Below are 55,422 nucleotides of genomic sequence, written 5' to 3' on the forward strand. Positions count from 1 at the left end.
ACCACGCATGCACTCATGATATGAAAGGAATCCCATGAGCATCCCCACCACCAGTTCCCGTACCCCGTCGCTGAAAAGCGTGGCCATCGGCGCCGCCGTGGCGCTGTTGAGCGGTATCGTCATCAAGAGCATCGCCGCCGCGCCGTGTGCCAACGACAAGTGCTTTATCGGCAAGGCCGCCGACGCGGGCAGCGAGGAAATTGCCGCCAGCAAACTGGCGCAAAGCAAAAGCAGCAACCCCGAGGTGCAGCAATTCGCCGCGGCCATGCTCACGCAGCACACGCAGTTGGCAGACGAGCTGAAACAGCTGGCCAGCAGCAAGCAGATCGAGCTCAGCGACCAGCCCGCCAGGAAGCACCAGGCGCGGATCGACAAGCTGAGCCGCCTGGAAGGCCTGCCCTTCGACAAGGAATATGCGGCCAGCATCGGCGTGGACGCGCACGAGGACGCCGTGAAACTGTTTATGGACGCCAGCCAGAAGGCCAGCGATCCCGACATCAAGGCCTTTGCCACGAAAAACTTGCCAGCACTGCAGCATCACCTGGAGATGGCCAAGGCGCTGCAGGCGGCATTGGCGAAGTAGACAGCAGTACGGGGGTAAATACTTGCCGTACATGCTGTACGGCAAGCATTTCCGCTATTGACATACAATGCGGCAACTCAGTTTCTGGCTCCGCCATGACCAGCCTATGCATCTACTCAAGAAAACCGGCCTGATCGCCGCCGCCATCCTGTTCCTCATCCTGCTCGCTGGCTGGCTGTTCATCAAGGTGGCGGCCGCCCGCAACGCCACTGTGTACGCGCAGCAATGGAACGACCAGCGCACGTGCGTGATCAAGACCTATGTGCCGCACTACGGCAATGGCGTGCCGCACAACGTCGTGCGCGCGCTCAGCACTTCCACCTTCTTCCGCGTCTACCATAAGGATGGCTCCTTGCTGGAAAGCACGGAATGGGTGCTGGACATGCATGAAGACGGCATCCTCGATCATGCCCGCTGGGGCCAGAACCAGACGCGCGCCATCTATCCGACGGACATGGGCTACGAAGGCTGGACCTTGCCCGAATGCGCGTAATCCAGCCATGATGCCGAAAACTAAGCCAACAGGCCTGCGCGGCCCCTGGGTGGACGTGCCGTATGAACCCACGCTGTACCATTTCCTTGGCCCCTTCGATGTATATGACCGCGAAGAAACCCTGGGCGTGGAACTGGACGCCTGGGACATGAACGATCCGCTCCAGCGCGCGGCGCTGATACGGCGCGACATCACGTCGCAATACAAGGAACTCAGCTACCGCCACCGCCATGCGCTGGTCGCCGTGCTGGCGCAGGCGCTGCACGACCCCGCCTACGATTTCCAGGCCATCCTCGAACATGACCCCGACAGCACGCACGCCCTGCCTGCCTTGTGGGATGACATGGCCGACCCGCGCGCCTTCTTTGCCGATATCTACCGCCTGGTGCAGCAAGACTGGGGCGATGACCTGGCGCGCGCGGCGGCGGAAGACCCATCCGGCTGGTAGCGCGGTGCGGATGCCACACTATCGTGTCGATAGTGTGTGACACCGTTTCCCCTCTGAATACGGCATTTTTGCAATTTGCAAGCGGCGTTGCAAAAACGCCCGTCTGAAAAAATATTTGTTGCACCAGCGCATGTGTCCTGGCATCGCGCTACTATGAATCAACAGCACTTCCCCCACCGCGCCGGTTCCCGGCCGGCTTTCCCCTGCTGCACTGTGAAGGAGATTCTCATGCCCAAGTTTGCCCCTGCCGTCTGCCTGTCTGTCATGCTTGTCGCCGCCACCCTGCCAAGTGTCGCCAGCGCGGCCGAAGGCGGCGCCACGCGCGCCGACGCCGAAGCCATGGTCAAGAAAGGCGTGTCCTATATCAAGAGCGCCGGCGACGCCAAGGCGTATGGCGAGATCACGGCCAAGTCGCCGCAATTCATCCTGCACGACCTGTACCTGGTCGTCTACAAGCTCGACGGCACGGTCGTCGCGCATGGCGCCAACCCGAAAATGGTGGGCAAGAACTTGATCGAATTGAAGGATATCGACGGCAAGGCCTTCGTCAAGGAGCGCGTCGATTTGGCCAAGAGCAAGGGCACGTTCTGGCAGGAATACAAATTCACGAATCCGGAAACCAAGAAGATCGAGCCGAAGGTGATGTACTGCGAAAAGCTGGCAGAAACCGTCGTCTGCGGCGGCATCTACCTGTAGCCGGCCGCCGCCGGCGCCGGGATGGTACGCCGATCTCTCAACGAACTTCTCAACGACATGGGCCCCAATGAAAATCGCACAGAAGATGTTGATCGTCCCGGTGGTCGCGCTGGCTTGCCTGCTGGCCATGGGGGCCATGTCCTACTTCGCCATGCAGCAGAACGAGCAGCGCATGCGCGAGCTGAAAGATGTCACTCTGACAGCCGAGCGGCTTGCCAACCAGCAAGCTATTGCCCTGGGGCAGGTGCATGCCGACGTGTATGCGAAGATTGCCATCGCCGCCAGCCTGACGGACGAGCAGTTCAAGCAATTCGGCGCGCAAACGGATGGCCAGCTGAACGCCATCGCGCAAGGTTTGACGGAACTCAAGAAATTCTCGGGCGCCGCCAAGGAAGCGGCCCAGGCCTTGCCCGGCGTCGAACGCTACCGGGCCAGCGTCGCGCAGGCGCTGGACCTGGCCTCGATGGACCCGAATACGGGCGTGGCGGCGATGCAAAATGCGGCCGGACACTACCAGCAAGTGCGCGGACAGCTGCGCCAGGTATTGCTCAACCTTGACCTTCGCACCGCTGACGCCTTGCAGGAAACAAAAAATGCGGGCCAGCGCGCCGGCTGGCTGTCGCTGGGCACCATGGCCCTCGGCTTTGCCTTGCTGGCCCTGATCGCCACCTGGGTGGCGCGCTCCGTCGTGCGTCCCATCGACGAAGCGTGCCGCGCCGCCGAAAGCCTGGCCGCAGGCGACCTGACCATGCGCATCGATGCCCGTGGCGACGACGAGGTGGGCAAGCTGTCGCGGGCGCTGGCCACCGTGGTGAAAAACTGGAATACCTTATTGGGCGAGATACGCCAGGCCGGCTCCACCATCACGGTGGAAGCGAGTGAAATCGCGCTCGGCAATGCGGACCTGTCGTCGCGCACGGAATCGCAAGCCCATTCCTTGCAGGAAACGGCAACGTCCATGCATGCCTTGACCGATACCGTGCGCGAAAACGCCAGCCATGCGCACCAGGCCAACCAGATGGTGCTGTCGACCTCGAACGTGGCGCTGGAAGGCGGCCGTGTGGTGGGCCAGGTGGTCGAAACGATGGGCTCGATCAAGGCCAGTTCCGGGCGCATCGTCGATATCATCGCCGTCATCGACGGCATTGCCTTCCAGACCAATATCCTCGCCTTGAACGCGGCCGTGGAAGCGGCGCGCGCGGGCGAACAGGGACGCGGCTTTGCCGTCGTCGCCACGGAAGTGCGGGGCCTGGCGCAGCGTTCGGCCACGGCGGCGCGCGAAATCAAGCAGCTGATCGAGGATTCCGTGGCCCGCATAGAAACCGGCAGCGAGCTGGCCGACAGCGCCGGGCGCACCATGGGCGATATTGTCGCCTCCGTCAAGCAAGTGACGGAAATCATGAACGACATCACGGCGGCCAGCCAGCGCCAGAGCAAGGGCATCGAGGAAGTCAACAATGCCATCACGGAAATGGATGAATTGACCCAGCGCAATGCCGCCCTGGTCGAGCAATCGGCCGCCGCCGCGCAAAGCATGCAAGACCAGGCGCATGATTTATTGCGCGTGGTCGACGCCTTCCGCCTGGGCGATGGCGGCCCGCCATTGCTGCCGCGTTAGTGACGTTGCGGCAACGCGGCCTTGGCGCAGGCCAGCATGCTATTGCCCGCCTCGGCCAGTGCCGGGTCAGGGTCCGCCTGCAAGACCCTGCCCCTGCTGTTCTGATCGTCGTAACTGCCCAGCATGGCCGCATACAGCGAGGCCTGATCCTGCACGCTGCGTGAATTGCCCGGCGCGGCCGGCATGCCGGCGCTGAAGTAGCTGTACAGGCCGCCAACCTGTTTCTTGTGCAGCCATTCCATCAACTGCACGATGCGGTACTGTTCCAGCAGGCTCAATTCGCTGACATTCACGCTGGACAAGGTGTAATACAGTTCCAATCGGGCCATCCAGTTGCCCTTTGCGCCAGCCGCCACCAGCGCATCCCAGGCGGGACCTGAGCGCACCTTGCGCACGGCGCGTGGCGCGCCTATCCACGCATTAACAGCGGCCTGGTCCGGCACGGCGCCGTAGTAGTCGGGTGCGCGGCAGACGAACTGGCGCGCATCTGGCCCGCCATCCTTGAGCGCAGCGCTCATCTGCGCGGCAATCTTGTCGCCGATGCGCAGCAGGCGCGTGCCATAGCTTTCCAGGGTCCAGCTCGAAGGCAAGCGCCCCAGCCAGGCCAGCGCATCGTCGTTGGCGCGGGCCGCCACGGCATAGGCGGCGATTTTGGCCTGCATCTTGACGTCTTTTTGCTGCTCCGCCAGCTTGAGCGCATCTTGCTCTTCATCATGGCGGCTCGTGGTTTTGGCCAGTTGCATGCATTGCTGGAAGGCGTCAGGCGCACCCTGCCAGCATTCGGCCGGGACCTTCAGCTGCCAGCGCATGCTGACCGTTTTCAAAATATAGTTTTCTTCGCCCTCCTCCCCCTTGACGTAGGCGCGGCCGTCCGCCTTGGTCACGCCTTTTGTCAGCGGCTTGCCGCCAGCCGTGCTCCATGTATACGGGTCATCGTCTTGCGGCACGCCGGGCACGGCGTACAGGGTCAGGTAGTGGCCGGTGGCGGCAGGCGCATCGGCCGCATGGCCCAGTGGCGACAGCAGGGATAAGGTCAGCAAAGTACTTCCAGGTATCAGTTTCAGCGTGCAGCAATCGTCAATGCAGTTCGGTATGGCAGGCGCAGTCGTGGCCGCTTGCGGCCTCGGACAGGTTTTGCAGGATGGCGCAGTCTTGCGACGGCTGCGGCTGGTCGCACTGGTGGCGCAGGGTCACCAGTTGCTGCTGCAGCGCTTGCAAATTCGCCATTTGCTCGGCAATGCGCAGGATATGGTGGTCGAGCAGCTCATTGACGCTCTGGCAGCCTTCGGCCGGGTTGTTCTTAAATTCCAGCAAGGCGCGGATATCGGTCAAACCGATCTGCAGCGAGCGGCAATGGCGGATGAATTGCAGCCGCTCCTGGTGTTCTTCGCGGTATTCGCGGTAGCCGGCGCTGTTGCGCCCCGGTTCCTGCAGCAAGCCCGCCTTTTCATAGTAACGCACGGTTTCCACGTCACAATCTGTCCGTTTGGCCAGTTCTCCGATACGCATGGCATCCCCTTTTCATTCCAAGCTGCAAATTTCGCTTGACCCTGTAGCCGCTACAGGGTTTCTAATGGAAGCATACACGAAACCGGAAGGACGATGCGATGCCGCACGATAGCCACGATCATACCCACGAGCACAAGCACGAGCACAAGCATGACCATGCGCAAGACGCCAAGCCCAGTCATGCCGGTTGCTGTTCGCACAGCCACGCCGCCCCGGCTGGCGACACCGCGCCTGCCCTGCCCAGCGCCCCCATCGCCGGCGCGAGCACGGCCAAATATCGCATCGCCAACATGGATTGCCCCACGGAAGAACGCCTGATCCGCAACAAGCTGGCCACGATGGCCGGCGTGGTGGGCCTCGATTTCAACCTGATGAACCGCGTGCTCGACGTGCACCACACCTTGCCCTCACTGGCCACGGTGGAAGCGGCGCTGCACGGTATCGGCATGCAGGCCATTCCCATGGAAGCGGACGCGGTCGTCGCGCGCGACCCGAATGAAGGCAGTCTGAGCAGCCTGCAAAAAGGCTTGCTGGTCGTCTCCGGTCTGGCGGCGGCCTGTGCCGAGGCGCTGGCGTGGACCACGCACGAAGACAGTTCGCCCCTCGTCATCGCCCTGGCCCTGCTGTCGATCGCCACGGGCGGCTGGCCAACGCTGAAAAAGGGCTGGATCGCCCTGAAAACCTTCACCCTGAACATCAACTTCCTGATGAGCCTGGCAGTCTTCGGCGCCATCGCCATCGGCCAGTGGCCGGAAGCGGCCATGGTCATCTTCCTGTTCGCCATCGCCGAACTGATCGAAGGCTTGTCGCTGAACCGTGCGCGCAACGCCGTGCACAGCCTGATGCAACTGGCGCCCGACACGGCCACGGTCGCCGACGCCAGCGGTGCGTGGCAGCAAGTATCCGTCACCACGGTGGCCATCGGCGCGACCATGCGCGTGAAACCGGGCGAGCGCATCGCCCTCGACGGCATCGTGCAAAGCGGCGAGTCGTCCGTCAACCAGGCGCCGATCACGGGCGAAAGCATGCCGGTGGACAAGGCCGTGGGCGACGTCGTGTATGCGGGCACCATCAATGAACGGGGCTTGCTCGACGTCACCGTGACGGCCAACAGCGGCAACAGCACGCTGGCGAAGATCGTCAAGGTGATCGAGGAAACGCAGGGCAAGCAGGCGCCCACGCAGCGCTTTGTCGACAATTTTGCGCGCTATTACACGCCCGCCGTCGTCGTGTTTGCCATTCTGGTCGCCGTGCTGCCGCCACTGCTGCTGGGCCAGCCCTTCATGGCCTGGATCTACAAGGCCCTGGTGATGCTGGTCATCGCCTGCCCATGTGCGCTGGTCATTTCCACGCCTGTGACCGTGGTCAGCGGCCTGACGGCGGCCGCGCGCCGCGGCATTTTAGTGAAGGGCGGGCAATTCCTGGAAACGGGGTATCGGATCAAGGCCATCGCCGTCGACAAGACGGGCACCTTGACCATGGGCAAACCGGCCGTAACGGACGTGGTGGCATTGGCAGGCAGCAACCGCGACGCCATCCTGCTGCTGGCCGCCAGCCTGGACGCGAACTCGGCCCACCCGCTGGCCGCCGCCATCGTCAAGGCCGGTCCGCCCGCCGGCAGCCACTTGCCCGTGACCCAGTTTGCCGCCCTGCATGGGCGCGGCGTGCAAGGCGATATCGATGGCCAGACCTATTACCTGGGCAATGCGCGATTGATGGCGGAATTGAACGTCCTGACGCCGGAGCTGCAAGCCATCCTGGCGCGGCTGGAACAGCAAGCGTACACGGCCATGGTGCTGGCCACGCCAGCCGGCGCGCTGGGCGTGATCGCCGTGGCCGACGTGCTGCGCCCCACGGCGGCGGCGGCCATCGCCAGATTGAACGCCTTGGGCGTGACCACCGTGATGCTGACGGGGGACAATCTGCTGACGGCGCAGCGCATCGCGGCAGAGGTGGGTGTCAGCCTGGTCAAGGCGGAATTGCTGCCTGAGAATAAACTTGATGAAATCAAGGCCTTGCAGCAGCAGTTCGGCGTGGTGGCCATGCTCGGTGACGGCGTCAACGACGCCCCGGCCCTGGCGCAGGCCGACATCGGCTTTGCCATGGGCGCGGCCGGCAGCGACACGGCCATCGAAACGGCGGACGTGGCCTTGATGGATGATGAACTGGGCAAGTTGCCTGAATTCATCAGCCTGAGCCAGCGCACGCGCAGCATCCTCGTGCAAAACATCAGCTTTGCCATCGGCATCAAGGCCGTTTTCTTTGGCCTGGCCCTGGCCGGCATGGCGACCCTGTGGATGGCCGTGTTCGCCGACGTGGGCGCCAGCCTGCTGGTGGTGGCCAACGGGCTGCGCTTGTTACGCAATAACAAGCAAGCATAGTCCCGCACAGAAATATTTCCATCTGGACAATTGCTGTAAAAAACGCTACTTTGGCGGCTGTCCACCACCGCCGCCAAGGTAGCCGATGACCCTCCTGCCCCGCCTGACCCTGCTGGCCACTCTGCTGGCTGCCACCTCCCTGCACGCGGAACCGATGTTTTTCACGCCCTGCTCCATGCAGAGAGCCTGAACGCATCGGCGCACTCGGTTCTGTGGATCAATAGAATAGCTAACTATCAAATGGAATCAATTATGGAAAAAGATGACATTCCTGTTTCGTCAAAACAGGTTCTGTACCTTGCCCTCCTGATCTTTCTTCCTTTGGCTCTGTCAGCCGCCATGATTCACTGGGCTCCCCCAAAACCGGGACAGACCGAGTTGGATAATCTCTTGGCTTTTGGAATTGTAGGAGCAATCGCTACTGTCCTATTTGGCATGCTTGTCATTGCGGCGAAGCGGCACGTGATTGAGATTTCACGCGATGTGTTGGTCGTAAAACATAGCCTGTACACGTTAGCTTTAGACCGCAGCGAAGTCGAATCAGCGAAAGCTCGTGAAGTAAACTCATTGGATCAACTTGGACTGTCAACAAGAAAAAATGGCATTGCCGCATTTGGCTACTTTTCTGGTTGGTTCTGGGGGGCGCACGGAAATATTACATTTTGTGCATTGTCAAGGTGGCCGGTCTACCTTGTAACGTTCGAAGGCACTACCAAATGTCGACAACTCGCCCTAAGCGCAAGTCCGGAAGTGGTTCGTCGTATCGAAGTATGGGCCAACTCATAAATTTTTCTATTGCGCTAACAAATGGGCCTTGAATCGGTACTATGTTGTGACTTGAAGCTCAAAGCTCGAAAACGCCATACGCGTGCGCGCAGGCGCAAGTGCAGGCCTTGACGCAGAGCAAGGCCTGAAAGGTGGCCCTGTCGACCGTGCACAACGCCCCGCATTTCATTTTATGGACGGCGCCCGCCTGCTTTGAACAGGCCAGCGCCCGTTTTATTGCCGGCAAGACGGCACAGGATTGCACGCTGTCATTCCCTCGGCCATTGCTGCGCTGAGCCAGCCATCAGTCGCGTGCTTGCCGCGCCGCTGCCAGCGCCGCGACAAAGGCGGCGTCGCCCTCGGTGCAGGCCTTGGCCGTGCAGCTGCCCGTGTCCTCGGCGATGCGGAAGCCTTCGCCCAGGCTGCTGGCATTGCCGCGCCCGCCATGCCCGCGCGCTGCGCTGCGCAGCACCTGGCGCGAGGCAGAATAGCTGCCGCCCCGCGTGATGAAATAATCGCCTTCCACCTCGCAGCCCTGGGTCCAGGCAGACCCATCGGCAGGCGCGCCCCGGTAATCGGGATGCTGGCAATCGGCCACCCATTCGGCCACGTTGCCCATCATGTCGTGCAAGCCGTAGCCATTGGGCGCGTAGCTGCCCACGACGGCCGTGTACGCGGCGCCATCGTCGCAATCGGTGACCAGCATGTCGAGGCCGTGATCGCGCCATGCTGCGGCCTTGAAACGCCGGTCTTTCATATTGGCGTAGGTACACAATTGCTCAGGAGTATCGCCGGACGCATATTTTGTGCTGCTGCCCGCGCGCGCCGCATATTCCCACTCCGCCTCGCTGGGCAGGCGGAAGGAGCGGCCCGTCTCCCGCGCCAGCCATTGCACGTAGGCATGGGCATCGTTCCAGCTGACGCACATGACGGGGTGATAGTCCGTTGGCGCATGCGCGGGGGCATCCCAGCCCGATTCCTTGAGCGCGATGCCGTCAGTGCGGTCGAATGCCCAGCATTCGCTGGCCGCCCGATAACCGGTGGCGGCGACGAATTGCCGGAATTGCGCCACCGTCGTCTCGTATTTTGCCAGGCGGAATGCGGCCACGCGCACTTCGTGGGGCGGCCCCTCGGCCGGATTGTGGCTGCCGTCGCCGATGCGCGGCTCCGTGCTACCCATGATAAACACGCCGGCGGGAATGCTGGCCATGGGCGGGAGGATGGCTGCGGCGGCGGCCTGGGCGCTGCAAAAGATGGCGCTGGCAAGGATAAGCATGCTGTGCTTCATGTGGCTCCTGATGATGGGTGGGTGAGAACACAGATTGACAGCCTGGCCAGCGGATGTCCGGGCGCATGCGACGAATCGACAATGGGGCCGATGAATGGCAAGCCATGTTCTGGTCAATCAGGCAACGGGCCGCTACACTATGCCCATGATCAGAAAAACGACTTTGCTACAGGGCTGGCGTTCACTATGGGAACTGCGCCCCAGGCACGATGTGTCCACCCTGACCCGCCTGCTGGTCGTTTCCCTGATCGGTGTCGCCCTGGCATTGGTCCTGATGGCCATCGTCGCCATCTTCGGCCGGGTCGACCGGCCGCACTGGTGGTGGGCGTCGCTGCTGCCGAACATCGGCATCTGCCTGTGCATCGTGCATACCTTGTTCGGCGTACTGCGCCTGGCCGAGCGCTGCCTGCCGGCGCCGCTCGTCGAGCGCATGTCGAACGTGCGCGACCTGCGCGCCGGCATGGGGCTGGGCGCGCTGGCCCTGGGCGGCATCATCGTCGGCATGAGCATCGGCTTTACCATCGTCCCGATACTGGTGGGTTTCAAGGTGTGGGGCATGTTCGTCTCCCTGCCTGCGGCGCTGACCAAGTTTGCCGTGTTCATCCTGTTTGTGATGGCGGCCAACTGGGCCTGGTGGCGTTCGCGCCTGCGCCAGCAGCAGCTGCAAACCGAGGTGACGGATGCGCGCCTGCGCTTGCTGCAGGGCCAGATCGAGCCGCACCTGCTGTTCAACACCCTGGCGAACATCCAGAGCCTGATGGACTACGACCCACCGCGCGCGAAACACATGCTCGAGACGTTTTCCGGTTACCTGCGCGCCAGCCTGGCCCAGCTGCGCCAGGGCGACAGCACGCTGGACGCGGAACTCGACATGGCGAGCCAGTATCTTTCTTTGTTACAAATACGCATGGATGAGCGCCTGCGTTTCCGCATCGACGCCAGCGCGGAAGCGCGCCTGGCCTGCATGCCCACGCTGATGCTGCAGCCGCTGGTCGAAAACGCCGTCCAGCATGGACTGGCGCCCAGGCTGGATGGCGGCAGCGTCGTCGTGCATGCGGCAGTGCACGCGGGCCGCCTGGAAATCCGCGTGCTTGACGACGGCGTGGGCCTGACGGCGCCCGGCAAGCCACGCCGTGCGGGCGGCGGCCTGGCGCTGGCCAACCTGCGCTCGCGCCTGCAGGCCCAGTTCGGCGCCGCCGCCAGCCTGAGCCTGCGCGAGCGCGAGCGCGGGCCTGGCGTCGAAGCCGTGCTGGAGCTGCCCTACCGGCGCGCCGCCGGCGTCCCCGCAGTGCAGGCGGCGGCATGATGCGCGCCCTGATCGCGGACGACGAACCGCACCTGGCGCTCTACCTGCGCGACCAGCTGCTGGCCCTGTGGCCGGACTTGCAGATCATCCATATGGCGCGCAACGGCATCGAGGCCGCCGCCCGCATCGCCGAGCTGGAACCCGATATTGCCTTTCTCGACATCCAGATGCCGGGCCTGACCGGACTGGAGGTAGCGCAAGGCATCGAAGGCCATACCCGCGTGGTATTTGTCACGGCCTACGACGAGTTTGCCCTGCAAGCCTTCGAGCACGCGGCGCTCGATTACGTCTTGAAACCCGTCACCACCGAACGGCTGGCCCGTACCGTGGCGCGCTTGCGGTCGGTGGCGGCCTTGCCTCCCCCCAGTGCAGCCATGGCGCAGGCGCTGCAGCAACTGACGGCCGCGCCCGGCCCTGCCCGCCCCCGGCTGCGCTACATCCTCGCGTCCAGGGGCGAGCGCACGCACCACCTTGACGTTGCCACGGTGCGCTTTTTTCATGCTGACGACAAGTACACGGTCGTCGCCAGCGTGGACGGCGAATTCCTGATACGCACGCCCATCACGGAACTGGCCAGCCAACTTGATCCGGAACAATTCTGGCAAGTGCACCGCTCCACCCTGATCAACCTGGCCTGGCTGGACGGCACGCGCCGCGACGACGCCAGCCGTTTGTTCCTGCGCGTGCGCGGCCATGCGGGCGAGCTGCCCGTGAGCCGCGCCTTCGTTCACCTGTTCAGGGCCATGTAGCGCGTCCTTCCTGCTGGCCATCCGTCGCGCCGGCTGTCGATTCGTCGCAAGGCCCATGCGGCGGGAGTCGCCGTCGGCGATGCTGGCATTTTTATTGCCGGAGACGCCCATGTTCAAGCTATTGCCGATATGTTTACTTTGTGCCACCGCCGCCGTCCAGCCGGCCCTTGCCGCCTTGCCCGCCCCCGCCATCGACAGCATCGCCGGGCGCCAGGTGGAATCGCTGACCCTGCGCCATCCCACTTCGCAGGATGTGGTGGTATTCGAGAATGGCTCGCGCGCAACGATGGACAAATGGGGCGTGGTGCCCGAGCGGCTGGCATTGGATGCCTCCGTGTTCGCGTACCACCGGCCCGGCTATGGCAACAGCGAGGTGGGCGGCGCGCCGCGCGACGGCCGCACCATCGTCGAGGAGCTGCGCGCCGTGCTGCGCTTCAAGGGCTTGCCGCCGCCGTATGTGCTGGTCGGCCATTCGCTCGGTGGCCTGTACCTGCAACTGTTTGCCCGCAGCTATCCCGAGGAAGTCAAGGCCCTGGTGCTGGTCGATGCGCTGTATCCGCGCATGGTGAAGCCGGTACAGGATTTCCCATTGCTGACGCGCATCGCGGGCCAACTGGCTTTTTCACGCGCCGTCTGGCGCGAAATCGAGCAGATCGACGCGACGGGCAAGATGGTGCTGAGCCTGCCTGACATCGACAAGCCCGTGGTGCGCCTGGAAAACCGGCCCGCCTCCAGCACGGCGATCGCCGTCGACTTTGGCGCGTTCAGGATGGATAAAACCACCCGCGACGGCGTCAGCGCGCTGTACCCGCAGGCGCTCAGGATGGTGGCCGATTCCAGCCACCAGATGGCATTGACGTCGCCCGACATCGTCGAGGCGGCGATCCGGCACGTGTTGCCCGGCGCCCGTGAGAAGACAGTCGCCGGGCAATGAGGCCGGCTGGTGCCGGTCTTTGCAGTCAGTTGCTTGCGATCAGGCCGGCGTGCAGGCCACGCGGCGCGCCCGCAGATGCAAATGGCGGATGGTGGCCGCGGCCGCCATCAGGATGGCGGAAGCTGTTGCCAACACGACAATAAACGCCTTGTCGAAGGCCGAGCGGGCCAGTTCCGACACCTGCAAGCCCAGTTCGGCCGGCAATTGCTCGGCGGCCAGCAGCGCCGCGTCGAGGGTGTCGTGGGCATTCGGCAGCAGGCCAGCGCTTTCCGGGATCACCAGGGTGGCGCTGTAGACGGCCGACAGAATCGTGCCCAGCACCGTGACGCCGATGACGGCGCCCAGTTCATACGACACTTCCTCGATCGAGGCGGCCATGCCTGCTTGCTGCGGCGCCACGTTGAGCATCACGGCGCTCGACGCGGCCGTCATGACGGCGCCCAGGCCCAGGCCCAGGATCACCAGGCTGGCCACTTGGGCCGAAACGGCGGCGTCATGCAGCACCAGATACGAGGCCATGCCGATGCCGGACAGCAGCAGCGAACCCCACAATACTTTGGCCTTGTCGGCGCGTGGCAGCATGAAACCCGTCAGCGGACCGGCAAAGACGGACGCCAGCGGCAGCGGCAACAGCAGCAAGCCCGCCTCCAGCGGCGACAGTTCCCGCACCAGCTGCATGTGCTGGCTCAGCGCCAGCTCCATGCCGATCAGGGCGGCCGAGGCCACCATGGCGGCAGCGACGGCGCTGGAAAACGGCAGTTCGCGGAACAGGGCGAAGTCGATCAGCGGCTTGGCTTGCCGCTTCTGGCGGCGCACGAATTTGAGCATGAAGAAGGCGCCCACGGCGAACGAAGCGGCGGCCAGCGCATACGACGGCTGCGACTTGCCCAGCTCCTTGATCGCATACACGCCACCAAGCAGCCCCATCATGATTTGCAGCGAGCCTTTCAAGTCCCACGGCTTGTCGCGGTTACCGGCCCGTTTTGGCAGGACGACGGCGGCCAGCACCAAGGTCAGCAGCACGATGGGCACGTTGATCAGGAAGACGGAACCCCACCAGTAATGTTCCATCAGGAAACCACCGAGCACGGGGCCGAACGCGGCACCGCCCGAGGCGATCGCGGCCCACACGCCGATGGCGAACGAGCGCTCGCGGTTATCGGTAAACGTCAGCCGGATGATGGACAGGGTGGCCGGCATCATCAGCGCGGCGCCGACGGCCAGCAGCACGCGGGCAAAGATCAGCCATTCCGGCGCGGGCGAAAATGCGGCGCACAGCGAGGCGATGCCGAACACGGTCAGGCCGGCGAGGAAAACGGGTTTATGGCTCAAGCGGTCACCGAGGGTGCCGAGGCCGGGCAGCAAGCCGGAGACGACCAGCGCGTACACGTTGATGATCCACAGTTTTTGTGAGGAAGTAGCCTGCAAGTCGCGCGTCAGCGCGGGCAAGGCGGTGTAGAGCACGGTCATGTCGACCACGATCAGGAATAAGGCGCTGGAGACGATGGCCAGCGTCAGCCATTTTTTCATTGGATGCATAAACAACTCATGGATTTTATGTAACTTTTAACAACTATCGGTTTGGATAAAGCGGGTGCTGCGCAAATATTTACGTTCCAGGCTGCCACGGGCCTGGGCTGGTCGGGGGCGGCGGGCGTCAGCCACGGTCGCCATCCTTGTCATCCACCGCAGCGGACATTGCGTCAAGTTCGCGCAGCATGACGACGGACACTTGCTTGAAACCGCGTCCCTGGAAGAATTGTTGCGCCGTCAGGTTGTGCGCGCCGCATTCGAGGAACAATCGGGCGATGCCATGGCTGCGCAGCTCGTCGGCCACCCACTCCACCAGCTGGCTGCCGATGCCGCTGCCGCGCACGGCGGGCAGCAAGACCAGGTCGTCCAGCGCGGCGAACGATTTCGAAGCGCGCTGGCGCGTGTCGATGGACACCAAAGCCATGCCGACGATGGCGTCAGCGTCGGTGGCAACGGCCAGCAGGGTCGAATCGCCATGCGCCCAGTCATGCGACAGGGCGGCGCGGATTTCACCACGGATGACCTCAGGCAAGTCCGCGCGCCAGTTGCCGGGCGCGTCGGCGCGTTCGCCCTGCAGTTCCGAATGGGAGATATAGTCGGCGCTGACGTTATCAAGATATAACTTGCACAGCGCATCTTCGGCGCTGGCGTCGTGACACCAGGCAAAGCTGATGGCGGGGGAATTGGCTTGGGCGTTTTTCATGGCGGATCTCATGTTATTGAATTAGTCAACGCATTTTATGTCGCCCCTGAATGGCATTCAAGTTAAAATCCATCTGTAAAACAGATAGGTGGATGCCATGCAATGGACTTTGGAACAAATGCGCTACTTTGAAGCGGCCGTCGCGGCCGGTTCTTTCTCGGGCGCGGCGCGCCGGCTGGGCCGCGCGCAATCGGTGGTCAGCACCTCGATCGGTCTGCTGGAAGCGGAATTTGGCGTGGAACTGTTCGACCGCTCGCGCCGCAGCGCCGTGTTGACGGAAGCGGGCAAGGTGATGCACCTGGAAGCGTGCGAACTGCTGCGCCAGGCCGAGCGCCTGCAACTGCGCGCCCAACTGCTGAGCGAAGCGCCCGAAGCACAGCTGACCCTGGCCCTGGACGAAGCCCTGCCCTATTTGGCCATCAGCACCCTGGTCAAGGAGCTGGCGGCGCGCTACCCGGCGCTGGAACTGGTGATGCTCAACGCCACGGCCTCGGAAGTGGCGCAATACGTGGAGCAGCAGCAAGCCGACGTGGCCTTCCACTTCGACCGCGGCCCCATCTCGCCCGTGCTGGAACAGCAGCACATCGGCAGCGTGGCGCAAGGCGTGTTCGTGGCAAAAGGCCACCCGATGGCGCACGGCCAAGAAGTGAGCCGCAACGAGCTGACCCGCTACCGCCAGCTGATCATGGATTCCGACCTCAACCGCGAACACGCCTTCAGCCCCGCCGTCTGGTTTTCCGACAGCTTTTACAGCATCGCCGAAATGGTCGCGGACGAGCTGGGCTGGGCGATTTTGCCGCTGAATATCGCCAATTACGACAATTACAAGGGGTATCTGCAGGAGGTGCCCTGCCCTGCGCTGGCCCTGTCGCGCTTGCCGGTGCGGCGGCTGTCGATCCACGGGAAGAAGCTGAGCGAGACGAGTTTGTGGCTGACGACCAGGCTGGCGGAGTTGTTATTGGATGGGCCGAGGGGGTGAGGGTATGTGACTTAATACAGGAAATAATAGTTATGCCGTTGATTTTTAACTATGATGCATAAGATTGTCTTAGAAGACGCATGGTGGTTTAGCTTGCCACTACGCCGTGGGGGCATTGACGAGACATTTCCAATTTTTTTGTATACCAAGATGATGAAGTGAAAAAGTAGAAGTAAATAAGGATATAGCCGAAATGAAGGCATACGATTAACCAGTACCTGATTTTTTATGCCAATAAATATTACTTACTAAAAATAGAGAAAACGAGAATATGAAAAAAGTTACAAAAACAGAGCTTGATTCCTCGCCAGAAATTGTGGAGTCTAAAGAGGTTGAGAAGTCCATTGACGACGTTGAAATTGACGATGAAGAAAAAATGTCTCGTGAGCGGGAATTTAATAAATTCACTGCAGCAATCGGTGATGAAGGTGATCCAACAATGCTTATATTAAGAGCGCATTTATTTTCTGAGAGCTTACTCGAACGCTATATCACATTCAAGTTTCCACGTGGCGATAAGATAATCGAGAGTGGCACTCTGTCCTTTCATCAAAAATTGACAATTGTTGATGCATTCAATGAACTTGGCGATCATGTAATTTCATCTCTTAGAAATTTAAATAAGCTTCGCAATCAATGCGCACACCAACTAGACAAGAAAATCTCTGATGGTGATGTATTGAAGGTGGGCAGTCCATTGGGCGCCACCTTTACTCGCCTTAGAAGAGAAGCAAAATTCGACGAAATTATACTGCTTAGGAAAATAATTAACTATATTTGCGGCTATCTAACTGGGCATTGTCATTATTATGAAAATTCCACTTCGCAACAGAGCAAGAAGTAAAATAATACTGCAGGTTTAATTTAACCTATTCCGACAGCAATTCTTACAAGGAAGTACTTGGAACTTCGTTTAGTGCTGTGCTTTGTTTTCCAAACCTAAACATCCGGCGTCGACGTTTGCTATAAAAACACCAAAAACGTCAGGCGCTTCCTGTTGGACTAGTGCGGTCCCGAATTCAAGCTCGACTGTGACCTCATGGCCTGGATACGCGACAGCACCGCCAAAACCATGGGTATGTAGCGGATGAGTGGTGCTTCGGCATACTCAAGCCTGCGATGCATAAATAAACAAATATTGATAAGTATGGAAAGCGTCACATGATTCACTCAACCGTCATCAACAACTGGCTCGCCATGGCAAAAGACGATGCCGTGGAGATCGATTCCGACGACATCAATCACGAAGCGATGACCAATATGTGGAGCTTTTCGCCCACGGATGAGGAAACGCCGCAGATTCATGCGGCGGAGATCGTCGAGTTCATCGGTGAAGTGATCGCGGCGCGCAGCAGCGCGCTCGCTGGCGAGGAGATGCTGTTGTATTGCTGGCACGATGCGCAATGCCGCCAGTTGCGCTTCAGCCTGGTGTCGCGCTCGCATGGGCGGTTGCCGTTTCGCTGCGCGCTGCGCGAAACGCAGGATTTATCTCTGATCGCCGAGCGCGTGGTAAACGGAGACTGGCGCAACGAGAATTACATGCAGGCACCGTCGGAGCAAGGCGATGAGCAGGAGGTCTCGCCGTTCGTCCTGCCCGTGTTTGTCGTGCCTGTGCCGTAGGAATCAGCACACCTGAAAGCGTGCCGGCCGGCAAGCCGCCAGCGCTGATGCTGGTTCTCCAGTGACAATTTCCCCGCTGGCCAGTTGGCCCACGATGGCCGCCAGCACCACGCCCGGATGCATCGCGCACACATATACGCCTCCGACCTGCGGCAAGTCGCCGATGACGGGCACGCCGTCAAGGGGCATGGGGCGCAGGCCGATGCAGGCGAATGCCGGCGCGATGGCGTCGGCGCCTTCAAGTTCTTCCCTGATCGCGCTGGCCGTGCGCTGCGCGATGGCGGCGGGCTGGTTGTCCGGGGCGTCGTCCACGTAATCTTCCGCTGCCAGCATGGTGCCATCCTCGGCTTGCCGCACTTCCATTGCATGGCTGGAAATGATGCCGCGCGCCAGGCCGGGTGGCGCCTGGTAGCGCAGGAAGATGGCGGGCGAGGCGTGGATCGGCAGGCTGGCACCCAGCTTTTCAGCCAGGCTGGCGGTGCCCGTGCCTGCCGCCAGCACGACCAGATCGGCCTCGATGAGACCCGTGGCCGTTGTCACGCCCGTCACCTTCGCGTCCTGGACCGTAAAACCCAGCACGGGCGTGTGCGTGCGGACCGTCGCACCGCGCGCCTGGGCCGCTGCCAGCAAGGCATGCGTGGCGGCAACGGCGTCGAGGGCGCCCTGCTCCGGTTCGTGGACGGCCTGTTGCGGCGGCTGCCGCAGCTGCGGTTCAAGCTGGGCGATGCGCGTGCGGTCAATCAAGATGGATTCGGGTGACACCCGCCCATCCTGCGTGCCATATGACAAGGCGCCGTGCCAGCGCAGCGTCAGGCCGGGTACTTGCTTTTCCAGCAGGCGCCAGGCGGCGATGGCGCCGCCGCGCAGGGCAGCAATCGGGTCCGGCCCGGCGCAGGACGTGTTTATCCACGCAAACGAGGTGCCCGTCACGCCGGAAGCGATACCGCCCGCCTCGACCACGGTGACTTGCGCGCCCCTGCTGGCCAGGTGGTAGGCGAGCGACGCGCCGACGATGCCGGCGCCGATGACGACGATGCGCTGGGGAGCTGTGCGACTCATCTGTGACGGCCTTGCTCAGCCGCCCGCAGCTCCAGCGCATACGCATGGCCATTGACGACCTTGCCTGCCACCATGGCGATATCGGGCACGGCCGCTTCCTGCACGAAACCGCAGCGCTCCAGCACACGGATCGACGCCGCATTGCCATCGATGGCGCACGCGCACAGGCGTTGCAGCTGCCACTCGTCTTGCGCCAGGGCGATCAGGTGGTGCAGCGCGGCCGTGGCCAGACCCTTGCCCGCCTGCTGTTCGCCGATGCGGTAGCCGACTTCGGCCACGCCTAGCTCCCGGTCGATGTCCTTGAGGTTGGCGCGCCCGATCAACTCTCCGTGTTCGCCCACGATGACGCAGGGGTGCATGCGGCCCTGTGCGTGCTGGTCCAGGAACTGGGCGACGTGCGCGTGGACGCCGTCAATGCTGTAAAAATCGTCGGGCCGCCGGTCGATATGGCGCTCGAACCAGGCCCGGTTGGCTTGTTCGAAGGCCAGCAAGGGCGCGGCGTCGTCGGGGCGCAGGGTGCGAATGGTGTGTGTGCTCATGCAGACTCCTGGAAAGGCATCAGTCTAGTGACACGCCGCCCGGCCCGTCAATCTTGATTCCATCAATCAATATAAAGTGACAACCGCTACAATGGCCGCCATGAACAACGACCTGTCCGCTCCTGACGCGGCGCGCCTCCTGGGCGTCAGCCTGCCCACCCTGTATTCGTATGTCAGCCGGGGCTTGCTGGCGTCCGTCAGCGACGGTGCATCGCGCCGCAAGCGCTATCCGCAGGAAGAGGTGCTGCGCCTGGCGGCGCGGAAAAGTGATGCCAAACGCGGTGGCCAGACGGCCGTGGCCGCCATGCACTGGGGCTTGCCCGTGCTGGAGACGCAGATTTCCCAGATTCTCGATGGCCGATTGCGGTATCGCGGCTGCGATGCGACGACATTGGCCGCGTCCGCGACGCTTGAGGCGGCCGCCAGCCTGCTGTGGGACGATGGCGCGGGCGACTATTTCCGGCAGGATGCACCTGTCCAGCAGCAGGAGCTGGTCCGCGCGCCCGATGCGCCGCCGCTGGCGCGCGCCATACTGGCCATGGCCATGCTGACGCCAGCGGACGGGCCGCACTCGCTGCAGTCCGGCCCCGCCTTGATGCGCCTGCTGGCCGCCGCCCTGCTGCAGACGGCGCCGTCCGCCCTGCCGCTGCACTTGCAACTGGCCCAGGCGTGGCAAGCCGACGCGCAGCAGACCGACTTGTTGCGCGCCGCACTCGTGCTGCTGGCCGACCATGAATTGAATACGTCGACCTTTGCCGTGCGCTGCGTGGCCTCGACGGGCGCCAGCCTGCCCGCCGCATTGGGCGCGGGCTTGGCAGCCTTGTCCGGTGACAAACACGGCGGCGGCAGTGCGGCGGCGCGGCGCATGTTGATGCAGGCGCTGGCCGCGCCAGACGCCAGGGATGCCAGGGCAGCCATCGGCAAGTATTACGCGGCCATCGCACCGGAATTCGCCGGCTTTGGCCACCCGCTGTATCCAGGCGGCGATCCGCGCGCCGCGTATCTGCTGGGAATCTTGTCAACGCTGTCGCCCGGGTATCCGCAGCTGGACGCCATCCTGGCCGTGTGCACGGCGGCAGGCGAACTGCTCGATGCGCGTCCGAATGCCGACCTGGCGCTGGCGGCCATGGAGCTGGCGTTTGACTGGCCCGAGGGCGCGGGCATGAGCGTATTTGCGCTGGCCCGCTCGGCCGGCTGGATCGCGCATGCCACCGAGCAAGCCGCCAGCGCGGCGCTGATCCGTCCGCGCGCCCGCTACATCGGACGCCACCAGCGCGACTGAAATAGCCGCTTGATTTATTACGCATACGTAGTAGTATACTCCGCATGCGTACCAATACCCCCACCCAAACCGACCTCACCGATGCCGCCGCCTGTCCGCTGGGTGAGCGTTCGCCGCGCCTGTTCAATCTGCTCAACCTGGCGCGCCAGAACCTGTTCCGCTCGGCCGACGCCGTGTTTAGCAGCGAACTGGGATTTTCCGGCACGCAAGTCGTCGCCCTGTTCGCCCTGAAGGGCGAGGAAGGCTGCCAACTCAAGGATCTGGGACGGTTGTTGCAACTGAAAAACTCGGCCGTGACGGGCCTGGTGGCGCGCATGGAAGAAAACGGCCTGATCGTGCGCGGCCAGTCGGCGCTCGATGCGCGCGCCGGCACCCTGCACCTGTCGCCCAGGGGCGGCGAGGTGCTGGCCGCCGCCCTGCCCCTGCTCGACAGCCTGAACGAACAACTGAAAGCCGGTTTCAGCGAGGAAGAACTGGCCGTCGTCGCCCGCTTCCTGCTGCACGCCTCGCGCCTGCGTTTTACGCAAGATCAAGCCAACCCACAGACAAAAGCTGGGGTCAGACCCTGAGGGTCTGACCCCGGTCATTGCCGTTGGGTCAAGCATTTTCATCCCCTTTTTTCTAACCCACAGGAGTTACCCCATGCACCCCAACGACATGACCGGCTTGCAACTGATGCAAGCTTTCGCGCAAGGCCTGTTTCCCCGGCCCGGCATTTCCAAGACCATGCCCATGGACGCGCATACGGTCGAACATGGCCGGGTCATCTTCACGGCGACGGCAAATGAAACGCACACCAATCCCATGGGCGGCGTGCACGGCGGTTTCGCCGCCACCGTGCTCGACACGGTCACGGGTTGCGCCACGCACACGGTCTTGCCGGCCGGCGAAAGCTACGGCACGACGGACCTGAACATCAAGATGTGCCGTCCCCTGCCCTTCAACGTGACGGTCTACGCCGAAGGCAAGGTCATCAATGCGGGACGCAACCTGGTCATTTCGGAAGGCACCATCCGCGATGAGGCCGGTAAAGTGTACGCGCACGCGACGGCCACCTGCATGATCATCCGCCCCCGGGAACAAGCGGCCGCCTGATACGGCCCGGCACCTCGCCCTGATCCGGGGCGGCGACGTTGACGCGCTGTATGCCGCCGCCCTGTATCGCCCTGTAGCAGTCGTTCGACTGATACAGCATGTGCCTGTACGTGGCGCCTTGTGCCTTGTCGCTGCCGTGCCGCCCTTCTAGACTGGGGCCTTCTCCACGCTGCGACTGCCTGCCATGACCGACCTCTTGCCCCTGATGAGCTATTGCTTTGTGATGTCCGCCACGCCCGGCCCGAATAACGTCATGCTGGCCACCACCGGCGCCAATTTCGGCTATCGCGGTGCGCTTCCGGTCATCCTCGGCATCCAGGCCGGCCTCTTTGTGCAGACCATGCTCATGTGCGTGGGGCTGGGCAGCGTGTTCGTCGCGTACCCGATGGCGCAGCAGCTACTGCGCATCGCGGGCGCGCTGTACCTGATGTTTTTGGCCTGGAAGCTGGCTGGCGCCTCGGTGGCGGGAAGCAGCGCACCGAAGGCCGTATCGTTGGCGCAGGCGGCGCTGTTTCAGGCGCTGAACCCCAAGAGCTGGCTCAAGGCGATCACCATGGCGTCCGTCTTCATGCCGGCGCACAGCAACATGCTCGCCAGCGCGCTGCTGGTGTCCGTGATCGGCACCGTGGTGGGCATGCCGTGCAACGCCATGTGGGCGCTGTTCGGCGTGTCGATCCGCAGCGTGCTGAAAGCACCCCGCAACCAGCGCATCTTCAATCTGGCGATGGGCAGCATCCTGCTGGTCCTCGCCGTGATGTTTTTACGTTAAACTTCCGCCATGTTCGCCATCGACCGCTCCTCCCCCATCGCCCTGTTCAAGCAGATCGAGGCCGCATTGCGCCTGCAGATCGCGCAACGCGTCCTGCCTGGCGGGACCAGGCTGCCGTCGATCCGCCAGCTCGCCACGCAACTCGCGGTCAGCACCAACACCGTGGTGGTGGCGTATGACAGGCTGGTGGCAGCCGGCGTCATCGATACGCACGGCACGACAGGCTTCTTCGTCTGCGCGCCAATCGACGCCAGCCGCGCCATTCCCGACGAGGTGGCGCTGGAAGCGGGCCAGGAGCAGGAACCAGTGTGGCTGAGCCAGCAAGTGAACGACCAGCGGCCGGGCGTGCTGCTGGCCAGCAGCGGCGCCTTGCCGCCCACCTGGCTGCACGATGCGCTGCCGGCGGCCGCCGTGCAACGCGGCCTGGCGCGCAGCGCGGCCGGCATGGCCTCGCGCTGTCCGCCGCAAGGGCTGGCCGAACTGCGCGAGCAGATCGCGATGCTGATGCGCGGCATCGGCATCGCTGCCGACGCCAGCCACATCCTCACCACGTTCGGCGGTACCCATGCCATCGATCTGATCTGCCGCACCTTCCTGCAGCCCGGCGATACGGTGCTGGTGGAAGACCCCGGATACTTCTTGATGTTCGGCAGGCTGCGCCAGGACGGCGTGCGCCTGGTACCCATCCAGCGCCGCCCCGATGGCCTCGACCTGGACGAACTGGAAGCGGCCTGCCGCGTGCACCGTCCGCGCCTGCTGTTCATGCAGACGGCGTTGCACAATCCCACCGGGTGGAGCAGCAGCGCCGCCAACCTGCACAAGGTGCTGATCATGGCGCAGCAGTATGGCTTCCTGATCGCCGAAGATGACGTGCACGGCCATTTCCAGCCGGGCCACAGCACGCGGCTGGCGTCGCTGTCCGGGCTGGACGGCGTGATTTACTACTCCAGCATGTGCAAGGCGCTGAGCCCGGCCCTGCGCATGGGCTACCTGGCCGCGGCGCCCGCCCTGCTCAAGCTGCTGATGCGCACCAAGATCCATTCCATCATGACCTTGCCTGCGCTGAACGAATACGTGTTGCTGGAAGTGCTCAAGGCCGGCAACCTGCGCAAGCACCTGGAGCGGCTGCAGCGCAAGATCATGGTGGCGCGCAACGCCAGCACGCGGCAACTGAGCGCGGCCGGCGTGCTGTTCGAGCAGCCCGGCGACGCCGGCATTTTCCTGTGGGGCAGCATGCCCGAAGGGCTGGACGTGGACTTGCTGGTGCAGGACGCCTACCGCAACAAGATCCTGCTGATGCGCGGCGCCGCGTTCTCGGCCAACGACACGCCCGACCAGCACATCCGCTTCAACGTCGCCTTCAGTCAGCATCCGCGCGTCAGCGCCTACCTGGAAGAACGCCTGCGCGCGGTGGCTGGCGCGCGCTCAAGCCTGGCCCGCGCCAGCGCCGCCGCCAGCATCGCGCGCAAGGATGCTTAACAGGATTGCTTTTGACGCCTTGCAAAACCACTCGCCTGCCTTCTTATTGCCAAAGAAGTAACAACACCATACACTGAAGCATTCAGGGCGTCCGTTATCGGCTGCGGATTCAATCGGTGGTCGTTCCGCAAAGGCTGCCGGCTGAGTTCGGCCAAAAGCAGACCTATTGCGAGGCTACGCCTTAACTCGTCATGTAGTCGTTACATCGCATTTTCATTGTTCGTTGTTCGACTTCAGAGATAATCATCAGCAACCCCAGATTCAGCATCCTCCAAACGTAGCAAGAAAGGATTCAATGCGCCGTCTCGTCACCTTAATTCCCCTGATGTTTTGCACGCCTATGGCCTTTGCTGCCGTACCAGTGAATATTCACGTTCCACCTAATGTGCAAGCGTGCACTCGTGCGCAACCATGTCCAGTTGCAATCCTTAGCCCAGGATATGGGCTTTCCGGTTCAGACTACTCATTCGTCACACGAAATCTCAACCGAATGGGTTACTTGGTTGTCGCGTTGCAAGATAGCTCTGGCGGCATAGAGTTAGATCGAGGCGCGCCGATTGCGAAGCAACTACAGGCGATGGCCCGCGTAGCTTCACGGTCGATCTCCACCGTGATCGACGGGACCGCAGTACGCTATCCTCAGTTCGATTGGCGACACTTGCTTCTCGTCGGGCACTCCCTTGGTGGCGACAGTTCGGCTCAGTTTGCCGCTGACAACCCGAGCCGCGTATCCAGCTTTATCAGCCTCGACAGCCGTCGGGTCGCATTGCCCCGCTCAGCTGGTATCCACGTCCTGACAATTCGTGCCAGTGACACCACTGCCGACCCCGGTGTACTGCCGAATAAGAAGGAGCGCGGCCACTACGGTACATGCGTGGTCCACATCAAAGGCTCGCGCCACAAGGATATGCAAGATGCTGGTAGTGAACAATTGAAGGCCAAAATTGTATCCGCTATCGATACTTTCCTCGCTCCAGCGCAGCACCCTAAATACGCTTGCGACCGAGACTCAAAACTCGAATAATGTTCAGGCGATCATTTTGATATTGCAAAGTCCGCTACGGGGCGGAATCTGCCGATGACGGCAACCGGCCAAAAGCGGACTTTCGAATCCTCCTATTCTCTACCGACCAATACGAATGAAAACTAGAAGACGTCTACTTGGGGCATTCGTGCTTGCGTTAATGGTCGCCGTCGGCCTGTGGTTACGGGACGAAGTGCGAATAGACAGTTGTTTGGACCGTGGTGGTAGGTGGGATAAAGAGCGACAGATGTGCGAAGGAGCTACAGAGTAGACCATAGCTTGAACATCCGTTTCGGGGCGGTACCTGGCAACGACGGTAGCCGGCCACAAGCGGCCCTTCGGGAATGATATAGTGGCAAGAATTGTGTGCAAGAAAGGAAGAGGCTGAAATGATTGATTATTGTCCGGTTTGCGGATACGGACCAACTCTTGGATACCCTTCAATTGAAGAATTGCGATGCTCGTACGAAATCTGCGATTGTTGCGGCTGTGAGTTTGGGTATGACGATAACGTAGAACCCTATGACCGATGGGTTTCAAAGGGAAGCCCTTGGTTTAACTCTACGGCTCGCCCCTTGAACTGGTCTCTTGAAGAACAGCTGTCTCGTACAATTCGACCATGGCCGCCAAAATCTGCAAGCCGCGCGACTTAGCGGCGGCAGCCGGCCAGAAGCAGACCTATTCACGCTTTCGCATATACTGCACTGAACGAAGTGCCCCGGGGGAAGATGATGACTGAGCATAATGCACGACGACTTGCCTTCGCGGGAGCGTCGTTGATCGCAAGTTTGATTTTGTTATGTGCGATGTTGAACTTCACTTTTCCGGGAGAGAGCATCTATAGAAATGGCTTTTGGGTCTGCTTAGGCCTACTTTTTCTTTACGTGCGAGCCGTGCCGAAAAAAAATTTGGGTTCCCGATTGATTGGTTCGACTCAACCGCTCTTGCGCTCCCGGCGATGACAGCATGCGGCCAGAAGCAGTCATTCCCAAGCAGCCTAAAATGCTTAGCGATGTAAAGTACCGCGCTGTTGCCGAGCAGTATCTGCTTCAGCTAGTACAACAGAGGGGAGAAGAGCTAGTGCTAATGCCTTCTCGATTCGAGACATCAGTTACTTTCGCTTAGTGTTGCAAGCTGCCAGTCGCATCAGGCAGCAGCTAGCCCAAAGCGGAACTGCCCAGATCGGGTAAGAATTCGACAACAGGACGTTATTACGATGAATCAGTATTTTGGGACGGTATTAGCGGTCATAGTGACAAGTGCGCTCTATGGGTGCTCAGCATCTCAATCGGAAGCGGCGCCTTTCGCTGTTGCTAATGGGGCACCTTGGGCCGCTAACGTAACTCAAGCAGTGCAGTACACATTCCCTGACGCAGAAAAATCACGCCTCCCCTTACCGAGCGATATTCGCGTGGCATGGGACCAAATTTCTCATCGAGGCGATATGAGATGGGATTGTCGTGCAGTGCCAAGCGGTAAATTCGTCATGAATTCCCTGTGTGCGAACGAGCCCAAGGTCGACTCACGGTGGCCCGGGACAGCGCCCCCCCCGGGTTGGGACGGAATGGTTCATTTAGACTAATCCAAAGCAGCGAAGTTGATTTTATGTTAATTATGTGGCGGACGGACGGATTGGATGAACGCCTTGGCGAACACCCGTAATGGAGCGGAACCTACCAACGACGGCAAGCGGCCAGAAGCGGACACTGAAAAAAATAGGGTTTATAGACGTGGATACGACCAATGATTAGTTTGGTAGTGGAGATAGAGCGCGTTGTTGACGACCACTTTCCGGTATGGGTAGGATGCGTGCTTACCGATGCTGACGGCGTACGACATGAATTCGTCGAAAAAGAACCCGTCATAAGAACGGGGGAACGAATGTCTCGGAGCCATTACCCCCACCCCGGGCACATCGGCTGCGTCATTGAAGAGGAAAGGATTGATGAACTGGGACGAAGCCTGGTACGGGTGAGCACTGAGAAGCCTTGGTCCATAGAATCGGTAACTGGAGAGACCAAGTTCACGGTGTTGAAAGAACAAATCTTTCCGGGTTAAGTTGGGCCGCGAGCGGCCACTTCCGGTCATTCATGAAATGGAGATAGCGATGTCCTGCGTGTTGAGCGTGTCCGGTGAGCATCTTGATATCGATGCTCTGCTTCAAAGGCAAAATTTAATCCCCATCGTTACTTGGTGAAAGGGAGAAGAGCGATTTTTGAAGGGCCGATTCCATACTGATTCAGGTGCTAACTTCGATGTTAGTGATGCCGAAATTGAAGATTTTGCACGTCAAATCATCGATGCTGAGTTGTATCTGGCGACGAATTACAACGCAATTTCCATACTTGTGTCGGCTGCAGGTGTCGCGAACGCAACATTAGATTTTTCAGTTTCGACACGGCCAGGATTTGTAACTCAAACCAGCTATTTTTCGTCTACGTTCGTGCAGCATGTTGCTGAGCTAGGACTGGGGCTAGCAGTCTCGCATTACCCGACGCAAGACGATATCGAGGAAAATATCTAGAAATTATGAGTGTCGGCTTTGGGGCGAAAACAGACATACTAGGCCATGGTGCGAGCATCAGGCTGTCCATCCTGTTCGCTGCCAGACCGATGCCGGCAAGGCGCTGTCGTGCGCCTCAGCCCGCCGCCTTCTTCTTCCCCTTCAACAAACTCCCGGCCGCATTTTCTTCAAAACGCCCCGCCTCTTCTATATAGCCATGCACGGTGCCGTCGTGGCGCCAGCCGCCCTGGCGCTTGATGGCCTGGAAATCGGCGCCCGCGCGGTGGGCGCTGGTGGCCATGCCGCGGCGCAGGCTGTGGCTCGACAATTCCGGCACGTAATCGAGCGCCGCCAGCCTGGCGCAGCTTGCCAGGATGGTGTTGATGCTGCTGGCGTGCAATCCCTTCGCTCCCACATGGCCCCACTGGTTGACGGTGCGCAAGAGCGGCCCCGTGCGGATATGCGCCACGCCCAGCCAGGCGCGCAGGGCTGTTGCCGGGCAGCAGACGCCGTCACCGAACGGGATCGCCTTGACGATGCCCTCCCCCAGTTGATCCGTTTTCGAACGCGGCAAGGTGATCACCATGCCCTGCGGCTCCCAGCTCACGTCTTCCAGTGTCAATCCCGCCAGTTCGCTGCGGCGGAAACCGCCAAAAAATCCCAGTTGCAGCAAGGCGCTGTCGCGCAAGGCCTTGACGCTGCCCAGCGCGGCCAGTCTGGACACGATCAGCTCCAGGTCCTCCAATGGCAGGGCCTTGGCCTTCTTTTTCGGCTTGCCGTGCAGGCGGCCGATGCCGGCCAGGGTCTTGCGCACGGTGGGCGTGGACGCGGGGTCGGCAAAGCCCTGGTACACATGCCATTGCGACAGCGCCGTCAGGCGCAGGGCCAGGGTGCGCGCGTTCAGGCTGTCCGCATACGCCATCAGGTAACGGATGATGGTCGACTCGTCGGCGGGCAGCGCCCCGCCCCAGGCCTGGAAGTGGCGGATGGCGGAACGGTAGGTGCGGCGCGTGTTGTCCGAGGTGGCGGCGGCGAGAAACGCCTGGTGGCGCGCGGCCAGTTCGGCATCGATCAGGGCGCCGTGTAACGGTGCAACGGCGATGGTGGTGTTTTTCGGCACGGCAAGACGGCGTTTCTGGAGGGGCAAATCGGGCATGGCGGTGGCGAAATCGCGGTTTTGTACTGGGAGACACACAGAATACCATGCCAAACACCCCCATAACACGCGATAAGCGATCTTATCGTGACTTATATTCTTCAAAAATCATTGAAATTTATATCGTAATATTATGCGATATTACGTATCATGTAATACGTTACTAAATTTCGCTCATAGGTGGTTTCATGGCCCGCACCGGCATTTTGTACTCTGATGTTATGAAAGCAGCCCAAATCGTCGCTGCCGATGGGCGCAATCCCACGGTCGACAGCGTGCGTGAAGCGCTGGGCAGCACGGGCAGCAAGAGCACCATCGCTCCCCTGTTAAAACGCTGGAAGGAAGAATTTCAGGGTGCGGGCGCCGTGAAAACGGAGTCCGGCTTGCCGGCCGAGCTGATGGAAGCGATGCGCGGCGTGTATGACAAGCAGCAGCGCGATGTGGCGCAGCAGCTGGAAACGGGCATGCAGCAGAATCGCGCCGAACTCGACGCGGCGCTGGACAAGCTGAAAAAGACGGAGACGGATCGGCTAAAACTGACGGAGGCGCGCGCCGCCCTCACCCAGGAATTGCGCGCCACGCAGCACGCGCTGGCACAACTGAAGGAAGAACATCATTTTCGCGCCGTCACGCTGGCCACCTTGCACAGCGACAACGCGGGCCTGACGCAGCGTCTGGCCGACCGGGGCGAGGAAATCGCCGCCCTGAATCGCCAGCTGGCGCAGGTGCGTTCGCAGTTCGACCATTACCAGGAAGCGGCCGCCGCCCAGCGCAGCGAGGAACGCGCGCAGGCGCAACAACGGATCAGCCGGCTGGAACAGGACAACGCCCAGTTGCAGCAGCGCCTGCAAGGCCAGCAAGCGACTCTGGTACAGCAAGACATGCGCCTGGCGCAGCTGCAGGCGGAGCAAACACGCTTATCGAGCGAAGCGGCCGCCGACCGCGACGCGCTGGCCACCGTGCGCCCCGAGCGCGACCAGTTCGAATTTCAGTATCTGCAGGCGGCCGCGTCCGCCGACGCCCTGCTGGCCAAGCTCGATACGGCCCTGCTGGCGCTGAACGACGCCAAGGTGGCGCTGGCCGCGCAAGACCGCCAGCTCGACATGCTGGCGGAACATGGGCAAATAGCGCAGCAGAAAATGGACGCATTGGCGCAGGAGCGCGATGGCTTGCTGCGCGACCATGCCGGCATGGCGGCCAGGCTGGCCCTGCTCATGGATAGCCAGGAGAAACGCGATGTTTGAACCCGTCTACATGGTCCGGGATTGATATGATGGCCTGAGGACGGGCTACAGGCGGCGATTCAGCACGCTGTCGATGTCGTGGGTGGTCAGTTCAAGGTTCACCACGCCGTCTTGCAGCCAGTAGCCATCGCCTCCCCGTTGCAGTGCATCCATGTCGAGCGTGCCCAGCGCTGGCGCGATGGCGCCGGCGAGCAAGGCCGCCACGTCGTCCCATGCCGCATACAACAGCTTCAGATACCAGCCGTCGTCGTGGGCAAAGGCGAGAAAGCGGCCGCGCAAGGCCGGCAGCGGCGTCAGCGCGCCACGGTGGCCGAGCAGCGCGGCCACCTCCGCATCGCTGGGGGCCGGCGGCGCGCCCCGGTAATCGGCCCAGGCATGGCTGCCGCAGGCATACATATCTTCATGCGCCAGGGCCGCCAGTTGCTGCCGCGCTACCGTCTGGCATGCGGCAGGTTTCCTGGCCGTGCCGGCGCCGCCCTTGCGCAGCACGATGCCGTCCGCGTCCTGGAGCGCGGGGATCACATCCTTCAATTCGATGCCGGAAGCGACAATCATGCGCGTCACCGGGTCGTGCCAGATATACAGATAATGTCTCAAGTGTTCGTCCGCTTTGGTTTCGGTGTCGTATTCAACGCCACGGCGGCGCGGATCAGCGCCTTGATTGCGGCGGTATCGAAGTGCTCGCCCTCTCCCGTCGCCAGCTTGACGCTGCGCGTGGTCGCGTCAAGGTACGGACGGCGAGCATAACCGTCCATATTAGCAGAAGGAGAATGTTTAGTTGTCACCCTCTAAATGCCCAAGGGAATAGCTTCTTAAGATGAAATTCACCTTGCCTGCGTAGCATTCAGCTTGGCAAGGCTCTCATTGTGCAGCGCCTGCCATTTTCCGGCAGAACCATGAATGACATCGCTTTAAGCTTGCGCCACGGCGCCGCCGTGCTACCCGCAGTGCTACCACACCGCGCCAGTGGCCACCGCCTGAAAGCGGCGCTGGGCGCCCTGTTCTTTCCCCGCCAGCGCACGCGCTGGCAAGCTTTCCTGGACAGCATGCCCGGCTTGAGCTCGCTGGCGCAGCTGCATCCTTGCCTGCGCTTCAAGATTTACCGTCCGTACGCCTCGCGCCAGCTGGGTTGCGCGGATCGCCTGGCCTTGCTGGAAGGGCATTACCGCTTCTTGTGGCAGGCCGGGGCGCGCACGCTGGTCGAGCGCGCCGCGCGCCAGCCCGTGGTGCTGGCCGCGTTCGAAGGCAAGGATGGGGCGCTGTACCGTTTGCAGCTGACGGCCATCCACGACAGCTACCGCGAGGGCGAACTGTGCCTGCGCCTGACGCGCGACGGCCAGCCCCTGTACCTGGCCAGTTTTTTGTTCCTGCCGCGCGCCGACGGCGTCTCCTTGCAGCTGGGCGCGCTGCAAGGCTTGCGCTCGGAGGCGGGCAAGCTGGCCGTCAAGGAAGCCACGCGGGCGCTGCACGGTTGCCGTCCGAAAAACCTGATGGTGGCGGCCCTGCGCGACTTCGGCGACTTTTTTGCCTGCAATAACCTGTTTTTGATCAGCAATGACAACCGCATCGCCCTGAATGCGCGCAGGCGACGCCATATCGCCGCCGACTACGATCAGGCGTGGCAGGAATTGCACGCCCTGCGCATGCGCGACGGTAATTATCACTTGCCTTGCCTGCCCTACCGGGCACCCGACCTGGCCGAGGTGCCGTCGAAGAAACGCGCCGATGCGCGCCGGCGTGGCGAATTGCTGCTCAGCATGTCCGCCGACATGCGCGCGCAGCTGGCGGCCATGCTCACCGCGTCATCTTGCCAAAACGGCCATCTTGTCAATGAAACTGTTATGCTGTATTCCCATCAATCACTTACCTGACGGAATCGACGATGCTCCCCCGCTTGCACACCCTGCTGCTACCCATGCTGTCCCTGTCCAGCGCCGCCGCCCTGGCCGCCCCCACTCTCGATGCCGCCGTGCGTGAGCGGGCAGAAACATTGGTGCGTGACGGCAAGCATGCGAGCCTGGTCATCGCCGTGATCGACGGCAAGGACAGCGCCGTGTACGGCTTCGGCCGCGTGCGGCCTGGCGACAAGGGCGTGCCCGATGCCGATACCGTGTATGAAATCGGCTCCGTGACGAAAACCATGACGGGCTTGCTGCTGGCCGACGCCATCGTGGCAGGCAAGGCGCAGCTGGATCAGCCAGTGGCCGAACTGCTGCCCGCCTACGCCATCCCCGCGCTGGCGGGTCAGAAAATTACGGTAGGCCAACTGGCCACGCACTTTTCCGGCTTGCCCCGCCTGCCCGCCAACCTGGCGCCGGCGGACATGCGCAATCCCTACGCCGACTATGCCGAAGGCCAGCTGCGCGCCTTTTTGGCCGGCCATACCTTGGTGCGCGCGCCCGGCGCCGCGTATGAATACTCGAACCTGGCGTATGGCCTGCTGGGCACGGCATTGGCCACGCAGGCAAACATGTCCTACGAGGAACTGCTGCAAGCGCGCATTTTCCGTCCGCTGGCCATGGCCAGCAGCTCGGCAGTGACGACGCCCGCCCTGCGCGCGCGCCTCGCGCCGGGCCACGTGGCCGACGGCAAGCCGGCCGAGAACTGGGACTTCCAGGCCATCGCGGGGGCCGGCGCCGTGCGTTCCAGCGCGCGCGACATGATTGCCTACATGCAATCATACATGCAGGCGACCCGTCCCGCGCAGCAACTGGCCGTGCAGCCGCGCCAGGTACTGGCCGGCGAAGGCGATGGCGATGGCGTGAAAAAGATCGGCCTGGCGTGGATGCTCGACCAGGTCAAGGGCCAGCCTTTTGCCTGGCATAACGGGCAGACGGGCGGCTATGCCAGCTTTGCCGGCTACACGCTGGACGGCAAGCGGGGCGTGGTGGTGCTGAGCAGCACGGCACGCGACGTCGATGCGCTGGGCGTGGGCGTGCTGCTGCCCGGCAGCCTGCCGCCGCCGAATGCCCCGGCGCCGAAGGAAATCGCCATCGCCGCCGCCGAACTGGCCCAATATGCGGGCCAGTATGCGCTGGCGCCCACGTTTGTCCTCAGCGTGCGCCAGGGTCCGGACGGCTTGCTGGTGGGCGCCACGGGCCAGGGCGAAGCGCCCGTGTACGCCAGCGCGAAAGACACCTTCTTTTACAAGGTGGTCGAAGCGCAACTGGTATTCCAGCGCGACGCCCAGGGCGCCATCACGGGCGTCGTCCTGCACCAGAACGGCCAGGCGCTGCCGGGCAAGCGAAAACCTTAGCAAAGCGGTAAAAGTGCCATAAAACTCAGGCGGCCTTCATGTTGGCGCCGTATCCTTCCCAGGGCACGCCAGCCACCTTATCCAGGCGCCGACGTGCATTCGGCCCACCCTGGACAAGGTTCCCATGACACCCACTTTCGCCCTCCTCCCCCTTTGCCTCATCGGCACCGCTGCCCTGGCCGCGCCCGTCCTCGACGACGCCGTGCGCCAGCGCGCGGAAGCGCTCACGCGCACGGGCATGCACGCCAGCATCGTCATTGCCGTCATCGACGGCAAGCACAGCACCGTCTACGGTTTTGGCAGCGTGCAGCCAGGCAAGAACATCAAACCGGGCGCCGACACCGTCTACCAGATCGGTTCCGTCACCAAAACCATGACGGCCTTGCTGCTGGCCGATGCCGTCGCCGAGAACAAGGTCAAACTTGACGAGCCGGTAGCCACTTTATTGCCGGGCTATACGCTGCCCGCCTTCGACGGCAAGACGATCAGCCTGCTCGACCTGGCCACGCACTATTCTTCGCTGCCGCGCCTGCCCGACAACTTCGCGCCGAAAGACCCGGCCAATCCGTATGCCGACTATACGCAAGCGAAGCAGCGGCAGTTTCTCGCCGCCTACCGCCTGCCCCGCGCGCCCGGCAGCGCCTTCGACTATTCGAACATCGGCTATGCCGTGCTGGGCACGGCCCTGGCGGCGCAGGCCGGCAGCAGCTATGAAGCGCTGCTGCAAAAGCGCATCGCCGTGCCGCTGGGCATGCGCTCGACCTCGAACACGCCCAGCCACGGCATGCTGGCGCGCCTGGCGCCCGGCCATTTGCTGTCGGGCGAGCCCACACCGGCCTGGGAGTTGAACGTGGTGGCGCCGGCCGGCGGCGTGTATTCGAGCGCGCGCGACATGGTTGCCTACCTGCAAGCGTATATGTTCAAGCCGCTGCGCCCGTATGCGCTGGCGATCCAGCCGCAGCGGCCGGTTACGCCGGACGGCGCAACGAAAATCGGCCTGGCCTGGCTGCTGGAGCAGCGACAGGGACAAAGCTACGCCTGGCACAGCGGCCAGACGGGCGGCTACAGCAGCTATGCGGCGTTCACGACGGACGGCAAGCGGGGCGTGGTGGTGTTGACGAACACGGCGCGCGACGTCGACGCCCTGGGCTTGTCGACCCTGCTGCCCGGCACGCCCTTGCCGCCGCTGAAAAAGCCGCAAACGACCATCGAGTTGCCGCGCGCCGCCTTGAACGAGTATGTGGGCGAGTATCCAATGGGCACCGATTTCACCTTGACGGTGACCCTGGGCAAGCAGGGCCTGGAAGCGGCCGGCACGGGCGTCGGCTCGGCGCCCCTGTTTGCCAGCGCGAAAGACCAATTCTTTTTCCGCGCCATCGACGCGGAACTGGCGTTTACGCGCGATGCGGCGGGCAAGATCGTCAGCGCCGTGCTCACGCAAGGCGGACAGGACGTGGTCTTGCCGCGCAAGCAGTAGCGTTCAGGCGGCCGGGTCTTGCATGAATTGCTCGACCCGGGCGACAAACGCCGCCTTGCTGCGCGTGCGAAACTCGCCCAGGAAGGCGTCGCTGCCCTGGACGATCTTGCCGTGGCGGTCGTATTCCACCTTGGCCATCTCCAGCACGAATTCTCCTTGCGGATCGTCTTCCGGCTCGAAGTGCGAGTTGAAGCAGTAGCCGCTGTCGCGGCAATGGCCCCACAGCAATAGCGCGCTGCTGAACCATTCCATGGTATCCGGGCCAGGTTCCACCTCGAACAGGGTGTTGACGGTGATGTGCCAGCCGCCCGGTACGCGCAGCGGCTGCAAGGGATAGGGAAAGCGTTGCTGGCTCATGTGGAAGTCGGCATGCGGCGGGTGGCGTAAAAACCGAGGAATTCGGCCGCCGGCAGCGCCTTGGCAAACAGCCAGCCCTGGCCGAATTCGACCTTGCGTTCACGCAAATAGTCGGCTTGCTGCTGCGTTTCGATGCCTTCGGCCACGATCAGCATGTTCAGGGTGCGCGCCATGGCGATGATGTGCGGCGTGACGCTGCTGGTGGCCGCGTCCGTGCCGATGGTATCGACGAAGGACTTGTCGATTTTCAGGGCGTCGAGCGGCAGGTTTTGCAGGCTCGACAGGCTCGAATAACCGGTGCCGAAGTCGTCGATGGCCACGGCATGGCCCCGTGCGCGGGCCTTTTCAATGGTGGCGCGCGCCGCCTCCACGTTGATGAAACCGCGCTCCGTCGCTTCCAGCCAGATCTGCTGCGCCTCGATGCCGGTGCCGGCCAGGGCACGTTCGAGCACGTCGAGCACCCGGCCCGTCTCGATGTCGCTGGCGCACAGGTTGATGGCGATGTGCAGCGCGCTGTCAGCCACCAGCGCGGCGCGCATGTCGGCGATGACGCAAGCGATCACCTGATCGGTGATAGGCAGGATGAGTTCGCTTTCCTCGGCCACGGGGATGAACAGGTCGGGCCGTACCATGCTGCCGTCGGGACGGCGCCAGCGTATCAGCGCCTCGGCGCCCACGCACACGCCCGTGTCGAGCGCGATAATCGGTTGATAATGGACAAAGAATTCGCGCCGCTCGATGGCGATCTTGAGTTCGCCCATCAGCGACAGGCGCCGGCGCGACAGCCACACGACGATGCCGACGATGAAGGCGGCCATCAGCAGGCCCAGCGGCAAGAGCAGCAACTGTTCGCGCCGCAGCCTGTCGTTGAGCTTGCTGCGCGGCTCGATCATCACGGCCGTCAAGCCATCGCGGTACAGCAGCGCATGGATGCTGTCCTCGTGCGTCAGCTTGCCCTTCGCCCCCGTGCCGGCAAGCAAGGCCTGCACTTGCGCGGGGTCCGGATGGTGCAAGGTGTCGAGCACGCTATTCTTGCCGATGGCCACGGCCATCTGGATATCGCTGTCGACGATGAGGTCGGAAAAGCGCACGGGATCGATCAGCACTTTATACGCGCGGTAGGATAGGCCCACCATGCGCTTGCCGCCGCTGACGACGGGGTGCAGGTTGAAATCGAGACCCATGCCGTCGGCCATGATGAAATCGGCGGGCGTGACGGCGATGCGCTCGTCCTCCATGCCCATGGAAGTGCATTTGAGCAAGCCGTTTTCCACATAGCCGATATCGTCGATGCTGCGCGTGGTGATGGTGATGCGGCGCAGCTGCTGGATATGCGCTTCCGAGCATGGCGCCAGGTCCAGCGCATCGGCGCTGCGCAGGGCCATGCTGGCCGTGGCGATGGTACGGTGGGCGCGCTCGAGCGCGTAGGCGGCGAACAGGCGCAGGCGTTCCTGCTCGCCCAGCTCGGCGCGCGCAGACGACAGGTGAAAGGCCAGGCTCAGGGGAGCGACCACGCCGATGACGGCGACCAGCACGCTGATAATGATGATGCGTTTCCTGCGCATAGCGCCTCTCCGATGAACTGTTGTTATACGAATGCCATGTATTTCCTGATGGCATCATATTACAAGCGGGGCCGGCGCACACGCATCATGCTGAACAGTTACACTTTTCCCGCTGTTTGCACGGGCCGCGCCAGCACGAAGACCAGCGCCGCCACCACGGCCGCCAGGCCGCCAGCCAGGTACAGCACGCTGGCAAAGCCATCGATGAAGGCGTGGCGCGCCGCTTCCCGCGCCACGGCCTGCAGCGCGGGCGGCAGCTGGCCAAAGGCCTCGGCCGCGTTGCCGGCGACGATGCGCCCGATCATTTCGGGCGACGCCTTCAAGCCGTGCAGCCACGCCAGTTGCTCGAACGAGGCCGCCGTGCGCATGGCCAGCACGGCGCCCAGCGCGCCCACGGCCAGCACGATGCCGACGAAACGCGTGGTGGTGCTGATGCCCGAGCCCATGCCCGTGCGCTCGCGCGGGATGCAGGCGAGGATGGCCTTTTGCGTCGTGCCGTTGAGTAAACCCGCGCCCGCCCCCGTGACCACCATGCCGGCCGCCACCCAGCCATATTGCAGGCTGGCGGCGGCCAAGGCTGTGGCGACGTTGCCCACGGCGACGATCAGCAAGCCCGTCACGAGGATGCCGCGGTCATCCAGGTGGCGCATGGCGCGCGGCGCCAGCCGCGACAGTACCACCATGGCGACGGCGAACGGCAGCATGGCGCAGCCGGCCAGCACGGCGGAAAAGCCGAAGGCGTTCTGCAAATACAGGGGCAAAAAGGTCATCATCACCTGCGCGGCGATGGCGTAGCCGAACATGCCCAGCACGGCGCCGACGAAGACGCGCCGGCCGAACAGGGACAAATCGACCATCGGCGCGCGCTGGCGCCGCTCCACCAGCACGAAGACCAGCAGCAGCGCCGCGCCGGCGGCGAAGCGCAGCATGGTGGCATGGCTGGACCAACCCGCCACGCTGGCGTCGATCAAGCCCCAGATGATGCAGAACAGGCCGGCGGAAAACAGCAGCGCGCCCAATGGATCAAAACTGGCGTTGGAGGCATCCTTCGATTCGTCCACGTGCCTGCTTACCAGCAGCATCAGGATCGCGACGACGGGCAGGTTCAGGTAGAAAATCCAGCGCCAGTTGATGGCGCTCGTGATCAGGCCACCCAACAGCGGCGCCACCGTCATGGCCACGCCCATGGCCGCGCCCCACACCGACCAGGCGCGCGCCCTCTCCTTTTCCGCGTGAAACGTGTGGCCGATGACGGCCAGCGCGGACGTCAGCAGCAGCGCCGCGCCGAGTCCCTTGATGGCGCGCGCCACGTTGAGCACGAACGGCGTCCACGCCAGGCCGCACAGCAGCGAGGCCAGCGCGAACACGGCGAGGCCATACAGCATGACCCTGCGCCGTCCCAGGCGGTCGGCGATGCTGCCGGCCGGCAAGAGGAACGAGGCGAACGCCAGCATGTAGGCGCTGACCACCCATTCCACGTCGACGAAGCTGGCGTTGAGCGAGCGGGCGATCGAGGGCAGCGAGACGGCCACCACGTTGGTGTCGAGCATGATCAGCGCGCACACGCCCGAGCAGGTATATAAGGTCCAGTTGGTATTTTTCATGCCTGTATTTTAAGCAGGCTTGTATTATTTTCTGTTATAAGACAAGCGCCTTATAATTCACCCATGGTGAATACAGACAAAGACATGGAATTGCGGCATTTCCGCTGCGTGCTGGCCGTGGCGCACAGCCTGCATTTTGCGCGGGCCGCCGCGGAACTGGGCATTTCGCCGCCCGCGCTGACCAAGCAGGTGCAGGAAACGGAGCAGCTGCTGGGCACGCGCCTGTTCCAGCGCAGCAAGCGCGCCGTGGCCCTGACGGCCGCCGGAGAATTGTTCGTCATCGAGGCTGCGCGCGCGCTGGACCAGCTGGCGCAGGCGCAGGACGTGGCGCGCCGCGCCGGGCGGGGCGAACTGGGACGGCTGGAAATCGGCTACGTGGCCTCGGCCGCCTATTCCGGCGTGCTGCAAGATCAGTTTGCCCGCTTTCGCGCCAGCCACCCCGGCATCCATATCGGTGCGCGCGAACAGGCGATGGATGCCCTGCCCGGTTTGCTGGACCAGGGCCGCGTCGACCTGGCCTTCGTGCGCCCGCCCCTGCACTTGCCGGACGGCATCGATATGGTGGTGTTGCTGCGCGACCGCTTCGTGCTGGCCGTGCAGGCGGATAGCCCGCTGGCCCGCCTCGATGTGGCGGAACCGGCCGCGCTGGCGCAGCAGGCGTTCATCGTGCCGGAACAGGAATTGGGGACATTGGAAGTGAGCCGGCGCGGCGGCTTTGCGGCGCAGGTGGTGTCGCGCCCCGGCAGCCTGGTGGCCGTGCTGACGGAAGTGTCGCTGGGCGTGGGCTGCGCCATCGTGCCCCACTCGGTGATGGCCAGCGTGCAATTGCCCGACGTGGTATTTCGCGAGCTGGCGGCGCCGCAAATCAGCTCGGAAATCGCCGTGGCCTTCCGCCGCCACGAGCAGGCGCCCGCCGCGCGCGCCTTCATCTCCCAGTTGCGGGCGGCGGCGCTGTAACGCTGGCGTAGCCTCAGTTTTTCAATACGGCCACGGCATAGGTGCAAGCGGTGTCCGTTTCATTCATGAACACGCAGTCGGCCGGCGGCCCCAGTTCCAGGCAGTCGCCCGCGTCCAGCACGTGGCGCGTCTCGCCTTCGATGAACACCAGACTTCCGCTGAGCGACCAGATCAGCTGGCGCCGCGCCACATAGGCGGCGGCCGGCATGGCCACCACGGCGCCCGGCGGCAAGGTAATATGCACGAGGTCGAGCGGCATGTCGGACGCGGGCGACACGTGGCGCCGCACATAGCCGCTCTGCGGGTCGATCCACACGGGCTGCTCAAGTTTGCGCAGCAAGCGCCCCGCGCGCATCTCGGCACGGGCGATCAGTTCCGACATGCTCAGGCCGAAGGCGCCCGACAGCCGCGCCAGCAAGGTGGCCGTGGGGCTGCAATCGCCGCGTTCCACCTTGTGCACCATCGCGCGTGACACGCCCGAGCGGGCCGCCAGCTGCGTCAGCGACCAGCCCAGGTTTTCCCGCTCAAGGCGCACCCTGGCGCCGATGCGCTGGTTCAATTCGTCTGGTTTAGTGGACATGTATCGGATTCCATTCGGATTCTGTTGGACAAGTCGTCGGCTGCAATCTATGATTTGTCCATTATAGTAGACGACCAGCAAGGAGAACAATATGCACATACGCGATGCCCATGCGGGCGACATCGAGGCCATTACGGCCATCTACAACGATGCCGTCAGCAATACCCTGGCCATCTGGAATGAACGGACGGTCGATGCGGCAAACCGCGCCGCCTGGCTGGCCGACCGCCAGCGGGCCGGCTATCCGGTGCTGGTCGCCATCGATGCGCAAGGAACTGTCGCCGGTTACGCCTCGTTCGGCGACTGGCGCCCGTTCGAAGGTTTTCGCCATACGGTCGAGCATTCCGTGTATGTGCGCGCCGATCGCCGCGGCGCCGGCGTCGGCAAGACCTTGATGGGGGAATTGATCGCGCGGGCGCGCGGCCTGGGCAAGCACGTGATGGTGGCGGGCATCGAAGCGGGCAATGCCGGCTCGATCGCCCTGCACAAGCAGCTGGGCTTTGCGGAAGTGGGCTTGATGCGCCAGGTGGGCACCAAGTTCGGCGCCTGGCTGGACCTGGCGTTCCTGCAACTGCAGCTCGACACGCGCAGCGATCCGGACGGCATTGCGCCGCCCGGCTAAGGTCAGGCAGGCGTCAGGGATCGCGTATCAGGGATCGATTTCCGGTGGCGGACGGCGCAGCGCCATGTGTTCCCACACGGCCACCAGAACCAGCACGCAGCTGGTGATGCAAGCCAGGGTCAACGGTGAATACAGGCGACCGTAGGCCATCGGGATCAGCGCCAGAATGATCAGGATGCCCAGCAGATGCGACAGCGGCGGCGTGGCGCGGTCATTGCTGACCCATTTGAATAGCGCATTACCCAGCAGATACAGGATCGGACCGCCCAGCAAGGCGCTGATGCCGGCGAAGCTCGCTTCATCCGGATGCACCAGGGCCAGCTCGTCGGCCACGGCGGAAACGATCACGCCGCCCACGATCAGCACGTGAATATACGTGTACGCCTTGCGGGCGATGCGGCCCGGGTCCTTCGAATGGGCGATGCGGTGGTGGCCCGCCTCGGCGCCCGTGTCAAAGTAAATCCACCACATGGCGATGCTGCCGACCAGGGCCGACAAAAAGCCCAGCCAGTTGCCGGGCGTCCATTCCAGGCCTGCAAACGTGGCGCCCGTCACCAGCAGCGATTCACCGAGGGCGATGATGACGAAAAGGCCGCAGCGCTCGGCCATGTGGCCGCCATCGACATCCCAGTCGGCCGTCGAGGAACGGCCCAGGCCCGGCAAGCCGAACTGCATCCAGGGACCGGCCAGGTCGATCAGCAGGGCCGCGCCCCACCAGAAGAGGCGCTGCTCGGGCGACGCGATACCGCCGGCGATCCAGAAAATGCCGGACAGCACGGCCCACAGGGCGATGCGCTGGAAATTGCGGCGGCGCGCCAGCGCTTCATGGCGCACGGCCCACCAGGCGAACAGGGGCCTGCCCACCTGCATGGCCACATAGGCGAGCGCAAAACCCAGGCCGCGCGTGCCAAACGCTTCGGGGATCGAGGCGGACATGATCAGCCCGCCCAGCATCAGCGCAAACAGGCTGATGCGCACAGGAATGCGCTCGGGATCGAGCCAGTTGGTGATCCACGACGTAAAAATCCACACCCACCAGACGGCCATCAGCAGCAAGCCCGTCTGCAGCCAGCCCATGGCGCTCAAATGCGCCAGCAAGCCATGCGACAGTTGCGTGACCGCAAACACGAACACCAGATCGAAGAACAGCTCGATCATGCCCACCTTGCCGCTGTCTTGCCCGCCGCGCGTGCGCAACAGCGATTTTCTCAATTCCATGGCTACTCTTTCATTCAAGCTTGATTAAAACGGTTAACTGGCGACTCTTATCATGTGACTGGCGTCAACAAAGGCAAGCCGGCGAAGTGCGCGGCCAGGTTGGCGACCACCAGCTGCCCCATCGCATGGCGCGTTTCGACGGTCAGGCTGCCGACGTGCGGCGTCAGCACCACGTTCGGCAAGGCGCGCAAGGCGTTTGGTACGCGCGGCTCGTCGGCGAACACGTCGAGACCGGCCGCGCCCAGGTGGCCATCCTGCAAGGCGGCGATCAGGGCGTCTTCGTCGATCAAGGCGCCACGGGCGATGTTGATCAGGGTGCCTTGCGGACCGAGCGCGTCGAGCACGCTGCGGTCGATGCTCTGGCACGTGGCGGGCGTGCCCGGCGCGCAAACAAAGAGGTAATCGCTTTCCTGCGCCAGGGCCAGCAGGGATGCGGCACGTGGCACGGCCGTGCCGGCAATGGCGCGCGGCTGGAAGTAGCGGACGTGGATACCGAAGGCGGCCAGGCGCAGCGCGATGGCTTGCCCGATCTGGCCGAAGCCGAAGATGCCGGCCGTCTTGCCGCGCAGGCTGGAGGCTGGCGCGATGGCCTCGCGGCGTTCCCAGCCGCCGTCGCGGACGAAACGGTCGAGCGACACGATGTGCCGCGCGCTGGCCAGTAGCAAGGCCAGCGCCACGTCGGCCACGTCGTCCGTCAGCACGTTCGGCGTGGTGGTGACGGTGATGCCGCGCTGGCGTGCCACATCGAGCGCCAAACCGTCGAGACCCACGCCGTTGACGGCGATGATTTCCAGATGCGGCAGCAAGGCCATGTCGGTGTCGCTCAAGCCCAGCGCGCCCGTGGTGACGACGGCGCGGATCGCCGGCGCGCGTTCGGCCAGCCAGGCGTGGCGCTCGTCCGCAGGCACTTGCCAGGCGTGGTGGCAGGTATATTGCTGCTCCAGCTGCGCGTTGACGGCAGCCGAGGGACTGGGGGCGAGAATGAGGAGTTCGGGTGGCATGGGCGTCCGGGTCGGTATCGGCAAGATTTGCAGACGCAACTTAGCATATTTGCGACCCTGCGGGGGCTGGCATCGCCTGTTAGCGCCCCTAAAACCCTGCCCGCCGCGCGGTCTTTAGCCCGGGCAAGGCACGCGTTTGACCTTGCCGCCCGTCTTGAACGGGTCGGCGCCCGCACCCGGATTTGCATCCAGGCCATAGCACGTGGCGCCGCCGGCGCTGACGACGCGCGTGGCGGGGCGGCCATCGGCCGTCAGGACTTCCTCCACGCGGATGATGGGGCCGCCGCGCCAGGCGGAGGCGACCAGCTTCTGGAAGTTGCTTTCGCTCTTCAGGTCGGCCGCGGCCAGCCAGGGCTGGTCTTGTTTCAGTTCGCCACGCAAGGCCTTGTCGGCGGCGCCTGCCGCCAGCCGGGCGCGCGTGCGCAAGTCCGGGCCGGTCGGCGCCGTGGACGGCGCGGCGGGGAAATCCTCGGCGGGCGCCGTGATGGCTTCCGCAGCCACGGCCGGTGGCGCAACGGTGACGGGCGGCACGCTGGCCCGCGCGCGCGGCAAGGGCACCGGCATGGGCAGCGGCAAGGCCCTCGGCGGCGTCTGCGGCGGCCGGGACGGCAGCAGTGTCATGAAAGCCACTTCCGTGTATTGCTTGAGCTGCCGCGCCGGCAGCAAGAGGAAGTACAGGCCCAGCGCGTGCATGGCCAGGATCAGCGCGACGGCCGCGCCTTTCAAGCTCAAGCCCCGCCGTATGCGCAGGGAGGCGGTCTGTAGATGGCGGTGCAATGGCATGCGGTTTCCTGTGGGCGCCGGGCGCGATGGGCTATTTTAGCGAAATGGAGCTGCAAGCATTGATCAATCCACAAGGTATCGTCCGGCGCGCCCTTTTGCGCCAGATTCCAGTGCCTTGGCCCGCCTGGTGTTGTACGAATGGCGACTTTTTTTATGACATTCTCACACTTTCCCACGCGCTGCGCCACGCTGGAATATAATGATAATCATTCTCATTAATATCCAGATAACTCCATGCGCACCTTCCGCCTCGCCCCTACCCCGTTCGCCCTGGCCGCCTTCCTGCTGGCCAGCAGCGCCGCCCATGCCCAAACCTCGTCGGCAGACAGTGCCGCGCAAACCATGCCCACGGTGCTCGTGAACGCCTCCGCCGATGCCTCGGCGGAAGGTTTGTCGAAGGCATATGCGGGCGGCCAGGTGGCGCGCGGCGGGCGCATGGGCATACTCGGCGCCGTGGACATGATGGACGCGCCATTCGGCAGCACCAGTTATACGCAGCAATTCATTGCCGATCAGCAAGCGCGCAGCGTGGGCGACTTGCTGCAGAGCGATCCGGCCGTGCGCATGTCGCGCGGCTATGGCAATTTCCAGGAAGTGTATGTGATCCGCGGCTTCGCCCTCGATTCCGATGACGTGGCGTATAACGGCCTGTACGGCGTGCTGCCCCGTCAATATGTATCGCCGGAATTGCTCGAACGCGTGGAAGTGTTCCGTGGCGCCAGCGCCTTCCTGAATGGCGCCGCGCCGGGCGGCAGCGGCATCGGCGGCGCCATCAACCTGATGCCCAAGCGCGCCGGCAACACACCGCTGACGGAATTGACCGTGGGCGTGGAATCGGGCGGCCACGCCTATGCGGCCATCGACGTGGCGCGCCGCTTCGGCGACAACCAGGAGTTTGGCGTGCGCGTAAACGCCGCCAAGCGCCAGGGCGAGACGGGCATCCAGCGCGAAGACCACGACGTGGGCATGTTTTCGGTCGGCCTCGATTATCGCGGCCGCGGCTATCGTTTGTCGGCCGATGCCGGCTACCAGAATGTCGACCTGACGTCGCCCCGTCCATCCGTCGGCATTGGCAGCGTGGCCGTGCTGCCTGGCGCGCCCGATGCCTCGAAGAACTTCGCCCAGCCCTGGAGCTATTCGAAGGAACACGATGTGTTCGGTACGGCACGCGCCGAGGTGGACCTTGCCAGGGAAGTGGTGGGCTGGGCCGCATTTGGCTCCCGCTCGACCAGGGAAGCCAACAGTCTGGCCGAGCCGTCATTGACCTCGATCCATGGCGACGCCACGGTGTCGCGCTTCGACAATGCGCGCAAGCAGGAAATCCGCACGGGCGAAGTGGGCATTCGCGGCAAGCTCGTCACGGGCGCCGTCAAGCATACGCTGGTGGCCAGCTGGTCCGGGCACTGGAATGAAGCGAAGAATGCGTATGCCATCGGCGACGCGTTTGCCACCAATATTGATGCGCCCGTCAATGTCGCCGCGCCGGCAACCCCCTATACGGGCGGCAGCATGAGCGACCCGCGCATCACCCAGAAAACCATCCTCAGCAGCTATGCCCTGGCCGACACCATGGCCTTCCTCGACGACCAGCTGCTGCTGACCGTGGGCCTGCGCCGCCAGCAGATCAAGGATGCCGGTTACGACTACAACACCGCGGCGCTGCAAGGCAAGGCCTATGACGAGAGCGCCACGACGCCCGTGGCAGGCATCGTCTTCAAAACCAGCAAGAACGTGTCGCTGTACGCCAACTACATCGAGGCGCTGGTCAAGGGACCGGCGGCCACGGGAACGTATGTGGAAAACGGCCAGCAGCTCAATGTCGAGAACATGGGCGAGGTGTTTGCGCCGTACAAATCGAAGCAAAAGGAAATCGGCGTCAAGTATGACGGCGGCAAGCTGGGCATGAGCGCCGCCCTGTTCACGACTAGCAAGCCTTTGCTGGCCGTGGTCGGCAAGCGCGCCGAACTGGCTGGCGAGCAGCGCAACCGAGGCCTGGAATTGTCGATTTTCGGCACGCCGATGCAGGGCGTGCGCCTGCTGGGTGGCTTGACGTGGCTCGATGCGCAGCAAAGCAAGACCGGCGTGGCCGCCAACAATGGCAAGCGCCCCATCGGCGCGCCGGAAACCCAGGTGAGCGTGGGCGGCGAATGGGACGTGCCCGGCGCGTCAGGCTTGAGCCTGAACGCCCGCAGCATCTACACCTCGACGCAATATGCGGACCTGGCCAACAGCAAGCAACTGCCATCGTGGACGCGCCTCGACATCGGCGCGCGCTACTTGACGCAAGTGGCGGGCCATGACGTGACCTTGCGCGCCCGCGTGGACAACGTGACGGACCGCAATTACTGGTCGTCGGCCGTGTCGTCCTTCAATATCGGCTCGCTGGTGCTGGCCGCGCCGCGCACCGTCGTCGTCTCCGCCTCGGTCAACTTCTAAACGGCAATTCCATGCCCGGCAGGGGCGCCGCGCCGCGTGCGCCCCTGTGCAATCGCTTGTGCTTGGGCGACAATGCGCGCATGACACTGCGCCCCGCCCTCCTCTCCCTGTTGCTCTTCGCCACCGCCAGCACCGCCCTTGCCCAAAAGCAAGCCGCCTGCCCGTATGCCGCCTGGAAGAGCGGTTTCAAGGGCGATGCGCGGGCGCAAGCCACGTGCTTGCTGCGCCCGGTGAAACTGTATGCGCGCCTGGGCGACAGCGCGCCGCTGCCGCACTTCCTTGCCGCCCGCATCGGCCAGCGCACGGGCATCGCCCCGGCCCGCCTGCGCGCCTGGCTGGCCGTGCAAGGCATAGCCGAGGCCGACGTGGGCGGCGCCGTCGACGCGCCCCTGTCGCGCGCCGTGGGCCGGCTGGCCGCGCCCATGGCCCGCTATTTCGTCATCCACGACACCAGCTATCCGAATTTCTTGTTAGAAACCATTCCCGGCCACATCAACGACGCCAGCTGGGATTTCAACGATTTTAGTTTGCGCAATCCGGCGCTGGGCGGCGGCCCGAAAGGCCATGTCTACGTGAACCGCCTCGGCGATTCATTGTCGGTGCGCGACTTTGGCACGGCCGGCTACGCCAGCAAGCTGGAAAAGGACAAGCCTTCCTTGACCGGCCTGTTCCTGCACGTGGAACTGGTGCAGCCGCGCCGCTCCGTACCCGGCGGCGGCAAGGGCAACGACGGCCTGGCGCCCGATCCAGGTTTTACGCCCGCGCAATACGAGCGCCTGGCCCTCTTGTATATCGCCGCCAGCGTACGCAAGGGCACGTGGCTGATCCCCGCCTTCCACGCCGTGCTCGATACGGGCTATGCGAACGGTCATGATGATCCGCAAAACTTTTCGCTGGAAACCTGGTCCGCTACGTTGGCCCGTTTGACCCATATCATGTCGCCGCCCGACAGCGCCCAATAAGGGCGTGCGCGCCACCCAATAGGAGGATACTGACGGCATGCGGTGCGGCCAGCATGGCTGGTGCGCCGTTCTGCCTTGGAGGAAGCGTGTCGCTCTCGACTGAACATCCGCTTGCGCCGCCGCGGCCGCTCCAGCGCGCGCAACGCATCTTCGCCTTGCGCGATGCCGTGCTGGCCGAATGGGAACATCGCGTGCGCGCCAGCGTGCGCGGCGCCGAACAATTGCTCACACCCATATTGATCAACACCCTGCCCGCCTTCTTCGACAACCTGGCCGAGGCGCTGACCCCGGGCCATGCGCGCGAAAACGCCGCCAGCAACAGCAACGTGCCGGCCGTGCATGGCAATGAACGGGCGCGCATGACCGATTACGGGCCGGAACAGGTGATCCAGGAATACCAGATTTTCCGCGACTGCTTCGCCGCCGTCGCCCTCGAGGCGGGCGTGTCCCTGCGGCGGCGCGACTGGCGCATCATCAACGATTCGATCGACACGGGCATCCGCGAATCGATACGCGAGTTCACGGCCATGCATGAAAGTTTCCGGCGCCGCATCGCCGCCGGCCTGTCGCACGACATGCGCAACCCCTTGGCCGTCATCGCCACCAGCGCCCAGTTGCTGCAGCTGCAAGCCGACCCTGCCAGGGTGCAGGAGCTGGCACGCAAGATCGGCGAACAGAGCAAGCGCCTCGACGCGATGATCGAGGAATTGCTCGATACCCTCAGCTACCAGCGGGGCCAGCGCCTGCCGCTGGCCTTGAGCCAGTTCGACATCCTGCCGCTGGCGCAAGCCGTGTGCGGCCAGGTCAACCTGCAACAATCTGGCCGCTGCGTGCTCACGGGCCAGTCCGTCACGGGCTGGTGGTGCGAAAACTCGCTGCGCCGCGCGCTGGAAAACCTGATCAGCAATGCCGTCAAATATGGCGACGACAGCCCCATCGCCGTGCACGTGGCGCACGCCCACGAACGCATGATACTAACCGTCCACAACCGTGGCCACGCCATCGCCACGGAGCAGATGGCGCGCATCTTCGACTACTTGCGGCGCGACAACCACGCGCCCGCACCCGGCTGGGGCATCGGCCTGCCCTTTGTGCAGAACGTGGCCGAAAGCCATGGCGGCAGCGTGGCCGTCGACAGCTCGCCGCAAGCGGGCACCACCTTCATCCTCGACCTGCCCATCGATTGCCGCCCCTTCGTGCCTGCGGCCGATAGCCCCAGAAACTGACGCCGTGCGCACCAAAGCGGTGCGCATGCCCCGTGAACGCCACAAAAGTGGTCATGATTGCACTTTCCGGCCATCGCCTGACTGGCACGCTTCCTGCTGAGCTATACATAGACACGGCTCAAGGGAAATCACAACATGGCAAATTTTTTCAATGAAATGACTGCAAATGACGTGGGGGCGGACAGCAAGGTACGTGAACACTATCGTGAATTTGACAGCTGGCTGGCGCAGCAATCGCCCGAGACCATCGCCCGCAAGCGGGCCGAGGCCGACCTGACGTTCCGCCGCGTCGGCATCACCTTCGCCGTGTATGGCGACGATGCCGGCACGGAACGCCTGATTCCGTTCGACACCATCCCGCGCATCATTCCCGCCGCCGAATGGGCACAGATGCAAACGGGCCTGGTGCAGCGCGTGCAAGCCTTGAACATGTTCATCCATGATATTTATCATGAGCAAAACATTATCAAGGCGGGCATCATTCCCGCCGAGCAAATCTACAAGAATGCCCAGTACCGCCCGGAAATGCAGGGTATCGCCGTCGCTTCCGACATTTACGCCCACATCGCCGGTGTCGATATCGTGCGCGCGGGCCAGGGCGAATTTTATGTGCTGGAAGACAATTTAAGGGTGCCGTCCGGCGTGTCCTACATGCTGGAAGACCGCAAGATGATGATGCGGCTGTTCCCGGAACTGTTCGCCCGCAACCGCATCGCCCCCGTCGACCATTACCCGGACATGCTGCTTGACAACCTGCGCTCCGTCGCGCCGATGGGCGTCGATGACCCCACGGTCGTCGTCATGACACCGGGCATGTATAACTCGGCCTACTTCGAACATGCGTTTCTGGCCCAGCAGATGGGCGTGGAACTGGTCGAAGGCAAGGATCTGTTTGTCAACGACAATTCCGTGTACATGCGCACCACGCGCGGCCCCAAGCGCGTCGACGTGATTTATCGCCGCGTCGACGACGATTTCCTCGACCCGCTGGCCTTCCGCTCGGACTCCTCGCTGGGCGTGCCGGGCCTGCTGTCCGTGTATCGCGCGGGACGAGTGACGCTGGCGAACGCCATCGGCACGGGCGTGGCCGACGACAAGTCGATCTATCCGTTCGTGCCCGACATGATCAAATTCTACCTGTCGCAGGAACCGATCCTCAACAACGTGCCCACCTACCAGTGCCGCAAGAGCGCCGACCTGTCCTACGTGCTGGCGAACCTGGCAAAACTCGTCGTCAAGGAAGTGCATGGCGCGGGCGGCTACGGCATGCTGGTGGGACCGGCGTCGAGCGCCGCGCAGATCGAGGATTTCCGCCAGCGCCTGCTGGCCAATCCGGGCGGCTACATCGCCCAGCCGACCCTCGCCCTGTCCGCCTGCCCCACGTATGTGGAGGCCGGCATCGCGCCGCGCCACATCGATCTGCGCCCGTTCGTGCTGTCTGGCAAGACCATTTCCATGGTGCCCGGCGGCCTGACCCGCGTGGCGCTCGGCGAAGGCTCGCTGGTGGTCAATTCCTCGCAAGGGGGCGGCACCAAGGATACCTGGGTACTCGAAGATACATCCGCTTTTGCAGGAGAAAAAACATGCTGAGCCGCACCGCCGATCATTTGTTCTGGATGGCCCGCTACACGGAGCGGGCGGAAAACACGGCGCGCATGCTCGACGTCAACATGCAAACGTCCATGCTGCCCCAGTCCGAGCAGGACGCGGAACAGGGCTGGCGCGCCACGCTGGGCATTTCCGAGCTGCAAAGCGCCTACGATGACAAATATGGCCGCTTCCACACGCGCGACGTGCTCGACTTCATGGTGCGCGACCCGAACAACCCGTCGTCGATCCTCGCCTGCCTGACGGGCGCGCGCGAAAACGCCCGCGCCGTGCGGGGCACCCTGACGACGGAAGTGTGGGAAATCCAGAACGCCACCTGGCTCGACATGCAGAAGCGATTGAACAGCAATCTGCTGGAAACGGACCCCAGCGCCTTCTTCGAATGGGTCAAATACCGCTCGCATCTGTCGCGCGGGGTCACGTTGGGCACCATGCTCAAGGACGAGGCGATCCACTTCATTCGCCTGGGCACCTTCCTGGAGCGGGCCGACAACACGGCGCGCATCCTCGACGTGAAGTTCCACGGCGCGCGCGACACCTCGAAAGACATCACCCAGCGCGACTTTTACTACTGGGCGGCGCTGCTGCGCTCCGTTTCCGGCTTCGAAATCTACCGCAAGGTCTACCGCGACGTCATCACGCCGGCACGCGTGGCGGAACTGCTGATGCTGCGCGGCGACATGCCCAGGTCCTTGCTTGCCTGCATGGATGACGTGGTGGAAAACTTAAAACATATCCGCAATGACGTGTCGGCCGATACGGAAAGGTTTGCGGGAAAACTGCATGCGGAGCTGAAATTCGGCCATATCGACGACATCATGAAGGCGGGTTTGCACCTGACCCTGACGGAGTTTCTGGAAAACATCTACGAGCTGGGCAACCGCGTCAGCCGCGACTTCCTCGTTCCCCTGGCGGCCTGATGCAGCTCACTATCCGCCACGAAACCCATTACGCCTACAGTGCGCCGCTGGCCTACACCATCCAGCAGCTGCACCTGACGCCGCGTATCGAGCCGCAGCAGCGCGCCCTGTCCTGGCACATCGCCACGCCGGGCCGGTGCCACGCCTACACGGATGCCTACGGCAATTTGTCGCACATGCTGACGATCAACGGCAGCCACCAGTCGCTGAGCCTGGTGGCGCACGGCGTGGTGGAAACCATCTACCCGCACAAGGGACGCCTGAACCTGATCGATACCTTGTCGCCGCTGTTGTTTACCATGCCGACAGCCCTGACGCAGGCCAACCCCGCTATTCTGGAACTGGCGGCCGCCAGCCTGCCCGACCGGCGCGTGACGGCGGGCACCGGCCACTTGCTGCGCCTGGCCGAGCATATCGTCGGCAAGGTGGCGTATGAAAGTGGCGCCACCATGGTCACCACCACGGCCGGCGACGCGCTGGCCCTGGGGCGCGGCGTGTGCCAGGACCACGCGCATCTGTTCCTCGCCTGCTGCCACGCCTGGGGCATTCCGGCGCGCTATGTGTCCGGCTACATCGATCCGGGCACGACGGGCCATGCGGCCAGCCATGCCTGGGTCGATGCCTGGACGGAAGACCCGGATTTCGCGGGCTGGGTCAGCATCGATGTGACCCACGCGCGGCTGATGACGGATGCGTATTGCCGCCTGGCCATCGGGCGCGACTACGATTCGGCGGCGCCCGTGCGCGGCGTGCGCCAGGGTGGCGGCACGGAAACCTTACGAGTCGACGTGCAGATCGTGCCCGTGTAGTGGCAAGAATGAGGCTGGCCGGGCCTTGCCAGCAGGTGGCACGGTCCGGCTGGTGTAGAATGCTTCCCCCTTTGACTTGATTTACGACGATGACTTATTGCATAGGCATGCGCCTGAACGAAGGCCTGGTCTTCCTGTCCGACTCCCGCACCAACGCCGGCGTGGACCAGGTGGGCACCTTCCGCAAGATGAGCGTGTTCGAAAACCCGGGCGACCGCATGCTGGTGCTGATGACGGCTGGCAACCTGTCGATCTCGCAAGCGATCCGCCAGATCGTCTCCGAACATGTGGATGCGGATGGACGCAGCATCTGGAACGTGGCCAGCATGTACGACGCGGCGCGCATCGTGGGCGACGCCGTGCGCACCGTGCACCTGCGCGAAGCGAAGGCCCTGGCCGATTGCGGCATCGATTTCAATGTCAGCTTCATTTTAGGCGGCCAGATAGGCGCCGAGCGCTGCCGGCTGTTCCAGGTGTATTCGGCTGGCAATTTCATCGAATCGCACGATGAAAACACGTATTTCCAGATCGGCGAAGCGAAATATGGCAAGCCCATCATCGACCGGGTCATCAACCCGTTCACACGCCTCGATGAAGCTGCCAAGTGCGCGCTCATTTCCATGGATTCGACCTTGCGCTCGAACATTTCCGTCGGCTTGCCGCTCGACTTGCTCGTCTACGAGACAGGCAGCCTGACCGTCACGCGCTTCGTCACCATCGATGAAAAGAACCAGTATTTCCGCATGATCCGCGACACCTGGGGCGAGCAATTGAAACATGTGTTCGAAGGCATCGTCGATCCCGTGTGGAATGCGGCGCCCGAGACCACGACCAACGTGCTGTCGTCCGCCAACATGCACAGCAAGCCCGTGCGCGTGGCCATCCCCGAACACGTGAGCCGGGGCGGCCTGACCGTGGCGCCCTTGCAATCGCTGGCGCAGCAGTTCAGCGACGACAAGCAGCATTGACCTGCCGCGCACCGCCTGCGCTCGGTGCTGGACAAGTCGCTTTTTGAGTGCTTTTATGGCAATATGCGTTGACATTCAATCCAGATTGACCTGAAAGGCAGGTGGCGCATGGACTTGATCACTTCCGCTGTCGTGGCAGCCATCGGGCATGGCGCGCCTGGCCACGCGCCCGAGGCCGTCGCCAGCCACTATCAACGCCTCAAGCTGGCCATCGCCAGGTTCGACAGCGCCGCCGCCATCCTGGCCGCCATCGCCGCCCTGGAAGCCGATCCTGCCAATATCCGGCTGCAACTGGCCCTGTCGGCCGCCCTGGCCACGGCAAACGTGCCCGATGACATGGCAAGCCTGTTTGCCGCGCAAGGCTTGCTCGACTCACTGCAGCGCCCGCCTTCACCGCTGCCCGAAGTGGCAACGGCGCCCGCGCCGGCCGACAAGAGCGCCGTCGTCTCCAATTATGCGGTCGTCAAAGTGTATTTCGCCACGGACCGCCAGCGCGACGTGGGCAAGCCGCCGGCGCAGCGCTTCAGCGGCGAACGCAACGTCATGGGAGGCAACGGCCCGCTCAGCTATGGCAGCTGCGACATCAGCATCCCCCGCGATCACCGCATGGGCCAGCTGGAATCGCCGTCGCTGTGGCGCCTGGAATTTCGCGACGACCCGGCCAAGCACGTGGTGCTGCTGTCGGCAGAGGTGCAGGACCGCGACAACTTCTTTGCCGCCTTGAAAACGCAGGTACGCGCCTCGGCCGGCAAGAGCGCGTTTGTCTTCGTGCACGGCTATAACGTGAGTTTCGAGGATGCCGCCCGGCGCACGGGACAGATGGCCTACGACCTCGGTTTCGACGGCGTCCCCGTGTTCTACAGCTGGCCGTCGCGCGGCGATCTGGCTGGCTATACCATCGATGAAAACAATATCGAGTGGAGCACGCCCCACATTAGCAGCTTCCTGGCCGACTTTCTCGCCAACACGCAGGCGGCGCAAGTGTATCTGGTGGGCCACAGCATGGGTGGCCGCGGGCTGACGCGGGCCGTGGCCGACTTGCTGGCCGCGCAGCCGCAACTGGCGCAAAAAATCACGGAACTCATCCTGTCCGCGCCCGACATCGACGCTGCCATCTTCAAGCACGATATCGCGCCGCAACTGGCCGGCGCGCGCAACCCCGTCACCCTGTATGCCTCGTCGCAAGACCTGGCCCTGGCCGCCTCGAAAGCCGTGCACGGCTACCCGCGCGCGGGCGACAGCGGCGCCGGCATGCTGATCGTGGCGGGCGTGGAAACCATCGACGCCACCGGAGTGGACACCAGCTTCATGAAGCACTCCTATTTTGCGGAAAAGCGCTCGGCACTGTCCGACATGTTTTATCTGATACGCGACCAGGCGCGCGCCGACCAGCGCTTTCTCGACCCCGTCGATACGGTCGCCGGCCGCTATTGGAGGTTCAAAGCATGACACCGTTTCATCCGGTGCGGCACGCATGCTAAGATACGGCCCATAGGGTGGCAACGGGCACGGCGATGACGCCGCCAGCCGGTCCCCCGCAAGCAGGCTTACCATGTTGACATCATCTTCTACACCGCACGCCGAATCGCTGATCCGCAACACCAACGCCCGCGTCACCAAGACGCGCGTGAAGGTGCTCGACTTTTTATTGGCGCAAAGCCGTTCGCTGACCCACCATGAAATCCAGCAGGCGCTGTCGCAGGACAGCGATATCGATTCCGTCACCCTGTACCGGGTACTGGAATGGCTGACGGAAAATGAACTCGTGCACCGCATCGCGGGCGCCGACCAGGTGTGGCGCTTCAGCGCGGGCGCCGGCCACCAGGCGCACGAACACGCGCACTTCCAGTGCACCAAATGTGCCAACGTCACCTGCTTCAATGAAGTCAAGCTGCCGCCGCCCGTGCTCTTGCCGGAAGGCTTCAGCGGCGGTGAAGTCGATTATCTGATCAAAGGCCTGTGCCCGCGCTGTAAATAATTCCCCCGCAACATCACTTGAGCAGCAAGGCCAGGTGATGCTCGTCATAGAACAAGTCGCCGACGCGCATCGAACGCGGTTCCGTGCCGTACGCGATAAATCCCAGCGATTCATACAGTTGTCGTGCGGCATTATTTTCCGCATTCACGCTCAAATGCACTTGCATGATGGCAGGGTCCGTCTCGGCCTGTTCGATGCAGGCGTTGACGAGACGCCGTGCCACGCCCTTGCCACGCTGCGGCGCATCGACGAAGACGCCCCACAGCAAGGCCTTGTGCGACAGCTGGCGCATGGGGTCGCGCCGCAAGCCGGCAAAGCCGACCAATCGTTCTCCATCGAAGGCGCCAAAAGCCTTGTGCAGCGGCCCGCCGGCGATGCGCTGCGCGTGCTCTTCCGGCGTGCGCGCCAGCTCGTCCTCGCGTGACGAAGAAAACGACGTGGGCGAATCCAGGATGGCGCGCAGGCGCAGCGCGCAAAAGGCGGCGGTGTCGGCTGGCGTCAGCAGGCGGATGACGATTTCGGGTGCGGGCATGGTGGAATCCGGCAGTTTTTTTCCATTATACCCACGCCCCCGCCTCAGGCACGCACGCGCGCCGGGTGGCCCGGTTCCAGCCCATGCAGCGTGCCAAGCAGAAAGATCAACGCCAGGGCGGGCAAGCCCGCTTCCACGCTCATGCCGCCACCCCGACGGCGCTGCCCGCCTTGGCCACGCAGCGGTCCAGGCCACGGATCAGCATGTCCTGCGGCAAGTCGCGGCCAATAAAAATGATCTTGCTGGCGCGCGTCTCGTCGTCGCGCCACGGCGCGCCGAGTTCCGAGCCCATCAGCATGTGCACGCCCTGAAAGACGGCGCGGCATGGCAAGTCGGCCACGTACAAAATGCCCTTGTAGCGCATCAGCTGGGTGCCGAACAGCTGCACCACGGCATCGAGAAAGTTCTCTACCTGCAACATATCGAGGGCCTGGGCCTGGTGATACACGAACGATTGCACGCCGTCGCCATGGCGGTGCCCCAATTCCCCCAAGAAATCCGGCTCCAGCTCGACGATGGCGTTCAAGTTGAAGCCGCGAATGTTCAGGATGTCGCGCAAGGGCACATTGCCAAAGCGCACTTTCTGGATGCCGGCGCGGCCATTGATGGCGACCAGGCGCTGGCGCAGCGCGGCCAGTTCGTCCTTGCCGACCAGGTCCGTCTTCGACAGCAGGATGCGGTCGGCAAAGCCCACCTGTTCCTGCGCTTCCCTGTGCGCCGTCAATTGCTGCTGCGCATGGCGCGCATCGACCACCGTCAATATCGCGTCGAGCAGGTAGTGCTCGCTGACGGAAGGCTCCGCAAAGAA

At 63.2% G+C, this 55,422-nt stretch carries 56 protein-coding genes (1 of these 56 cut by a window edge); 37 read left to right on the forward strand and 19 right to left on the reverse strand.

The window, feature by feature from the left end; genetic code table 11:
* The first annotated feature begins 34 nt into the window (after positions 1-34).
* The 5 genes from ACP7DW_RS04625 (at position 35) to ACP7DW_RS04645 (ending at position 3,838) form a co-directional block, all read left to right on the forward strand.
* Positions 35-583, forward strand: coding sequence for a DUF4142 domain-containing protein (locus ACP7DW_RS04625; RefSeq protein ID WP_426054095.1), 549 nt, complete (start codon positions 35-37; stop codon positions 581-583).
* Between the two features lie 106 nt (positions 584-689).
* Positions 690-1,076, forward strand: a complete 387-nt coding sequence (locus ACP7DW_RS04630; protein WP_298402203.1) for a hypothetical protein — start codon at positions 690-692, stop codon at positions 1,074-1,076.
* A 7-nt stretch (positions 1,077-1,083) separates the two neighbouring features.
* Positions 1,084-1,524, forward strand: coding sequence for a hypothetical protein (locus ACP7DW_RS04635; RefSeq protein WP_426054096.1), 441 nt, complete (start codon positions 1,084-1,086; stop codon positions 1,522-1,524).
* A gap of 228 nt (positions 1,525-1,752) precedes the next feature.
* Positions 1,753-2,220 (forward strand): cache domain-containing protein, encoded by a 468-nt coding sequence (locus ACP7DW_RS04640; protein ID WP_426054097.1) that lies wholly within the window; start codon positions 1,753-1,755, stop codon positions 2,218-2,220.
* Positions 2,221-2,287: 67 nt separating this feature from the next.
* Positions 2,288-3,838, forward strand: coding sequence for a methyl-accepting chemotaxis protein (locus ACP7DW_RS04645; RefSeq protein WP_426054098.1), 1,551 nt, complete (start codon positions 2,288-2,290; stop codon positions 3,836-3,838).
* Here ACP7DW_RS04645 and ACP7DW_RS04650 read toward each other — a convergent pair.
* Positions 3,835-4,878, reverse strand: coding sequence for a hypothetical protein (locus ACP7DW_RS04650; RefSeq protein ID WP_426054099.1), 1,044 nt, complete (start codon positions 4,876-4,878; stop codon positions 3,835-3,837). The genes ACP7DW_RS04645 and ACP7DW_RS04650 overlap by 4 nt on opposite strands.
* 37 nt (positions 4,879-4,915) lie before the next feature.
* On the reverse strand, positions 4,916-5,347 hold the full coding sequence (gene cadR / locus ACP7DW_RS04655; RefSeq protein ID WP_426054100.1) for a Cd(II)/Pb(II)-responsive transcriptional regulator: 432 nt from the start codon (positions 5,345-5,347) through the stop codon (positions 4,916-4,918).
* Between the two features lie 98 nt (positions 5,348-5,445).
* On the opposite strand from cadR, the gene ACP7DW_RS04660 reads away from it, so the two are divergent.
* Positions 5,446-7,728, forward strand: a complete 2,283-nt coding sequence (locus tag ACP7DW_RS04660; RefSeq protein WP_426054101.1) for a heavy metal translocating P-type ATPase — start codon at positions 5,446-5,448, stop codon at positions 7,726-7,728.
* Between the two features lie 252 nt (positions 7,729-7,980).
* Complete coding sequence (locus ACP7DW_RS04665) at positions 7,981-8,514, forward strand: hypothetical protein (RefSeq protein ID WP_426054102.1); 534 nt, start codon at positions 7,981-7,983, stop codon at positions 8,512-8,514.
* A 283-nt stretch (positions 8,515-8,797) separates the two neighbouring features.
* On the opposite strand, the gene ACP7DW_RS04670 is transcribed toward ACP7DW_RS04665, so the two are convergent.
* Positions 8,798-9,781: a formylglycine-generating enzyme family protein gene (locus tag ACP7DW_RS04670; protein ID WP_426054103.1), complete on the reverse strand. Its 984-nt coding sequence runs from the start codon at positions 9,779-9,781 to the stop codon at positions 8,798-8,800.
* Positions 9,782-9,992: 211 nt separating this feature from the next.
* On the opposite strand from ACP7DW_RS04670, the gene ACP7DW_RS04675 reads away from it, so the two are divergent.
* The 3 genes from ACP7DW_RS04675 (at position 9,993) to ACP7DW_RS04685 (ending at position 12,770) form a co-directional block, all read left to right on the forward strand.
* On the forward strand, positions 9,993-11,087 hold the full coding sequence (locus ACP7DW_RS04675) for a sensor histidine kinase (protein WP_426054104.1): 1,095 nt from the start codon (positions 9,993-9,995) through the stop codon (positions 11,085-11,087).
* Complete coding sequence (locus ACP7DW_RS04680; RefSeq protein ID WP_426054105.1) at positions 11,084-11,836, forward strand: LytR/AlgR family response regulator transcription factor; 753 nt, start codon at positions 11,084-11,086, stop codon at positions 11,834-11,836. The genes ACP7DW_RS04675 and ACP7DW_RS04680 overlap by 4 nt, the downstream gene beginning before the upstream one ends.
* A gap of 109 nt (positions 11,837-11,945) precedes the next feature.
* Positions 11,946-12,770: an alpha/beta fold hydrolase gene (locus ACP7DW_RS04685; protein WP_426054106.1), complete on the forward strand. Its 825-nt coding sequence runs from the start codon at positions 11,946-11,948 to the stop codon at positions 12,768-12,770.
* A 39-nt stretch (positions 12,771-12,809) separates the two neighbouring features.
* Here the strand turns inward: ACP7DW_RS04685 and ACP7DW_RS04690 are convergent, their stop codons facing one another.
* Both ACP7DW_RS04690 and ACP7DW_RS04695 read right to left on the reverse strand, forming a co-directional pair.
* On the reverse strand, positions 12,810-14,300 hold the full coding sequence (locus ACP7DW_RS04690; RefSeq protein ID WP_426054422.1) for an MFS transporter: 1,491 nt from the start codon (positions 14,298-14,300) through the stop codon (positions 12,810-12,812).
* Positions 14,301-14,427: 127 nt separating this feature from the next.
* Complete coding sequence (locus tag ACP7DW_RS04695; protein WP_426054107.1) at positions 14,428-15,006, reverse strand: GNAT family N-acetyltransferase; 579 nt, start codon at positions 15,004-15,006, stop codon at positions 14,428-14,430.
* A 97-nt stretch (positions 15,007-15,103) separates the two neighbouring features.
* Between ACP7DW_RS04695 and ACP7DW_RS04700 the strand changes: the two genes are divergently transcribed.
* The 4 genes from ACP7DW_RS04700 (at position 15,104) to ACP7DW_RS04715 (ending at position 17,605) form a co-directional block, all read left to right on the forward strand.
* On the forward strand, positions 15,104-15,985 hold the full coding sequence (locus ACP7DW_RS04700) for a LysR family transcriptional regulator (protein WP_426054108.1): 882 nt from the start codon (positions 15,104-15,106) through the stop codon (positions 15,983-15,985).
* Between the two features lie 271 nt (positions 15,986-16,256).
* Positions 16,257-16,829, forward strand: coding sequence for a hypothetical protein (locus ACP7DW_RS04705; RefSeq protein ID WP_426054109.1), 573 nt, complete (start codon positions 16,257-16,259; stop codon positions 16,827-16,829).
* 195 nt (positions 16,830-17,024) lie between these two features.
* Positions 17,025-17,069, forward strand: a complete 45-nt coding sequence (locus ACP7DW_RS04710) for a hypothetical protein (protein ID WP_426054423.1) — start codon at positions 17,025-17,027, stop codon at positions 17,067-17,069.
* Positions 17,070-17,146: 77 nt separating this feature from the next.
* Complete coding sequence (locus ACP7DW_RS04715) at positions 17,147-17,605, forward strand: hypothetical protein (RefSeq protein ID WP_426054110.1); 459 nt, start codon at positions 17,147-17,149, stop codon at positions 17,603-17,605.
* 3 nt (positions 17,606-17,608) lie between these two features.
* Here the strand turns inward: ACP7DW_RS04715 and ACP7DW_RS04720 are convergent, their stop codons facing one another.
* Together ACP7DW_RS04720 and ACP7DW_RS04725 are read right to left on the reverse strand one after the other, a co-directional pair.
* Positions 17,609-18,664 (reverse strand): NAD(P)/FAD-dependent oxidoreductase, encoded by a 1,056-nt coding sequence (locus ACP7DW_RS04720; protein WP_426054111.1) that lies wholly within the window; start codon positions 18,662-18,664, stop codon positions 17,609-17,611.
* Positions 18,661-19,203 (reverse strand): GNAT family N-acetyltransferase, encoded by a 543-nt coding sequence (locus ACP7DW_RS04725; protein WP_426054112.1) that lies wholly within the window; start codon positions 19,201-19,203, stop codon positions 18,661-18,663. Before ACP7DW_RS04725 ends, ACP7DW_RS04720 begins: the two co-directional genes overlap by 4 nt.
* A gap of 76 nt (positions 19,204-19,279) precedes the next feature.
* Here ACP7DW_RS04725 and ACP7DW_RS04730 point away from each other — a divergent pair, with 76 nt between their 5' ends.
* The 7 genes from ACP7DW_RS04730 to ACP7DW_RS04760 all read left to right on the forward strand — a co-directional run bounded on the left by ACP7DW_RS04730 (position 19,280) and on the right by ACP7DW_RS04760 (position 27,376).
* Positions 19,280-20,485, forward strand: a complete 1,206-nt coding sequence (locus tag ACP7DW_RS04730) for a citrate synthase (protein WP_426054113.1) — start codon at positions 19,280-19,282, stop codon at positions 20,483-20,485.
* 44 nt (positions 20,486-20,529) lie between these two features.
* The gene (locus tag ACP7DW_RS04735; protein ID WP_426054114.1) at positions 20,530-21,054 is read left to right on the forward strand and encodes a MarR family winged helix-turn-helix transcriptional regulator; all 525 of its coding nucleotides are present in this window, start codon (positions 20,530-20,532) and stop codon (positions 21,052-21,054) included.
* Between the two features lie 73 nt (positions 21,055-21,127).
* On the forward strand, positions 21,128-21,580 hold the full coding sequence (locus ACP7DW_RS04740; protein ID WP_034748275.1) for a PaaI family thioesterase: 453 nt from the start codon (positions 21,128-21,130) through the stop codon (positions 21,578-21,580).
* 184 nt (positions 21,581-21,764) lie between these two features.
* Complete coding sequence (locus ACP7DW_RS04745; protein ID WP_426054115.1) at positions 21,765-22,349, forward strand: LysE family translocator; 585 nt, start codon at positions 21,765-21,767, stop codon at positions 22,347-22,349.
* A 9-nt stretch (positions 22,350-22,358) separates the two neighbouring features.
* Positions 22,359-23,828 (forward strand): PLP-dependent aminotransferase family protein, encoded by a 1,470-nt coding sequence (locus ACP7DW_RS04750; protein WP_426054116.1) that lies wholly within the window; start codon positions 22,359-22,361, stop codon positions 23,826-23,828.
* A gap of 295 nt (positions 23,829-24,123) precedes the next feature.
* Positions 24,124-24,852, forward strand: coding sequence for an alpha/beta fold hydrolase (locus ACP7DW_RS04755; RefSeq protein WP_426054117.1), 729 nt, complete (start codon positions 24,124-24,126; stop codon positions 24,850-24,852).
* Positions 24,853-27,067: 2,215 nt separating this feature from the next.
* Complete coding sequence (locus ACP7DW_RS04760) at positions 27,068-27,376, forward strand: hypothetical protein (RefSeq protein ID WP_426054118.1); 309 nt, start codon at positions 27,068-27,070, stop codon at positions 27,374-27,376.
* 115 nt (positions 27,377-27,491) lie between these two features.
* Here ACP7DW_RS04760 and ACP7DW_RS04765 read toward each other — a convergent pair whose 3' ends face one another.
* Complete coding sequence (locus tag ACP7DW_RS04765; RefSeq protein ID WP_426085191.1) at positions 27,492-28,511, reverse strand: tyrosine-type recombinase/integrase; 1,020 nt, start codon at positions 28,509-28,511, stop codon at positions 27,492-27,494.
* A 221-nt stretch (positions 28,512-28,732) separates the two neighbouring features.
* On the opposite strand from ACP7DW_RS04765, the gene ACP7DW_RS04770 reads away from it, so the two are divergent.
* The gene (locus ACP7DW_RS04770) at positions 28,733-29,755 is read left to right on the forward strand and encodes a DNA-binding protein (RefSeq protein WP_426054120.1); all 1,023 of its coding nucleotides are present in this window, start codon (positions 28,733-28,735) and stop codon (positions 29,753-29,755) included.
* 45 nt (positions 29,756-29,800) lie between these two features.
* Here the strand turns inward: ACP7DW_RS04770 and ACP7DW_RS04775 are convergent, their stop codons facing one another.
* Together ACP7DW_RS04775 and ACP7DW_RS04780 are read right to left on the reverse strand one after the other, a co-directional pair.
* A complete protein-coding gene (locus tag ACP7DW_RS04775; protein ID WP_426054121.1) occupies positions 29,801-30,352 on the reverse strand; it encodes a hypothetical protein in 552 nt (183 codons plus the stop codon).
* A complete protein-coding gene (locus ACP7DW_RS04780) occupies positions 30,349-30,510 on the reverse strand; it encodes a hypothetical protein (protein WP_426054122.1) in 162 nt (53 codons plus the stop codon). Before ACP7DW_RS04780 ends, ACP7DW_RS04775 begins: the two co-directional genes overlap by 4 nt.
* A 141-nt stretch (positions 30,511-30,651) precedes the next feature.
* Between ACP7DW_RS04780 and ACP7DW_RS04785 the strand changes: the two genes are divergently transcribed.
* From ACP7DW_RS04785 to ACP7DW_RS04795, 3 genes are all read left to right on the forward strand, one after another.
* Complete coding sequence (locus ACP7DW_RS04785) at positions 30,652-31,626, forward strand: VirK/YbjX family protein (protein WP_426054123.1); 975 nt, start codon at positions 30,652-30,654, stop codon at positions 31,624-31,626.
* An 11-nt stretch (positions 31,627-31,637) separates the two neighbouring features.
* Positions 31,638-33,011 (forward strand): serine hydrolase, encoded by a 1,374-nt coding sequence (locus ACP7DW_RS04790; protein ID WP_426054124.1) that lies wholly within the window; start codon positions 31,638-31,640, stop codon positions 33,009-33,011.
* A gap of 124 nt (positions 33,012-33,135) precedes the next feature.
* Positions 33,136-34,488: a serine hydrolase gene (locus ACP7DW_RS04795; protein ID WP_426054125.1), complete on the forward strand. Its 1,353-nt coding sequence runs from the start codon at positions 33,136-33,138 to the stop codon at positions 34,486-34,488.
* A 3-nt stretch (positions 34,489-34,491) separates the two neighbouring features.
* Here ACP7DW_RS04795 and ACP7DW_RS04800 read toward each other — a convergent pair whose 3' ends face one another.
* The 3 genes from ACP7DW_RS04800 to ACP7DW_RS04810 form a co-directional block, all read right to left on the reverse strand.
* Positions 34,492-34,845, reverse strand: coding sequence for a hypothetical protein (locus ACP7DW_RS04800; protein ID WP_426054126.1), 354 nt, complete (start codon positions 34,843-34,845; stop codon positions 34,492-34,494).
* Positions 34,842-36,410 carry an EAL domain-containing protein gene (locus ACP7DW_RS04805; protein ID WP_426054127.1) on the reverse strand — a complete coding sequence of 523 codons (1,569 nt, stop codon included), beginning with the start codon at positions 36,408-36,410 and terminating at the stop codon, positions 34,842-34,844. Before ACP7DW_RS04805 ends, ACP7DW_RS04800 begins: the two co-directional genes overlap by 4 nt.
* Positions 36,411-36,508: 98 nt before the next feature.
* Positions 36,509-38,014: an MFS transporter gene (locus tag ACP7DW_RS04810; protein ID WP_426054128.1), complete on the reverse strand. Its 1,506-nt coding sequence runs from the start codon at positions 38,012-38,014 to the stop codon at positions 36,509-36,511.
* 63 nt (positions 38,015-38,077) lie between these two features.
* Between ACP7DW_RS04810 and ACP7DW_RS04815 the strand changes: the two genes are divergently transcribed.
* Positions 38,078-38,971 carry a LysR family transcriptional regulator gene (locus tag ACP7DW_RS04815; protein ID WP_426054129.1) on the forward strand — a complete coding sequence of 298 codons (894 nt, stop codon included), beginning with the start codon at positions 38,078-38,080 and terminating at the stop codon, positions 38,969-38,971.
* Between the two features lie 13 nt (positions 38,972-38,984).
* Here the strand turns inward: ACP7DW_RS04815 and ACP7DW_RS04820 are convergent, their stop codons facing one another.
* The gene (locus ACP7DW_RS04820; RefSeq protein ID WP_426054130.1) at positions 38,985-39,551 is read right to left on the reverse strand and encodes a helix-turn-helix domain-containing protein; all 567 of its coding nucleotides are present in this window, start codon (positions 39,549-39,551) and stop codon (positions 38,985-38,987) included.
* A 91-nt stretch (positions 39,552-39,642) separates the two neighbouring features.
* On the opposite strand from ACP7DW_RS04820, the gene ACP7DW_RS04825 reads away from it, so the two are divergent.
* Positions 39,643-40,173, forward strand: a complete 531-nt coding sequence (locus tag ACP7DW_RS04825) for a GNAT family N-acetyltransferase (RefSeq protein WP_426054131.1) — start codon at positions 39,643-39,645, stop codon at positions 40,171-40,173.
* 27 nt (positions 40,174-40,200) lie between these two features.
* Here the strand turns inward: ACP7DW_RS04825 and ACP7DW_RS04830 are convergent, their stop codons facing one another.
* From ACP7DW_RS04830 to ACP7DW_RS04840, 3 genes are all read right to left on the reverse strand, one after another.
* Entirely contained in the window at positions 40,201-41,385 is a 1,185-nt protein-coding gene (locus ACP7DW_RS04830; protein ID WP_426054424.1) for a low temperature requirement protein A, read from the reverse strand.
* A gap of 56 nt (positions 41,386-41,441) precedes the next feature.
* Positions 41,442-42,392 carry a 2-hydroxyacid dehydrogenase gene (locus tag ACP7DW_RS04835; RefSeq protein ID WP_426054132.1) on the reverse strand — a complete coding sequence of 317 codons (951 nt, stop codon included), beginning with the start codon at positions 42,390-42,392 and terminating at the stop codon, positions 41,442-41,444.
* A 114-nt stretch (positions 42,393-42,506) separates the two neighbouring features.
* Positions 42,507-43,175, reverse strand: a complete 669-nt coding sequence (locus ACP7DW_RS04840) for a hypothetical protein (RefSeq protein WP_426054133.1) — start codon at positions 43,173-43,175, stop codon at positions 42,507-42,509.
* Between ACP7DW_RS04840 and ACP7DW_RS04845 the strand changes: the two genes are divergently transcribed.
* The 10 genes from ACP7DW_RS04845 (at position 43,169) to ACP7DW_RS04890 (ending at position 54,082) form a co-directional block, all read left to right on the forward strand.
* On the forward strand, positions 43,169-43,375 hold the full coding sequence (locus ACP7DW_RS04845) for a hypothetical protein (RefSeq protein WP_426054134.1): 207 nt from the start codon (positions 43,169-43,171) through the stop codon (positions 43,373-43,375). The genes ACP7DW_RS04840 and ACP7DW_RS04845 overlap by 7 nt on opposite strands.
* A 34-nt stretch (positions 43,376-43,409) precedes the next feature.
* Positions 43,410-45,611 (forward strand): TonB-dependent receptor, encoded by a 2,202-nt coding sequence (locus ACP7DW_RS04850; protein WP_426054135.1) that lies wholly within the window; start codon positions 43,410-43,412, stop codon positions 45,609-45,611.
* 80 nt (positions 45,612-45,691) lie between these two features.
* Entirely contained in the window at positions 45,692-46,573 is an 882-nt protein-coding gene (locus tag ACP7DW_RS04855; RefSeq protein ID WP_426054136.1) for a hypothetical protein, read from the forward strand.
* A gap of 86 nt (positions 46,574-46,659) precedes the next feature.
* Complete coding sequence (locus ACP7DW_RS04860; protein WP_426054137.1) at positions 46,660-47,799, forward strand: sensor histidine kinase; 1,140 nt, start codon at positions 46,660-46,662, stop codon at positions 47,797-47,799.
* A 135-nt stretch (positions 47,800-47,934) separates the two neighbouring features.
* Positions 47,935-49,389 (forward strand): circularly permuted type 2 ATP-grasp protein, encoded by a 1,455-nt coding sequence (locus tag ACP7DW_RS04865; protein ID WP_426054138.1) that lies wholly within the window; start codon positions 47,935-47,937, stop codon positions 49,387-49,389.
* On the forward strand, positions 49,383-50,327 hold the full coding sequence (locus ACP7DW_RS04870) for an alpha-E domain-containing protein (RefSeq protein WP_298402283.1): 945 nt from the start codon (positions 49,383-49,385) through the stop codon (positions 50,325-50,327). Before ACP7DW_RS04865 ends, ACP7DW_RS04870 begins: the two co-directional genes overlap by 7 nt.
* The gene (locus ACP7DW_RS04875; protein ID WP_426054139.1) at positions 50,327-51,136 is read left to right on the forward strand and encodes a transglutaminase family protein; all 810 of its coding nucleotides are present in this window, start codon (positions 50,327-50,329) and stop codon (positions 51,134-51,136) included. The genes ACP7DW_RS04870 and ACP7DW_RS04875 overlap by 1 nt, the downstream gene beginning before the upstream one ends.
* Before the next feature lie 89 nt (positions 51,137-51,225).
* Entirely contained in the window at positions 51,226-52,104 is an 879-nt protein-coding gene (locus tag ACP7DW_RS04880) for a peptidase (RefSeq protein ID WP_426054140.1), read from the forward strand.
* A 108-nt stretch (positions 52,105-52,212) separates the two neighbouring features.
* Positions 52,213-53,553: an alpha/beta hydrolase gene (locus tag ACP7DW_RS04885; RefSeq protein ID WP_426054141.1), complete on the forward strand. Its 1,341-nt coding sequence runs from the start codon at positions 52,213-52,215 to the stop codon at positions 53,551-53,553.
* A 103-nt stretch (positions 53,554-53,656) separates the two neighbouring features.
* Positions 53,657-54,082 carry a Fur family transcriptional regulator gene (locus ACP7DW_RS04890; RefSeq protein ID WP_426054142.1) on the forward strand — a complete coding sequence of 142 codons (426 nt, stop codon included), beginning with the start codon at positions 53,657-53,659 and terminating at the stop codon, positions 54,080-54,082.
* A gap of 13 nt (positions 54,083-54,095) precedes the next feature.
* Here ACP7DW_RS04890 and ACP7DW_RS04895 read toward each other — a convergent pair whose 3' ends face one another.
* Complete coding sequence (locus tag ACP7DW_RS04895; protein WP_426054143.1) at positions 54,096-54,614, reverse strand: GNAT family N-acetyltransferase; 519 nt, start codon at positions 54,612-54,614, stop codon at positions 54,096-54,098.
* Positions 54,615-54,753: 139 nt separating this feature from the next.
* Positions 54,754-55,422, reverse strand: the 3' portion of a protein-coding gene (locus ACP7DW_RS04900; RefSeq protein ID WP_426054144.1) for a CobW family GTP-binding protein. Its footprint extends 336 nt past the window's final position; 669 of the gene's 1,005 nt are visible here — the last part of the coding sequence; its start codon lies beyond the right edge, outside the window; its stop codon occupies positions 54,754-54,756.

It is taken from the genome of Janthinobacterium sp. PSRC1-1, assembly GCF_049897525.1.
Classification (GTDB): domain Bacteria; phylum Pseudomonadota; class Gammaproteobacteria; order Burkholderiales; family Burkholderiaceae_D; genus Janthinobacterium; species Janthinobacterium tructae.

Bases quoted from the DNA above. Each gene is read 5' to 3' on its own strand.
- ACP7DW_RS04625 (WP_426054095.1), top strand. From the start codon at position 35: ATGAGCATCCCCACCACCAGTTCCCGTACCCCGTCGCTGAAAAGCGTG.
- ACP7DW_RS04630 (WP_298402203.1), top strand. From the start codon at position 690: ATGCATCTACTCAAGAAAACCGGCCTGATCGCCGCCGCCATCCTGTTC.
- ACP7DW_RS04635 (WP_426054096.1), top strand. From the start codon at position 1,084: ATGATGCCGAAAACTAAGCCAACAGGCCTGCGCGGCCCCTGGGTGGAC.
- ACP7DW_RS04640 (WP_426054097.1), top strand. From the start codon at position 1,753: ATGCCCAAGTTTGCCCCTGCCGTCTGCCTGTCTGTCATGCTTGTCGCC.
- ACP7DW_RS04645 (WP_426054098.1), top strand. From the start codon at position 2,288: ATGAAAATCGCACAGAAGATGTTGATCGTCCCGGTGGTCGCGCTGGCT.
- cadR (WP_426054100.1), bottom strand. From the start codon at position 5,347: ATGCGTATCGGAGAACTGGCCAAACGGACAGATTGTGACGTGGAAACC.
- ACP7DW_RS04660 (WP_426054101.1), top strand. From the start codon at position 5,446: ATGCCGCACGATAGCCACGATCATACCCACGAGCACAAGCACGAGCAC.
- ACP7DW_RS04665 (WP_426054102.1), top strand. From the start codon at position 7,981: ATGGAAAAAGATGACATTCCTGTTTCGTCAAAACAGGTTCTGTACCTT.
- ACP7DW_RS04670 (WP_426054103.1), bottom strand. From the start codon at position 9,781: ATGAAGCACAGCATGCTTATCCTTGCCAGCGCCATCTTTTGCAGCGCC.
- ACP7DW_RS04680 (WP_426054105.1), top strand. From the start codon at position 11,084: ATGATGCGCGCCCTGATCGCGGACGACGAACCGCACCTGGCGCTCTAC.
- ACP7DW_RS04685 (WP_426054106.1), top strand. From the start codon at position 11,946: ATGTTCAAGCTATTGCCGATATGTTTACTTTGTGCCACCGCCGCCGTC.
- ACP7DW_RS04690 (WP_426054422.1), bottom strand. From the start codon at position 14,300: ATGAAAAAATGGCTGACGCTGGCCATCGTCTCCAGCGCCTTATTCCTG.
- ACP7DW_RS04695 (WP_426054107.1), bottom strand. From the start codon at position 15,006: ATGAAAAACGCCCAAGCCAATTCCCCCGCCATCAGCTTTGCCTGGTGT.
- ACP7DW_RS04700 (WP_426054108.1), top strand. From the start codon at position 15,104: ATGCAATGGACTTTGGAACAAATGCGCTACTTTGAAGCGGCCGTCGCG.
- ACP7DW_RS04705 (WP_426054109.1), top strand. From the start codon at position 16,257: ATGAAAAAAGTTACAAAAACAGAGCTTGATTCCTCGCCAGAAATTGTG.
- ACP7DW_RS04715 (WP_426054110.1), top strand. From the start codon at position 17,147: ATGATTCACTCAACCGTCATCAACAACTGGCTCGCCATGGCAAAAGAC.
- ACP7DW_RS04720 (WP_426054111.1), bottom strand. From the start codon at position 18,664: ATGAGTCGCACAGCTCCCCAGCGCATCGTCGTCATCGGCGCCGGCATC.
- ACP7DW_RS04725 (WP_426054112.1), bottom strand. From the start codon at position 19,203: ATGAGCACACACACCATTCGCACCCTGCGCCCCGACGACGCCGCGCCC.
- ACP7DW_RS04735 (WP_426054114.1), top strand. From the start codon at position 20,530: ATGCGTACCAATACCCCCACCCAAACCGACCTCACCGATGCCGCCGCC.
- ACP7DW_RS04740 (WP_034748275.1), top strand. From the start codon at position 21,128: ATGCACCCCAACGACATGACCGGCTTGCAACTGATGCAAGCTTTCGCG.
- ACP7DW_RS04745 (WP_426054115.1), top strand. From the start codon at position 21,765: ATGACCGACCTCTTGCCCCTGATGAGCTATTGCTTTGTGATGTCCGCC.
- ACP7DW_RS04750 (WP_426054116.1), top strand. From the start codon at position 22,359: ATGTTCGCCATCGACCGCTCCTCCCCCATCGCCCTGTTCAAGCAGATC.
- ACP7DW_RS04755 (WP_426054117.1), top strand. From the start codon at position 24,124: ATGCGCCGTCTCGTCACCTTAATTCCCCTGATGTTTTGCACGCCTATG.
- ACP7DW_RS04765 (WP_426085191.1), bottom strand. From the start codon at position 28,511: ATGCCCGATTTGCCCCTCCAGAAACGCCGTCTTGCCGTGCCGAAAAAC.
- ACP7DW_RS04770 (WP_426054120.1), top strand. From the start codon at position 28,733: ATGAAAGCAGCCCAAATCGTCGCTGCCGATGGGCGCAATCCCACGGTC.
- ACP7DW_RS04780 (WP_426054122.1), bottom strand. From the start codon at position 30,510: ATGGACGGTTATGCTCGCCGTCCGTACCTTGACGCGACCACGCGCAGC.
- ACP7DW_RS04785 (WP_426054123.1), top strand. From the start codon at position 30,652: ATGAATGACATCGCTTTAAGCTTGCGCCACGGCGCCGCCGTGCTACCC.
- ACP7DW_RS04790 (WP_426054124.1), top strand. From the start codon at position 31,638: ATGCTCCCCCGCTTGCACACCCTGCTGCTACCCATGCTGTCCCTGTCC.
- ACP7DW_RS04795 (WP_426054125.1), top strand. From the start codon at position 33,136: ATGACACCCACTTTCGCCCTCCTCCCCCTTTGCCTCATCGGCACCGCT.
- ACP7DW_RS04800 (WP_426054126.1), bottom strand. From the start codon at position 34,845: ATGAGCCAGCAACGCTTTCCCTATCCCTTGCAGCCGCTGCGCGTACCG.
- ACP7DW_RS04805 (WP_426054127.1), bottom strand. From the start codon at position 36,410: ATGCGCAGGAAACGCATCATCATTATCAGCGTGCTGGTCGCCGTCATC.
- ACP7DW_RS04810 (WP_426054128.1), bottom strand. From the start codon at position 38,014: ATGAAAAATACCAACTGGACCTTATATACCTGCTCGGGCGTGTGCGCG.
- ACP7DW_RS04815 (WP_426054129.1), top strand. From the start codon at position 38,078: ATGGTGAATACAGACAAAGACATGGAATTGCGGCATTTCCGCTGCGTG.
- ACP7DW_RS04820 (WP_426054130.1), bottom strand. From the start codon at position 39,551: ATGTCCACTAAACCAGACGAATTGAACCAGCGCATCGGCGCCAGGGTG.
- ACP7DW_RS04825 (WP_426054131.1), top strand. From the start codon at position 39,643: ATGCACATACGCGATGCCCATGCGGGCGACATCGAGGCCATTACGGCC.
- ACP7DW_RS04835 (WP_426054132.1), bottom strand. From the start codon at position 42,392: ATGCCACCCGAACTCCTCATTCTCGCCCCCAGTCCCTCGGCTGCCGTC.
- ACP7DW_RS04845 (WP_426054134.1), top strand. From the start codon at position 43,169: ATGGCATGCGGTTTCCTGTGGGCGCCGGGCGCGATGGGCTATTTTAGC.
- ACP7DW_RS04840 (WP_426054133.1), bottom strand. From the start codon at position 43,175: ATGCCATTGCACCGCCATCTACAGACCGCCTCCCTGCGCATACGGCGG.
- ACP7DW_RS04850 (WP_426054135.1), top strand. From the start codon at position 43,410: ATGCGCACCTTCCGCCTCGCCCCTACCCCGTTCGCCCTGGCCGCCTTC.
- ACP7DW_RS04855 (WP_426054136.1), top strand. From the start codon at position 45,692: ATGACACTGCGCCCCGCCCTCCTCTCCCTGTTGCTCTTCGCCACCGCC.
- ACP7DW_RS04865 (WP_426054138.1), top strand. From the start codon at position 47,935: ATGGCAAATTTTTTCAATGAAATGACTGCAAATGACGTGGGGGCGGAC.
- ACP7DW_RS04870 (WP_298402283.1), top strand. From the start codon at position 49,383: ATGCTGAGCCGCACCGCCGATCATTTGTTCTGGATGGCCCGCTACACG.
- ACP7DW_RS04875 (WP_426054139.1), top strand. From the start codon at position 50,327: ATGCAGCTCACTATCCGCCACGAAACCCATTACGCCTACAGTGCGCCG.
- ACP7DW_RS04880 (WP_426054140.1), top strand. From the start codon at position 51,226: ATGACTTATTGCATAGGCATGCGCCTGAACGAAGGCCTGGTCTTCCTG.
- ACP7DW_RS04885 (WP_426054141.1), top strand. From the start codon at position 52,213: ATGGACTTGATCACTTCCGCTGTCGTGGCAGCCATCGGGCATGGCGCG.
- ACP7DW_RS04890 (WP_426054142.1), top strand. From the start codon at position 53,657: ATGTTGACATCATCTTCTACACCGCACGCCGAATCGCTGATCCGCAAC.
- ACP7DW_RS04895 (WP_426054143.1), bottom strand. From the start codon at position 54,614: ATGCCCGCACCCGAAATCGTCATCCGCCTGCTGACGCCAGCCGACACC.